Source organism: Streptomyces sp. NPDC014894 (genome assembly GCF_043080985.1).
GTDB lineage: Bacteria > Actinomycetota > Actinomycetes > Streptomycetales > Streptomycetaceae > Streptomyces.
In genome coordinates this window covers 366497-424167 of the sequence record NZ_JBIBWD010000005.1, presented here as the reverse complement: position 1 = coordinate 424167, position 57671 = coordinate 366497, and the positions used below count along the sequence as shown (strand labels likewise).

The 57671-nt window shown below is 73.0% G+C and carries 43 protein-coding genes and 1 tRNA gene (1 of these 44 cut by a window edge); 21 read left to right on the top strand and 23 right to left on the bottom strand.

What is annotated here, in order from left to right:
• From coaE to rpsA, 3 genes are all read right to left on the bottom strand, one after another.
• Positions 1–371, bottom strand: partial view of a dephospho-CoA kinase gene (gene coaE, locus ACF089_RS15485; protein WP_392026299.1) — the 5' portion only. It extends 229 nt beyond the left edge of the window; only the first 371 of its 600 coding nucleotides appear in the window; it begins with the start codon at positions 369–371; the stop codon falls past the left edge of the window.
• A gap of 64 nt (positions 372–435) precedes the next feature.
• Positions 436–1374 carry a PAC2 family protein gene (locus ACF089_RS15480; protein ID WP_392026298.1) on the bottom strand — a complete coding sequence of 313 codons (939 nt, stop codon included), beginning with the start codon at positions 1372–1374 and terminating at the stop codon, positions 436–438.
• 192 nt (positions 1375–1566) lie between these two features.
• On the bottom strand, positions 1567–3057 hold the full coding sequence (gene rpsA, locus ACF089_RS15475; protein WP_347731026.1) for a 30S ribosomal protein S1: 1491 nt from the start codon (positions 3055–3057) through the stop codon (positions 1567–1569).
• Positions 3058–3428: 371 nt separating this feature from the next.
• Here rpsA and ACF089_RS15470 point away from each other — a divergent pair, with 371 nt between their 5' ends.
• Complete coding sequence (locus tag ACF089_RS15470; protein WP_392026295.1) at positions 3429–4241, top strand: class I SAM-dependent methyltransferase; 813 nt, start codon at positions 3429–3431, stop codon at positions 4239–4241.
• 249 nt (positions 4242–4490) lie between these two features.
• Entirely contained in the window at positions 4491–7223 is a 2733-nt protein-coding gene (locus ACF089_RS15465) for an ATP-dependent RNA helicase (RefSeq protein ID WP_392026293.1), read from the top strand.
• A 79-nt stretch (positions 7224–7302) separates the two neighbouring features.
• On the opposite strand, the gene ACF089_RS15460 is transcribed toward ACF089_RS15465, so the two are convergent.
• The 3 genes from ACF089_RS15460 to ACF089_RS15450 all read right to left on the bottom strand — a co-directional run bounded on the left by ACF089_RS15460 (position 7303) and on the right by ACF089_RS15450 (position 10390).
• A complete protein-coding gene (locus ACF089_RS15460; RefSeq protein WP_392026291.1) occupies positions 7303–8313 on the bottom strand; it encodes a DUF3068 domain-containing protein in 1011 nt (336 codons plus the stop codon).
• A gap of 12 nt (positions 8314–8325) precedes the next feature.
• On the bottom strand, positions 8326–8463 hold the full coding sequence (locus tag ACF089_RS15455; protein ID WP_392026289.1) for an SPW_0924 family protein: 138 nt from the start codon (positions 8461–8463) through the stop codon (positions 8326–8328).
• Between the two features lie 166 nt (positions 8464–8629).
• Positions 8630–10390, bottom strand: a complete 1761-nt coding sequence (locus ACF089_RS15450; RefSeq protein ID WP_392026287.1) for a lytic transglycosylase domain-containing protein — start codon at positions 10388–10390, stop codon at positions 8630–8632.
• Between the two features lie 267 nt (positions 10391–10657).
• On the opposite strand from ACF089_RS15450, the gene ACF089_RS15445 reads away from it, so the two are divergent.
• Complete coding sequence (locus ACF089_RS15445) at positions 10658–11473, top strand: DUF4184 family protein (RefSeq protein ID WP_392026286.1); 816 nt, start codon at positions 10658–10660, stop codon at positions 11471–11473.
• Positions 11474–11528: 55 nt separating this feature from the next.
• Here the strand turns inward: ACF089_RS15445 and polA are convergent, their stop codons facing one another.
• Positions 11529–14243: a DNA polymerase I gene (gene polA / locus ACF089_RS15440; RefSeq protein ID WP_392026285.1), complete on the bottom strand. Its 2715-nt coding sequence runs from the start codon at positions 14241–14243 to the stop codon at positions 11529–11531.
• Positions 14244–14502: 259 nt separating this feature from the next.
• Between polA and ACF089_RS15435 the strand changes: the two genes are divergently transcribed.
• Positions 14503–16947 (top strand): FdhF/YdeP family oxidoreductase, encoded by a 2445-nt coding sequence (locus tag ACF089_RS15435; RefSeq protein WP_392026283.1) that lies wholly within the window; start codon positions 14503–14505, stop codon positions 16945–16947.
• A 152-nt stretch (positions 16948–17099) separates the two neighbouring features.
• Positions 17100–17588 carry a PaaI family thioesterase gene (locus tag ACF089_RS15430; protein ID WP_392026468.1) on the top strand — a complete coding sequence of 163 codons (489 nt, stop codon included), beginning with the start codon at positions 17100–17102 and terminating at the stop codon, positions 17586–17588.
• A gap of 43 nt (positions 17589–17631) precedes the next feature.
• Here ACF089_RS15430 and ACF089_RS15425 read toward each other — a convergent pair whose 3' ends face one another.
• Positions 17632–18360 (bottom strand): MauE/DoxX family redox-associated membrane protein, encoded by a 729-nt coding sequence (locus ACF089_RS15425; RefSeq protein WP_392026281.1) that lies wholly within the window; start codon positions 18358–18360, stop codon positions 17632–17634.
• Positions 18361–19395: 1035 nt separating this feature from the next.
• Here ACF089_RS15425 and ACF089_RS15420 point away from each other — a divergent pair.
• The 5 genes from ACF089_RS15420 (at position 19396) to ACF089_RS15400 (ending at position 25025) form a co-directional block, all read left to right on the top strand.
• The gene (locus ACF089_RS15420; protein WP_392026279.1) at positions 19396–20628 is read left to right on the top strand and encodes a branched-chain amino acid ABC transporter substrate-binding protein; all 1233 of its coding nucleotides are present in this window, start codon (positions 19396–19398) and stop codon (positions 20626–20628) included.
• Between the two features lie 98 nt (positions 20629–20726).
• Positions 20727–21659, top strand: coding sequence for a branched-chain amino acid ABC transporter permease (locus ACF089_RS15415; RefSeq protein ID WP_392026278.1), 933 nt, complete (start codon positions 20727–20729; stop codon positions 21657–21659).
• 5 nt (positions 21660–21664) lie between these two features.
• Positions 21665–23401 carry a branched-chain amino acid ABC transporter permease gene (locus tag ACF089_RS15410; RefSeq protein ID WP_392026276.1) on the top strand — a complete coding sequence of 579 codons (1737 nt, stop codon included), beginning with the start codon at positions 21665–21667 and terminating at the stop codon, positions 23399–23401.
• Between the two features lie 5 nt (positions 23402–23406).
• On the top strand, positions 23407–24312 hold the full coding sequence (locus tag ACF089_RS15405; protein ID WP_392026467.1) for an ABC transporter ATP-binding protein: 906 nt from the start codon (positions 23407–23409) through the stop codon (positions 24310–24312).
• Positions 24309–25025, top strand: coding sequence for an ABC transporter ATP-binding protein (locus ACF089_RS15400; protein ID WP_392026275.1), 717 nt, complete (start codon positions 24309–24311; stop codon positions 25023–25025). Before ACF089_RS15405 ends, ACF089_RS15400 begins: the two co-directional genes overlap by 4 nt.
• Positions 25026–25142: 117 nt before the next feature.
• Here the strand turns inward: ACF089_RS15400 and ACF089_RS15395 are convergent, their stop codons facing one another.
• Entirely contained in the window at positions 25143–25817 is a 675-nt protein-coding gene (locus tag ACF089_RS15395) for an ANTAR domain-containing response regulator (RefSeq protein ID WP_392026273.1), read from the bottom strand.
• A gap of 99 nt (positions 25818–25916) precedes the next feature.
• On the opposite strand from ACF089_RS15395, the gene ACF089_RS15390 reads away from it, so the two are divergent.
• Positions 25917–25989 (top strand) — tRNA-Leu (locus ACF089_RS15390).
• Positions 25990–26047: 58 nt separating this feature from the next.
• On the opposite strand, the gene pyk is transcribed toward ACF089_RS15390, so the two are convergent.
• The 7 genes from pyk to ACF089_RS15355 form a co-directional block, all read right to left on the bottom strand.
• Positions 26048–27481, bottom strand: coding sequence for a pyruvate kinase (gene pyk, locus ACF089_RS15385; RefSeq protein ID WP_392026271.1), 1434 nt, complete (start codon positions 27479–27481; stop codon positions 26048–26050).
• 156 nt (positions 27482–27637) lie between these two features.
• Positions 27638–28369, bottom strand: coding sequence for an SIMPL domain-containing protein (locus tag ACF089_RS15380; RefSeq protein WP_392026269.1), 732 nt, complete (start codon positions 28367–28369; stop codon positions 27638–27640).
• 82 nt (positions 28370–28451) lie between these two features.
• On the bottom strand, positions 28452–29867 hold the full coding sequence (locus tag ACF089_RS15375) for a lysine N(6)-hydroxylase/L-ornithine N(5)-oxygenase family protein (RefSeq protein ID WP_392026268.1): 1416 nt from the start codon (positions 29865–29867) through the stop codon (positions 28452–28454).
• Positions 29827–31227, bottom strand: a complete 1401-nt coding sequence (locus ACF089_RS15370) for a pyridoxal phosphate-dependent decarboxylase family protein (protein ID WP_392026266.1) — start codon at positions 31225–31227, stop codon at positions 29827–29829. Before ACF089_RS15370 ends, ACF089_RS15375 begins: the two co-directional genes overlap by 41 nt.
• 671 nt (positions 31228–31898) lie before the next feature.
• Positions 31899–34421 carry an aminopeptidase N gene (gene pepN, locus ACF089_RS15365; protein WP_392026265.1) on the bottom strand — a complete coding sequence of 841 codons (2523 nt, stop codon included), beginning with the start codon at positions 34419–34421 and terminating at the stop codon, positions 31899–31901.
• A 102-nt stretch (positions 34422–34523) separates the two neighbouring features.
• Complete coding sequence (locus tag ACF089_RS15360) at positions 34524–34859, bottom strand: chorismate mutase (protein ID WP_392026263.1); 336 nt, start codon at positions 34857–34859, stop codon at positions 34524–34526.
• Positions 34860–34870: 11 nt separating this feature from the next.
• The gene (locus ACF089_RS15355) at positions 34871–35755 is read right to left on the bottom strand and encodes a helix-turn-helix domain-containing protein (RefSeq protein ID WP_392026262.1); all 885 of its coding nucleotides are present in this window, start codon (positions 35753–35755) and stop codon (positions 34871–34873) included.
• A gap of 340 nt (positions 35756–36095) precedes the next feature.
• Here ACF089_RS15355 and ACF089_RS15350 point away from each other — a divergent pair, with 340 nt between their 5' ends.
• Positions 36096–37856, top strand: a complete 1761-nt coding sequence (locus ACF089_RS15350) for a beta-galactosidase family protein (protein ID WP_392026260.1) — start codon at positions 36096–36098, stop codon at positions 37854–37856.
• A 234-nt stretch (positions 37857–38090) separates the two neighbouring features.
• Here the strand turns inward: ACF089_RS15350 and ACF089_RS15345 are convergent, their stop codons facing one another.
• On the bottom strand, positions 38091–41222 hold the full coding sequence (locus ACF089_RS15345) for an endo-alpha-N-acetylgalactosaminidase family protein (protein WP_392026258.1): 3132 nt from the start codon (positions 41220–41222) through the stop codon (positions 38091–38093).
• A 257-nt stretch (positions 41223–41479) separates the two neighbouring features.
• The gene (locus ACF089_RS15340; RefSeq protein WP_392026465.1) at positions 41480–42208 is read right to left on the bottom strand and encodes a S1 family peptidase; all 729 of its coding nucleotides are present in this window, start codon (positions 42206–42208) and stop codon (positions 41480–41482) included.
• 258 nt (positions 42209–42466) lie between these two features.
• Here ACF089_RS15340 and ACF089_RS15335 point away from each other — a divergent pair, with 258 nt between their 5' ends.
• Together ACF089_RS15335 and ACF089_RS15330 are read left to right on the top strand one after the other, a co-directional pair.
• Positions 42467–43354 (top strand): hypothetical protein, encoded by an 888-nt coding sequence (locus ACF089_RS15335; protein ID WP_392026256.1) that lies wholly within the window; start codon positions 42467–42469, stop codon positions 43352–43354.
• 22 nt (positions 43355–43376) lie between these two features.
• Positions 43377–44879 carry an ankyrin repeat domain-containing protein gene (locus ACF089_RS15330; RefSeq protein WP_392026254.1) on the top strand — a complete coding sequence of 501 codons (1503 nt, stop codon included), beginning with the start codon at positions 43377–43379 and terminating at the stop codon, positions 44877–44879.
• A gap of 264 nt (positions 44880–45143) precedes the next feature.
• Here ACF089_RS15330 and ACF089_RS15325 read toward each other — a convergent pair whose 3' ends face one another.
• Both ACF089_RS15325 and ACF089_RS15320 read right to left on the bottom strand, forming a co-directional pair.
• Complete coding sequence (locus ACF089_RS15325) at positions 45144–46025, bottom strand: SDR family oxidoreductase (protein WP_392026253.1); 882 nt, start codon at positions 46023–46025, stop codon at positions 45144–45146.
• Between the two features lies 1 nt (position 46026).
• The gene (locus ACF089_RS15320) at positions 46027–46779 is read right to left on the bottom strand and encodes an SDR family oxidoreductase (protein WP_392026251.1); all 753 of its coding nucleotides are present in this window, start codon (positions 46777–46779) and stop codon (positions 46027–46029) included.
• Between the two features lie 57 nt (positions 46780–46836).
• On the opposite strand from ACF089_RS15320, the gene ACF089_RS15315 reads away from it, so the two are divergent.
• From ACF089_RS15315 to ACF089_RS15295, 5 genes are all read left to right on the top strand, one after another.
• Positions 46837–47586 carry an enoyl-CoA hydratase family protein gene (locus ACF089_RS15315; RefSeq protein ID WP_392026250.1) on the top strand — a complete coding sequence of 250 codons (750 nt, stop codon included), beginning with the start codon at positions 46837–46839 and terminating at the stop codon, positions 47584–47586.
• Entirely contained in the window at positions 47583–48425 is an 843-nt protein-coding gene (locus tag ACF089_RS15310; protein ID WP_392026248.1) for a CoA transferase subunit A, read from the top strand. The genes ACF089_RS15315 and ACF089_RS15310 overlap by 4 nt, the downstream gene beginning before the upstream one ends.
• 140 nt (positions 48426–48565) lie before the next feature.
• On the top strand, positions 48566–49300 hold the full coding sequence (locus tag ACF089_RS15305) for a CoA-transferase subunit beta (RefSeq protein ID WP_392026246.1): 735 nt from the start codon (positions 48566–48568) through the stop codon (positions 49298–49300).
• Positions 49297–50355: an NAD(P)H-dependent flavin oxidoreductase gene (locus ACF089_RS15300; protein ID WP_392026245.1), complete on the top strand. Its 1059-nt coding sequence runs from the start codon at positions 49297–49299 to the stop codon at positions 50353–50355. Before ACF089_RS15305 ends, ACF089_RS15300 begins: the two co-directional genes overlap by 4 nt.
• Positions 50356–50587: 232 nt before the next feature.
• Positions 50588–51457, top strand: a complete 870-nt coding sequence (locus tag ACF089_RS15295) for a hypothetical protein (RefSeq protein WP_392026244.1) — start codon at positions 50588–50590, stop codon at positions 51455–51457.
• 588 nt (positions 51458–52045) lie between these two features.
• Here the strand turns inward: ACF089_RS15295 and ACF089_RS15290 are convergent.
• From ACF089_RS15290 to ACF089_RS15280, 3 genes are read right to left on the bottom strand one after another with little or no spacing between them, the layout of a single operon-like run.
• A complete protein-coding gene (locus tag ACF089_RS15290) occupies positions 52046–53203 on the bottom strand; it encodes an acetyl-CoA C-acetyltransferase (RefSeq protein WP_392026242.1) in 1158 nt (385 codons plus the stop codon).
• A gap of 20 nt (positions 53204–53223) precedes the next feature.
• Positions 53224–53832 (bottom strand): TetR/AcrR family transcriptional regulator, encoded by a 609-nt coding sequence (locus ACF089_RS15285; RefSeq protein ID WP_392026241.1) that lies wholly within the window; start codon positions 53830–53832, stop codon positions 53224–53226.
• A 15-nt stretch (positions 53833–53847) separates the two neighbouring features.
• A complete protein-coding gene (locus ACF089_RS15280; protein WP_392026239.1) occupies positions 53848–54717 on the bottom strand; it encodes an SDR family oxidoreductase in 870 nt (289 codons plus the stop codon).
• A gap of 50 nt (positions 54718–54767) precedes the next feature.
• On the opposite strand from ACF089_RS15280, the gene ACF089_RS15275 reads away from it, so the two are divergent.
• Positions 54768–55913, top strand: a complete 1146-nt coding sequence (locus ACF089_RS15275) for an acyl-CoA dehydrogenase family protein (RefSeq protein WP_392026237.1) — start codon at positions 54768–54770, stop codon at positions 55911–55913.
• Positions 55913–56929, top strand: a complete 1017-nt coding sequence (locus ACF089_RS15270) for an acyl-CoA dehydrogenase family protein (protein WP_392026235.1) — start codon at positions 55913–55915, stop codon at positions 56927–56929. Before ACF089_RS15275 ends, ACF089_RS15270 begins: the two co-directional genes overlap by 1 nt.
• The last annotated feature ends 742 nt before the right edge of the window (positions 56930–57671 follow it).

Genomic DNA, 57671 nt, shown 5'->3' with positions numbered 1-57671 from the left:
TAGCGACCCGCGAGTCCGTTCTCCGTCAGCAGGGGGACGTCGTGGACCACGACCGCGTCCGCCCCCGCGGACCGCTCCAGCTCCTGGGAGCGCGCGCCGACCAGCGGGTGCACGATCGCGTTGAGGGCGGCGAGCCGCTCGGGGTCGGAGAAGACGATGGAGCCCAGCTTGGGGCGGTCCAGGGCGCCGTCGGTGGTGAGGATCTCGTCGCCGAAGCGCTCCACGACGGCCGCGAGCCCCGGGGTCCCGGGCTCGACGACCTCGCGGGCGATCTTGTCGGCGTCGATCAGCACCGCTCCGTACGACTCCAGGAGCCGGGAGACTTCGCTCTTGCCGGCGCCGATTCCACCGGTCAGGCCTACGGACAGCATGAGCGGCAGCTTAGCCGCCGGCCCGGGCGCGCGAGCCGTGGGTCCCGGGGCCCGGGCCCTGTGGTCAGGAGTCGCCCTCGCGCTCGGCGAGGAAGCGCTCGAATTCCAGGCCGATCTCGTCGGCGGAGGGCAGATCCACCGGTTCGGCGACCAGGCTGCCGCGGGTGTCGGCTCCCGCCATGGCGTCGTACTGGTGCTCAAGTCCCTGGACCAGTCCGACGAGTTCTTCGTCGCCCTCGCCGATCTGGCGCTCGATCTCGTTCTGGGTGCGATGGGCCTCGGTGCGCAGGGCGTGCGCGACGCCCGGCAGTACGAGACCGGTGGCGCCCGTGACGGCCTCCAGAGCGGTCAGCGCCGCGTCGGGGTAGGACGAGCGGGCGACGTAGTGGGGCACGTGAGCGGCCACGCCGAGCACATCGTGGCCCGCTTCCATCAGCCGGAACTCGACCAGCGACGCCGCGCTGCCCGGCACCTGGGCCTCGTCGAAGGGGCTGCGGTGCCCCGGCATGAGATCGGTGCGATTGCCGTGCGGAGTGATGCCGACCGGGCGGGTGTGCGGGACTCCCATCGGGATGCCGTGGAAGTTCACCGCGAGCCGGACGCCGAGACGCTCCACGATCTGGGCGACGGCCTTGGCGAAACGCTCCCACTCCACATCGGGCTCGGGGCCCGACAGCAGCAGGAAGGGCGCTCCGGTGGCGTCCTGGACGACCCGGACCTCGATGGCCGGGGTCTCGTACGACGTCCAGCGGTCGCGTCTGAAGGTCAGCAGCGGACGGCGGGCGCGGTAGTCGACCAGTCTGTCGTGGTCGAATCGGGCCACTACCTGATGGGGCAGTGTGTCGAGCAGATTGGAGACGATTTGTTCGCCGGTCTCACCCGCGTCGATGTATCCGTCGAAGTGGTACAGCATGACCAGGCCGGCCGACTCCTGCGCGAGCGCCATGTCGACGACTGCGAGGCCCTTCGGCTCCCATTCGTACAATCCCTGCGGATCAAGCACGACTACCCCTCCTCGTGTTCGTAGGCGACAACACGCGGTAGCACAGGGGCATTCCCCTCTCACACGAATGAACCGTCCCGTCGGCGGGAGGCGGCGCGGTCGGCGGGACGGGCCGGAGCGGATACAGAGTAAGGCCCGCCCCCCAGGGGGAGCGGGCCTTACTCTCAGCTATCCGTCAGCCGGTGCAGAGCGTCAGCTCTGGCCTCCGGCCAGCTTCTCGCGCAGGGCGGCAAGCGCCTCGTCCGACGCCAGGGCGCCGGAGTTGTCGTCCGACTCCGAGGAGTACGAACCGCTGGCGGGCGCGGCGGCCGGAGCGGCGGTGCCACCCTCGGCAGCGGCGGCCTCGTCGGCCTCGCGGGACTTGATGACCTGAGCCTGGTGCTGCTCGAAGCGCGTCTGCGCCTCGGCGTACTGGGTCTCCCAGGCCTCGCGCTGGGTCTCGAAACCGGGGAGCCAGTCGTTGGTCTCCGGGTCGAAGCCCTCGGGGTAGATGTAGTTGCCCTGGTCGTCGTAGGACGCGGCCATGCCGTACAGGGTCGGGTCGAACTCGACCGAGGCCGGGTCGGCACCGAAGGACTCGTTGGCCTGCTTCAGCGAGAGGCTGATGCGACGACGCTCGAGGTCGATGTCGATGACCTTGACGAAGATCTCGTCGTTGACCTGGACGACCTGCTCCGGGATCTCCACGTGGCGCTCGGCCAGCTCGGAGATGTGGACCAGACCCTCGATGCCCTCGTCCACGCGGACGAACGCACCGAACGGAACCAGCTTGGTGACCTTGCCGGGAACGACCTGGCCGATCTGGTGCGTCCGGGCGAACTGCTGCCACGGGTCTTCCTGGGTCGCCTTCAGCGACAGGGAGACACGCTCGCGGTCCATGTCGACGTCGAGAACCTCGACGGTGACTTCCTGGCCGACCTCGACAACCTCGGACGGGTGGTCGATGTGCTTCCAGGAGAGCTCGGAGACGTGGACGAGTCCGTCGACGCCACCCAGGTCCACGAAGGCACCGAAGTTGACGATCGAGGACACGACGCCCGAACGGACCTGGCCCTTCTGGAGGGTGGTGAGGAACGTCTGGCGGACCTCGGACTGGGTCTGCTCGAGCCAGGCACGGCGGGACAGGACCACGTTGTTGCGGTTCTTGTCCAGCTCGATGATCTTGGCCTCGAGCTCCTTGCCCACGTAGGGCTGGAGGTCGCGGACACGGCGCATCTCGACCAGGGAGGCGGGCAGGAAGCCTCGCAGGCCGATGTCGAGGATGAGGCCGCCCTTGACGACCTCGATGACGGTACCGGTGACGATGCCGTCCTCTTCCTTGATCTTCTCGATCGTGCCCCAGGCGCGCTCGTACTGGGCGCGCTTCTTCGAGAGGATCAGGCGGCCTTCCTTGTCCTCCTTCTGAAGGACCAGGGCCTCGATCTCGTCGCCGACCTTGACGACCTCGTTCGGGTCGACGTCGTGCTTGATCGAGAGCTCGCGGCTCGGGATGACACCTTCGGTCTTGTAACCGATGTCGAGCAGGACCTCGTCCCGGTCGACCTTCACGATGACGCCGTCGACGATGTCGCCGTCGTTGAAGTACTTGATCGTCTCGTCGATCGCGGCGAGGAAGGCTTCCTCGTTACCGATGTCGTTGACCGCTACCTGCGGAGTGGCGGTGGTCTCGGTGCTGCTCGTCATGTGGGAAAGGGCTCCGGTACGGACATTGAAGTCGTAGGTACTGCTACGCCGAGAGCCCGTATCGCAGCTGCATAAGCCGGACAGCCTTGGAAGCGCCGACCCAGCCGTCGTTTCCGATGATCCGAAAACGAACCGCCTGGAAGGCGCCTCGTGAACCGAGGGGACATACATACAGTTGCAAGCGCGACCTGCTCTGTCTGAGGCGCGCAGGCCCGCAGCGCAACTTGTAGCATACGGGGGCAGCCGGAGACGGTCAATGCGCGAAGGCGCACACCCGGGGCAGAACACCCCAAACCCGGCACAACTCGTGTTTGTGGAGGCCACAACGGCTGCTCCCGCCCGCTCCGAGCGCTATGACAATGACGGTGAAGATGAGCCAGTACATCGAGGAAGCCGGACCCGAGGCCACCCGCCGTGAGGCGGATGAGACGGAGAGCAGCCGGGCGAGCCGCGGCTGGTGGGACCGGAACGCCGACGAGTACCAGAGCGAGCACGGCGCGTTCCTGGGCGACGATCGTTTCGTCTGGGGGCCCGAGGGGCTGGACGAGGCGGACGCGGAGCTGCTCGGCCCGCGGGAGTCCCTGAAGGACCTGGACGTGCTGGAGATCGGCGCGGGCGCGGCGCAGTGCTCCCGCTGGCTCGCCGCGCAGGGCGCGCGCCCGGTGGCGCTCGACCTCTCCCACCGCCAGCTCCAGCACGCGCTGCGGATCGGCGAGGGCCTCCCGCTGGTGGAGGCGGACGCCACGGCGCTGCCGTTCGGCGACGGGTCCTTCGACCTCGCCTGCTCCGCGTACGGGGCCGTCCCCTTCGTCGCCGACCCGGTGACGGTCTTCACCGAGGTCCGCCGGGTGCTCCGCCCGGGCGGCCGGTGGGTCTTCTCGGTCACCCACCCCGTCCGCTGGGCCTTCCCCGACGAGCCGGGACCGGAGGGGCTGAGCGTCTCCGGCTCCTACTTCGACCGCACCCCTTATGTGGAGCAGGACGAGCGGGGGCGCGCCGTATATGTGGAGCACCACCGGACCCTCGGCGACCGGGTGCGCGATGTGGTGGCCGGCGGATTCCGGCTGGTGGACCTGGTGGAGCCGGAGTGGCCCGCCTGGAACAGCCAGGAGTGGGGCGGCTGGTCCCCGCTGCGGGGGAATCTGATCCCGGGGACGGCGATCTTCGTCTGCGTACGGGACTGAGGGCGGGCGTACGCGGCTCAGGCGGGCGAGCGGGGCCGGGGCCGAGCGATACGGGTCTCAGGCGGGCGGGCCCCGGGCGGGCGTTACGGATCTCAGGCGGGCGGGGCCTGTGCGTCCTGGACCGAGGTGGGGCGGGTGGGGCGCGGCAGGGGGGTGCGGGCCAGTCTGTGCGGTCATACAAGCCGATGAACAGACTCCCGCTGTGGACAGCCGGCGGCAGGGCCTGCCGGGCCGTACGACACTGAAGCCATGATCCAGACCGAAGCACTCGACCGACTCCCGGTCCGCGACGCCGTGCCCGAGCTGCTCACCGCCCTGGACGAGCGCGGCACGGCGGTGCTGTTCGCGCCGCCGGGGACGGGTAAGACGACGCTCGTCCCGCTGGCGCTGGCGGGTCTGGTCGGCGCGGGGCCCCGGCGGCGGGTGCTGGTCGCCGAGCCCCGGCGGATGGCCGTGCGGGCCGCCGCCCGGCGGATGGCCTGGCTGCTGGGCCAGGAGACGGGTGAGGCCGTCGGATACACCGTGCGGGGCGAGCGCCGGGTCGGGCCCTCGACCCGGGTCGAGGTGGTCACCACCGGAGTGCTCCTCCAGCGCCTGCAGCGCGATCCCGAGCTGCCCGGGGTGGATGTGGTGCTGCTCGACGAATGCCATGAACGGCATCTGGACGCGGACACCGCGATGGCGTTCCTGGTGGATGTACGGGCGACGCTGCGCCCCGAGCTGAAGGTGATCGCGGCCTCGGCGACCGGGGACGCCGAGGCCTGGGCGGAGCTGCTCACCGTGCTGGAGGGCTCGGGCCCCGCGCCCGTGGTGCGCGGGGCGGGCGAGGGCCATGGCTCGCGTTTCTTCCACGCACCGCCCCCGGGCGGCGTCCGCCCGGCCCACGGGACCTGGGTCGATCCGGCCCTGCTGCGCCATGTCGCGGCGACGGTGCGGACGGCCCTCGACCGGCACGAGGGCGATGTCCTGTGCTTTCTGCCGGGTACGGGAGAGATCGCCCGGACGGCCGGGCTGCTGGACGGTGTGGCCGCGGAGGTGCTCCAGCTCCATGGGCGGGCTCCGGCGGCGGTGCAGGACGCGGTGCTGCGCGGCGGGTCGGGCCGCCGGCGGGTGGTGCTGGCCACCTCGGTCGCCGAGTCCAGTCTGACGGTGCCCGGCGTACGGGTGGTGGTCGACTCGGGTCTGGCGCGCGAGCCCCGGATGGATCACGCGCGCGGTCTGGGCTCGCTGGCCACGGTGCCGGTCTCGGCCGCGGGCGCGACCCAGCGGCTGGGACGGGCGGGCCGGGAGGCGTTCGGCACCGTGTACCGCTGCTGGGCGGCGGCCGACGATGTGCGCAGGCCCCGCTTCCCCTCCCCCGAGATCAGGATCGCCGATCTGGCCGCCTTCGCGCTGCGCGTCGCCTGCTGGGGCGATCCGTCGGCGTCGGGACTGGCCCTGCTGGACGCGCCGCCCGCCGGAGCGATGGCCGCCGCCCGCTCGGTGCTGGCCTCGATCGGGGCCGTGGACGCGGACGGCCGGGCGACCGAGCGGGGGGCGCGGATGTCCCGTCTGGGGCTGCACCCCCGGCTGGCCCGGGCCCTGATCGACGGCGCGCCCGAGGTGGGCGTCCGCCGGGCGGCCGAGACGGTGGCCCTGCTCAGCGAGGAGCCCCCGAGGGAGTACGGCGACGATCTCGCGGCGGCCTGGCGCACGGCGCGGCGGGGCGGGGACGCCTATGGAGCACGGTGGCGGGCGGAGGCGCGGCGGCTGGAGGGCGCGCTCTCCTCCGCGGGGGGCGGGGCCCGGGGCGGCGGGTCGCGGGCGGCCCGGAGTGCCGACGGCGGTGGAGCGGACCGGCCCGGAGCGGGTTCGGGGCGGGGCGGGGGCCTCGGCAGCGGAGTGCCCGAGGGGGCCGGCACCGCGGTGAGCGGCACGGCGGGAGTGAGCGGGGCCGGCCGGGGCGGGGGTGACGACGCCGTGGCGGGCCTGATCACCGCGCTCGCCTTTCCGGAGCGGGTGGCGGCGGCCCGTGGGGAGGACGCCTTCCTCATGGTCTCGGGGACCGGGGCCCGGGTGGGCGCGGCGTCCGGGCTGCGCGGTGCGCCGTGGCTGGCCGTCGCCGTGGCGGACCGGCCGGCGTCGGCCGCCTCGGCCCGGGTCCGGCTCGCGGCCGTGATCGACGAGGACACCGCCCGCACGGCCGCCGCCCATCTCCTCGATTCGGGCGAGGAGGTCCGCTGGGAGGGCGGGGACGTGGTCGCCCGCGAGGTGCGCCGCCTCGGGGCCGTCGAGCTGTCGGCGCGGAAGCTCGGGAATCCGGATCGGGCGCTGATCCGGGAGGCTCTCGTCGAGGGGCTGCGGACCGTCGGGCCGGGGCTGCTGCACTGGACGCGGGAGGCCGCGGGGCTGCGGGAGCGGCTGGCCTTTCTGCACCGGGTGCTGGGCGCGCCCTGGCCCGATGTGAGCGACGCGGCGCTGCTGGAGCGCGCGGACGAGTGGCTCGAACCGGAGCTGTCGCGCGCCCGGCGGCGGGCCGATCTGGCGCGGATCCCGGCGGGGCAGGCGCTGGGCCGGCTGCTGCCGTGGGCGAGCGGTGAGGCCACCCGGCTGGACGAGCTGGCCCCGGAGCGGATCGCGGTGCCGAGCGGCTCCCGGATACGGGTGGAGTACGGCGGGGAGCAGCCGGTGCTGGCGGTGAAGCTCCAGGAGGTGTTCGGGCTGGGCGAGACGCCCACGGTGGCGGGGGTGCCGGTGGTGGTGCATCTGCTCTCCCCCGCCGGGCGGCCCGCGGCTGTCACCGCCGATCTTGCCTCGTTCTGGCGGGAGGGGTATCGGGCGGTGCGGGCGGAGCTGCGGGGCAGGTATCCCCGGCATCCCTGGCCGGAGGACCCTTCGGGGGCGGAGGCGACCCGGTACACCAAGGCCCGCCAGGACCGGGCCCGGGTCCAGGGCGACGGGGCCCGGGGCGGAGGGCGGCCGGCCGGGGACGGGGGACGGTGAGGGCCGTCCGCCGGTGCGGACGGTGAGGGCGGGCCGGGGAGGTGCTGGGGGCATGGAGCGGCGGGCGGCGGAGGGGCGATCAGGCGGGTGCGGATTCCGGGTCGGAGGGCCGGGGTTCAGGGGCGGAGGGGGCGGCCGGGGCACGGGGGCGGCGGGCGCGGGCCTCCAGAAAGAGGGCGAGCGCGAGCAGGCCGCCGCCCAGGACCGGGAGCCCCCAGGGCAGATAGGAGGTCAGCAGCAGGACCGGCAGGCGCTGGGACTTGACCAGCGCGACGGTGTGGTCCACATAGTCGGGGCGCATCTTCACATGGCCGGCGAAGGCGGTGACCTTGTCCCGGCCGCCGAGGAGGGTGCCGCCGCGCAGTTCCTCTCGGTGGATCTCCTCGCCGTTGACGGGGGCGCCGGTGACGGGATCGACCCAGAACATGCGTTTGGTGGTGTACCAGCGGGTGGTGCCGGTCGCTTTCTCCAGGGTGCTCGCGTCGATGCCGGGGATGGGCATCTTCCTGGGGAACGGGACCTTGGTCCAGGGGACCGTCTGCTCGAAGTAGTAGACGTCGAGCCCGTGGAAGGTCCGGACGCCCCGGTAGTGGATGGGGGCGGAGGTGCGGGTCTGGGCGTCGAAGTACGTGTAGTCCCGTTTCTCGGTGAGGAAGGGCCATTTGAAGGCGATGCCCTCGCGCCGGACCGGGGTCCCGTCGACCATTTCGCCGGGGGCGTGGACGGGGTCCTGGGTGTGGGCGTCGAAGATGTACCGCTCGGGGATCTGGGAGACCATCGCGCCGTCGGGCCCCTGGACGTGGGAGAGCGTGTCCCAGACGACCACGTCGCGGCCGGTGTCGCGTTCGATCCGCTCGGCCTCCTCCACATTGCCCTTGAGCGTCTGCACGATGGTGAGTCTCTCGACCTTCTCGGCCCGCAGGGAGCCGTAGTCGAGGAGTGTCGCGGGCCTCGCCTCCATGACCACCTCCTGGTACTGACCGGCCGGCACCTTCGCCAGCCGGGGGAAGGCGTACCAGCGGAGCAGCGGGGAGAGAGCGGTGAGGAAGACGGCGAGGGCGAGGAGTACGAGGCTCGCGCGGCGGCGCACGGGGCGGCCCTCCTACTTCTTGGGGCCGGGGACGGTGGTCAGCAGCGGCCGGGGAGAGGTCTCGCTCGGGGGCGCGCCGAAGACGGTGGCGGCGAGGACGAGGGCGAGGGCGGCGGTCAGCCCGATGGCGGCGGCGACGAGGGCGCGCATGCTCGGCCTCCCGGGGTCCGGAGCCGTGCGGAGCCGGCTCCGCACAGATCTGACACAGCGTCAGGGGGTGGGCACCGTAGCAATCGAACCGCGAGATGAGAACAGATCGGACCGCCCCGCGGCCCGGTCGGGGCGGCGGGGCGGTCCGGGAGCGGGACGGGGCGGATCAGCCGGCGGGAGTCTCCGCGGGGACGGGCGCGGTCACCGTGAGTTCGATGGTGACGGTCCCCCCGCCGACGGCGGTGAGCCGGAGCAGGAAGGCGCCCGTCTGCTCGTCCGCGAAGAGCTTCGGGAGCTTGAGAACGCCCTTGGCGTCGGTGGTGAGGTCGGAGAGCGCCCGGACCGGCTTGCCGTCGGCTCCCTTGAAGTGGGGGCCCTTGTCGTTGGCCGCAGCGCTGTCGGCGCTCTTGAGGAGGGTCGCGGTGACCCCGACGCCGGAGGCGACGGCTCCCTTGTGGGCGGCCTTGATCTCGACGCCGGTCGCGAACTCCGTCCCGGCGACGGCGGTCAGGGGCTCGTCGCCGGTCCGGGTGAGGGTGTCGGCGGCACGGGGGGTGACCTTCGCGGCGAATTCGGCGGCGGGCGCCTTCTTCCCCACGGCGGAGGCCCGGACGACGAACGCCCCGACCTTCTCCCCGGCGACGAGGACGGGTGCGGTGACCCTGCCGTCCGCGCCCGTGACGAGGATCACGCTCTTGCGGCCGCCCTCGAAACGGGTGTCGGTGCCGCCGATGATCTCGAAGCGCACTTCCTGGCGGGCGACGCCCCGGCCCAGGGAGTTCTTCACCCGGGCGGTGATCTTGTTGGCGAAGGCGCTTCCGGCCATGGCCGTCAGCTCGCCGGTGCCCGCGTTCTCGACCCGGCTGACGGGCGCGACCTCCGGCGGGGTGGTCGGCGGCGTGGTGGGCGGCTTCGTCGGCGGAGTGGTGGTGGGCGGCGGAGTGGGCTTGGGCTTCTCCGAACCGCCGGGCCTCTCCGGCTTCTTCGACTCGGGCGGCTTGGGCTTCGTGCTCGGGCCCGGGGAGTGCGGGGTCGCCGGGGCCTTCGACTCGCCGCCGCCCTGGGACCGGGAGCCGGAATCGGATCCGGAGTCGGGGGTGCTGGAGCCGGGCAGCGAACCGGTGCCGTCCGGGACCTCGTGGGTGCCGTTCTTGTAGAACTCGAACCAGGAGAGGACCGTGCGCAGATACTCCCGCGACTGGTTGTAGCCGAGGATCGCGCGGTCGAGGTCGTCCGCCTGCCGCAGGTCGCGGTCGCCGGCGCAGAGGTAGCGGCCGGCCGCGAGGGCGGCGTCGTAGATGTTGTTCGGGTCCTTCTCCCCGTCCCCGTTGGCGTCCTGCCCCCAGGCCGCCCAAGTGGTGGGGATGAACTGCATCGGGCCGACCGCGCGGTCGTAGACGGTGTCGCTGTCGTACGCGCCGTCGTCGGTGTCCGAGATGTTGGCGAAGCCGACGCCGTTGAGGGCCGGGCCGAGGATCGGGGAGTGGGTGGTGCCGTTGGCGTCGACCTTGCCGCCGCGCGCCTGGCCGGACTCGACCTTGCCTATCGCCGCGAGCAGCTGCCAGGGCACGTGGCAGCCCGGGTCGGAGGCGGAGATGGTCTGTTCGGCCTTCTTGTAGGCCGCGAGGACCGTCGCCGGGATGCCCGACTCCGTGGGCCCCTTCGCCGGGAGATTGACGGACGTGCCGGGCTTGTCGGGCGTCCGCAGCGGCGGAAGGTCCGTGTAATAGGGGGAGTCGCCGGTGACCGAGGTGTCGGGCGAGAGCTGGGTGTCGGGGGCTCCCCGACCGGGATTGTCCTCGCCTCCGCCGAGAGGGGCGGCGGTGATCCCGGGCGCCTGCGACGCGGAGAGTGCCGCGACGGCGACGGCCGCCACGGCGGTGGTGGTCGCTCCCTTGCGCAGACGTCGCCCGAATTGCGCTGCCATACGTCTTGTCCCTCCCCGAAAGCGGCTGTCCGCGCTCCCCAGTGCGATTACGGCGATATCTCTGGTGACCCTACGGCAACGATTGGCCCCAGGACACCTCGCCCTGACCGTTTTTCACCAATTCGCCACCGCGCGGATGGGCAAGTTCCGGATCCGGCCGATCACCCATACTGGGCGACATCGATCACCGGAAGATCCATATCCTGGTTCAAACCTGTCACGGCCGGTCGGCGGCCGATCAACACGGGGCACAGGGGGCCATACCGCATGCCGTTCACACTGAGCCACGCCATGGCCGTGCTGCCGGGCATCCGCAGGAACGGGACCGGACGGGGGCCGCTCGTCGCCTCGGCGCTGGTGCTGGGGACGCTCGCACCGGACATGACGTACTTCGCGGCCTCGGCGGTGCCGGGAGCGATGGAGTTCGGGCGATTCACCCACGCGCTGCCGGGGCTGTTCACCGTCGACGCGGCCATCACCGCGGTGATGGCCGCCCTCTGGCTGACGATACGGGATCCCCTGGTGGCTCTGCTGCCGGAGCGGCTGCGGGGGCCCGCGCACTCCCTGTTGCGCGGCAGGCCGTCGGTCCTCAACCTGAGGTACGCGCTGTGGTTCTACGTCTCGGCGGTGCTCGGCGCGGCCAGCCATGTCGTCTGGGACGCCTTCACCCATCACGGCCGCTGGGGCACCCGGCTGATACCGGTGCTCAATGAGACCGTCGCCGGGTTCGGCGTCCACAAGTTCGCGCAGTACGGCTCGTCCGCGCTCGCCGCGGCGGTGCTCGGATGGTTCGTCGTCTCGGCCGTGCGGCGGCAGCCCCCGTCCACTCCGCCGCCGTCCGTGCCCGTGCTCGACACCAGGGACCGCCGACGGGCCCTCGCCCTGCTGGGCGTGTGCGCCCTGATCGGGCTCGTCGACCGGTGCGTCCGCTGGTACGCGCGAACCGCCACGATCGACTCCCCGCTCGACATCATCCCCACCGCCTGCTTCGGAGCGGGGGCGGGGCTCGCGGTGGGACTGGTCCTCCACACCGCGGCGACCCGGCTGCGCGCCCGCGCTCCCCGGACGCCGGAACGCGTCTGACGCCGACGGCCCGCCGCCCCGAGCTGGGACGGCGGGCCGGCAGCGGCGATCGGGGTCAGTGCGCGGCGGACTCCCAGTCGGCGCCGACGCCCACCGAGACGTCCAGAGGAGCGCTCAGCGAGACGGCCGACGACATCTCCCGGCGCACGATCGTCTCGACCTCCGCGCGCTCGCCCGGGGAGATCTCCAGCACGATTTCGTCGTGGACCTGGAGCAGCAGCCGGGAGGAGAGCTTCGCCTCGCGCAGCGCCGTGTCCACCTTCAGCATCGCGATCTTGACAATGTCGGCGGCGGTGCCCTGGATCGGCGCGTTCAGCGCCATGCGCTCGGCGGCCTCCCGGCGCTGCCGGTTGTCGCTGTTGAGATCGGGCAGATAGCGGCGGCGGCCGAGCATCGTCGCCGTGTACCCGGTGGCGCGGGCCTCGTCGACGACGTGGTGGAGATAGTCGCGGACCCCGCCGAACCGCTCGAAGTAGGTGTCCATCAGCGCACGGGCCTCGCCCGCCTCGATGTTCAGCTGCTGGGAGAGGCCGAACGCGGAGAGGCCGTAGGCCAGTCCGTACGACATCGCCTTGATCTTGCGCCGCATCTCCGCGTCGACCGCGGAGGTGGCGACGCCGAAGACCTGGGAGGCCACCGTGTTGTGCAGGTCCTCGCCCGAGGTGAACGCCTGGAGCAGGCCCTCGTCCTGGGAGAGATGGGCCATCACCCGCAGCTCGATCTGGCTGTAGTCGGCGGTCATCAGCGACTCGAAGCCCTCGCCGACGACGAAGCCCCGGCGGATGGCCCGGCCCTCGTCGGTGCGCACCGGCACGTTCTGCAGGTTCGGGTCGGTGGAGGAGAGCCGGCCGGTCGCGGCGACCGTCTGGCTGAAGGTGGTGTGGATCCGGCCGTCGGCGGCGATGGTCTTGATCAGACCCTCGACCGTCGAGCGCAGCCGGGCCTGCTCGCGGTGGCGCAGCATGATGACCGGCAGCTCGTGCTCGGTCTGGGTGGCGAGCCAGGCCAGCGCGTCGGCGTCGGTGGTGTAGCCCGTCTTGGTCTTCTTGGTCTTGGGCAGATTCAGCTCGCCGAAGAAGACTTCCTGGAGCTGCTTGGGCGAGCCCAGGTTGAACTCGTGGCCCACCGCGGCGTGGGCCTCCTTCACGGCCTGCTGGACCGCGCCCGCGAAGAGCTGCTCCATGGCCTCCAGATGGGCGCGGTCGGCGGCGATGCCGTGGCGCTCCATCCGGGCCAGCAGCAGGGAGGTGGGCAGCTCGATGTCGTGGAGCAGTTCGGCGGCGCCGACCTCCTTCAGCCTCTCGCCGAAGGCGTCGCCGAGGTCGAGGACGGCGCGGGCCTGGGCCATCAGCGCGTCGGCCTCGGCGTGCTCGTCCTCGGCGCCGAAGGCGAGCTGGCCGTCGGCGGCGGCCGGGGCCAGCTCGCGGTGGAGGTACTCGACGGAGAGGGCGTCCAGCGCGAAGGACCGGCGGCCGGGCTTGACGAGATAGGCGGCGAGCGCGGTGTCCATCGCGATGCCGTCGAGGTGCCAGCCGTGCTCGGGGAAGACGCGCAGCGCGTCCTTGGCGTTGTGCATGACCTTCGGGCGGGCCGGGTCGGCGATCCAGGCGGCGAAGGCCCGCTCGTCGGCCTCGTCCAGCCGGGAGGTGTCGAACCAGGCGGCGCTGTCGTCGGCGGCGGCGAGGGCGACCTCGCTGACGCTGCCCACGCCCAGCGCCCAGGCGGCGACGGTGGCGACGCCGAGGGGCTGCGCCCCGTGGCGCTCCAGCCAGGGGGCCAGCTCGCCGGTGGCCAGGACCGTGCCGTCCAGCTCGACGCCGGCGTCGGGGGCCGGGGCCTCGTCCTCCTGGGCGCCCGGGTCGACCGCGAGCAGCCGGTCCCGCAGGCTGGGATTGCGGATCTCCAGGACCTCCAGGAAGCCCTTGAGCGCGGCGCGGTCGTAGGCCGCGCGCTCCAGCTCGGGGACCGTCCGGGGCAGCTCCACGTCTCGGACCAGCTCGGTCAGATGGCGATTGAGCTTGACCGACTCCAGGTGGTCGCGGAACGACTGGCCGACCTTGCCCTTGACCTCGTCGGCGCGCTCGATCAGCTCGGCGAAGGAGCCGAACTGATTGATCCACTTGGTGGCGGTCTTCTCGCCGACGCCGGGGATGCCGGGGAGGTTGTCGGACGGGTCGCCGCGCAGCGCGGCGAAGTCGGGGTACTGCTGGGGGGTGAGTCCGTACTTCTCCTGGACCTTCTCCGGGGTGAAGCGGGTCAGCTCGGAGACGCCCTTGGTCGGGTAGAGCACGGTGACACGGTCGCTCACGAGCTGGAACGAGTCCCGGTCGCCGGTGACGATCAGGACGTCGTAGCCCGCGGTCTCGGCCTGGGTGGCGAGGGTGGCGATGATGTCGTCGGCCTCGAAGCCGTCGACCGCGAAGCGCTCCGCGTTCATGGTGTCGAGCAGCTCGCCGATCAGCTCGACCTGGCCCTTGAACTCGTCCGGGGTCGCCGATCGGTTCGCCTTGTACTCGGGGAAGTCCTTGGAACGCCAGGTCTTGCGGGACACGTCGAAGGCCACCGCGAAATGCGTGGGCGCCTCGTCGCGCAGCGTGTTCGCCAGCATCGACGCGAAGCCGTAGACGGCATTGGTCGTCTGACCGCTCGCGGTCGAGAAATTCTCCGCGGGCAGCGCGAAGAACGCCCGGTACGCCAGGGAGTGCCCGTCCATGAGGAGCAGGCGCGGACGGTTGTCGTCTGGGGTCTTCTTCGACGCTGTCTCAGCCACGGGGACGATCCTGCCACGGACCACTGACATCGCCGTTCACTCGGGCCGGTGCGGGGCCGTTGTCGGAGGGGCGTGACAGGATCGTCACAGGAGTGCGGACGGACTGGTGTACCGAGCGGGTACGGCTGTTCACGGCGGGCGACCGCCGGGGCGGTCCGGGCGCGCGGGCCGTCGGCGCTCCGGCACGGGACGCCCGCGCACCGGCGTCCGCCAGGTCCCAGCAGGTACACACGCAGGCATCAGCGCCGAGGGAGACACGATGGCCGGCAAACCGCCCGCGGGCGATCCGATCCAGGACGCGCCGGAGGTCTCGGCGGTCCAGCACGCCGCGGCGGGGCTGCCCGCCGTCGCGCACACGCTCAGGATCGCCCAGCGGCAGATGGGGGTGGGCCGCGCCGCCCGGGCCCTGCTCAAGGTCAATCAGAAGGACGGCTTCGACTGCCCCGGCTGCGCCTGGCCGGAGGAGGAGCGACGCCATGTCGCCGAGTTCTGCGAGAACGGGGCGAAGGCGGTGGCCGAGGAGGCGACCCTGCGGCGGGTCACCCCGGATTTCTTCGCCGCGCATCCGGTCGCGGACCTCGCCGGGCGCAGCGGGTACTGGCTGGGTCAGCAGGGCCGGATCACCGAGCCGGTCTATCTGCCCCCGGGCGGCGACCGCTATGAGGCCGTGAGCTGGGAGCGGGCGTTCGCGATCATCGCGGAGGAGCTGACCGCGCTCTCCTCCCCCGACGAGGCGCTGTTCTACACCTCGGGCCGCACCAGCAATGAGGCCGCGTTCCTGTTCCAGCTCTTCGCCCGGGAGTTCGGCACCAACAATCTGCCCGACTGCTCCAACATGTGCCACGAGTCGTCCGGCTCGGCGCTCACCGAGACGCTGGGCGTCGGCAAGGGCAGTGTGTCCCTGGAGGATCTGCACCAGGCGGATCTGATCATCGTGGCGGGTCAGAATCCGGGCACCAACCATCCCCGGATGCTCTCGGCGCTGGAGCGGGCGAAGGCCGCCGGGGCGAAGATCATCTCGGTGAATCCGCTGCCCGAGGCGGGCATGGAGCGGTTCAAGAATCCGCAGACGCCGCGCGGGATGCTCCGGGGCGTCGCGCTCAACGACCTCTTCCTCCAGATCCGCATCGGCGGCGACCAGGCGCTGTTCCGGCTGCTCAACAAGCTGATCCTGGCCGCGTCGGAAGCGGAATCCGCGACCGGGCCGGGGGCCTCGCCGGAGGGGGAGGCCGGGACCGGGCCGGGGGCCTCGCCGGAGGGGGAGGCCGGGACCGGGCCGGGGTCCCCGTCGGAGGCGGAATCCGGGACCGGTACGGCGTCCGGAGCAGGGGCCGGGGCGAGGTCGGGCGACGGTCCGCCGGCCGTCGACCGGGAGTTCGTACGGGAGCACACCCACGGCTTCGAGGAGTTCCGGGCCGCCGCGCTGGCGGCCGACTGGGACGAGACGCTCGCGGCCACCGGGCTGGGGCGCGCGGAGATCGAGCGGGCGCTCGCCATGGTGCTGGCGTCACGGCGGACCGTCGTGTGCTGGGCGATGGGCCTGACCCAGCACAAGCACTCCGTCGCCACCATCCGCGAGGTGGTCAATCTCCTCCTGCTCCGCGGCGCGATCGGCCGCCCCGGCGCGGGCGTCTGCCCGGTGCGCGGTCACTCCAATGTGCAGGGCGACCGGACCATGGGCATCTTCGAGCGGCCCCCGGCGGCGTTCCTGGACGCACTGGAGCGGGAGTTCGGCTTCGCGCCGCCGCGCCACCACGGCCTGGACGTGGTCCGGTCGATCCGCGCGCTGCGCGACGGAGAGGCCAAGGTCTTCTTCGCCATGGGCGGGAACTTCGTCGCGGCGACGCCCGACACGGAGGTGACCGAGGCGGCGATGCGCCGGGCGCGGCTGACGGTCCATGTCTCGACCAAGCTCAACCGCTCCCACGCGGTGACGGGCGAGCGGGCGCTGATCCTGCCCACTCTGGGGCGTACGGACCGGGATGAGCGGGCGGGCCGCCGGCAGGTGGTGACGGTCGAGGACTCGATGGGCATGGTGCACGCCTCGCGGGGCAATCTCCCTCCGGCCGGCCCGCGTCTGCTCTCGGAGCCGGCGATCGTGGCGCGGCTGGCGCGGGCGGTGCTGGGCCCGGCGTCGAAGACGCCCTGGGAGGAGTTCGAGCGGGACTACGGCGCGATCCGCGACCGGATCGCGAGGGTGGTGCCGGGCTTCGAGGACTTCAATACGAAGATCGCCCGGCCCGGGGGCTTCACGCTTCCGCACGCGCCCCGCGACGAGCGCCGTTTCCCCACGGCGACGGGGAAGGCGAATTTCACCGCCGCTCCCGTGGAGTACCCGAGGGTGCCCGAGGGCCGGCTGCTGCTCCAGACCTTGCGGTCGCACGATCAGTACAACACCACGGTGTACGGACTGGACGACCGCTACCGGGGGATCAAGGGGGGCCGCCGGGTGGTGCTGGTGCACCCGGAGGACGCGCGGGAGCTGGATCTGCCGGACGGTTCGTACGCCGATCTGGTCAGCGAGTGGCGGGACGGTGTGGAGCGGCGGGCCCCGGGATTCCGGGTGGTGCACTATCCGACGGCTCGGGGCTGCGCGGCGGCGTACTACCCGGAGACCAATGTGCTGGTGCCGCTGGATTCGACGGCCGACACCAGCAACACCCCGGCGAGCAAGTCCGTGGTGGTGCGGTTCGAGCGGTCGTGACCGCCGCTCCGGGGCGGCGGTCGCCGCCCCGGCCGCGGGCGGTGTGATCGATTCGCCGGGGTGGAATGTGACCCACGGGCTAAGCGTTCGCTCAGTCAGATGGTATGACGGTGGCGACAGCACGCAACGCGTATCGGATCGGAGCCGGGCCCATGGGTGAGCAGTCGACTGTGAAGTTCCCGCAAGAGGTCATCGATGAGTACGCAGCGCTCGGGGTCGATCTGCCCGCGCTCTTCTCCGCCGGTCATCTCGGCAGCCGGATGGGCGTCCGGATCGTGGAGGCGTCGGCGGACCGGGTGGTCGGCACCATGCCGGTGGAGGGCAACACCCAGCCGTACGGGCTGCTGCACGGCGGGGCCTCCGCCGTACTGGCCGAGACCCTCGGGTCCATCGGCTCGATGCTGCACGGCGGCAGCACCAGGATCGCGGTCGGGGTGGACCTCAACTGCACCCATCACCGGGGCGCGCGCTCCGGCCTGGTCACCGGGGTGGCCACGCCCCTGCACCGGGGCCGCTCGACGGCGACGTACGAGATCGTGATCACCGACGAGCGGGAGAAGAGGGTGTGCACCGCGCGGCTCACCTGCATGCTCCGCGAGGTCTCCGCCGAGGACGCCGACCGGGTGCGCGGGAACGGCTGAGCGGCTTCGCCGAGGGCCGTCCCGACGGCGTCCCCGCACCGTCTCAGGACGCCCCGGGACGGCCCGTACGTCCAGCACCACCCGCACCCCTCGCACCACCGGCACCGCCCGCGCCCTGACCGGCACCGCCACCACCCGCGCCCTGACCGCCACCGCCACCGCCACCAGCGCCGCCGCCCGCACCGCCCCGACCCGAAGAGGCCCCCGCGCCCGACCGGTTCGCCCGGACCGCGCCCGCCGGCGGGGCCGGGGCGAAGAGGGCGACCAGATCGTCGAGCCGGACCACGAGCAGCAGAATCACCAGCGCGGCGACCGAGGCGACGGCTCCTCCGGCGGCATGCGGCGGCAGACCGCCGGCCGCCCCGGCGACGGCCGCCGTGAGACCGGCGACCCCGGCGGCGGCCAGCAGCAGATTCCGTACGACGTGGACGGGACCCAGCGGGGTGACCGAGGCTCCGAAACAGCGGCAGGGAGCGCTCCGCCCCCGGCGCAGCGCCAGCACGATGCCCGCGGTGAAGGCGAGCAGCAGCAGCACCGCGAGCGCGAGTCCGAGAGGAGCCGTCGCGTTCGGCACCAGAAGTGCCGCTATGACGGCCTCCGCCGCCGTCACCGCGATCGCGACGGCCCGCGACGCGCGCGCGGGCAGCAGCCTCAGCGCCACGATCGAGGCGGCGAACTCCCGGAACGCCGCCCTGCCGCGCACCTTCCCCACGAGCGCCGCCAGAAAGACGCCGAACAGCAGAATCCGGCACGCGAGCACAACATAGGTCATCAGCACAGCCCCTTGTCCGAAAAGGTGTCCATTCCCCGCAGAGCGGTCCATCACCGCCGGCCGCCGGCGCACGGGACCGCGACCGCACCGCGACCGGGCGGAATCCACGCCGTACGACGCCGGACGCTCGGAACCCGCACCGCGCCGACCACATCACCATCACGCACGCCGCCCCGTCGGCTCACCGAACGTAACGCTCCGGCCCGTACCCCATGGGACCGCGCCAGATAACCGGAGCGGGCGCCTCATCCGTGCGCGCCTCCTCCGGTCCCCGTCGCGGGCGTCTGGCCGGGACCGTACGGGACCGCTCCCCCGGCGCGCCCCGGGCCGCCAACTCCCCTGCCCCACAGGTGTTCTCCTGTCACCCCTCGGCACCATCCTGACCCTCCGGCGACCGGGGGAAACCCGCCGGGGCGGCCGACGGCCGGGCCCGAGGGGCGGCGGACGGGGTTCCGCGCCGGACGGCGGCCCGTCCGCGAGCCCGCCCCGGCCGCGATCGGCGCCGCGAAAGCGGGCCAAGGCGACCCGGGAGCACCGCGCCTGATGGACCGTCGACTGTCGCGTGCCTCGCCCCGCCCACGACGCCGCCGGGGGCGCGTACGCGGAATCGGCGACCGCCCGGGAGGCATTCCCGAAATGGTCACCCTGCGTAGTCATTCACCGGGCGTATCACCCTCCACCCCTCCCCCTCCCGCCCCTGCGGTCCCCCGCCCCGGCGCTCCGACGAGCCTCCCGCCCTGTCAGTACCATGATCCCCTCAAGGGCCTTAGCAGAACTGGGCGTTCTGGCATTTTGAATGCATGATTGAAGCGCCGGAACGCCCGATCTGCCCTACTCGGGACGCCAACCATTGGCCTTGGCATAACAAGAGCGTCACATCCTGACGTCCGTAGTGCCCGACTCCTGCACCTGCGCTTAGAGTCACGGCCAGTCACCGCGCCGCCGGGCGCAGTCAGCACGGCCCGTGTACCTCCGTACGGCCCGGCGACCAAACGGCACCTCAGGGGAGGGGCCGCGCCAGGGAAAGGACTTATCGTGCGAAACCGTTCCTTGCTCATACTCAGCGCCCTGGTCACCACGGGAGCGCTCACACTCACAGCCTGCGGATCGCGCGACGACAACAAGAGCTCCGACGGCGACAGCGGGAAGACCACCGTGGTCATCGGCGTCGACGCCCCGCTGACCGGCTCCCTGTCCGCGCTCGGCCAGGGCATCAAGAACTCCGTGGACCTCGCGGTCAAGACCGCGAACAAGGACAACGTGGTCCCGGGCGTCGAGTTCAAGATGGAGGCCTACGACGACCAGGCCGTCCCCGCCTCGGGCCAGGCGAACGCCCAGAAGCTCGTGGGCAACAAGGACGTCCTCGGCGTGGTCGGACCGCTGAACTCCGGTGTCGCGCAGTCGATGCAGGGCGACTTCGCCAAGGCCGATCTGACCCAGGTCTCCCCGGCCAACACCAACCCCGCCCTCTCCCAGGGCGACAACTGGGCGAAGAACGAGAAGAAGCGCCCCTTCGACACCTACTTCCGCACCGCCACCACCGATGTGATCCAGGGCAAGTTCGCGGCCCAGTACCTGTACAACGAGGCCAAGAAGAAGAAGGTCTATGTCGTCGACGACAAGCAGACCTACGGGGCCGGTCTCGCCGCGATCTTCGCCGAGGAGTTCAAGCGTCTCGGCGGCTCGGTCGTCGGCACCGACCATGTCACGGTGAAGGAGACCGACTTCTCCAGCACCGCCGACAAGGTGAAGTCGAAGGGCGCGGACTCGGTCTACTTCGGCGGCCAGTACCCCGAGGGCGGACTCCTCGCCGACCAGATCAAGAAGGCCGGCGCGAAGATCCCGACCATGGGCGGCGACGCCCTGTACGACCCCGCGTACATCAGCGCCTCCGGCGAGGCGAACGAGGGGGACATCGCGACCTCCGTCGGCTTCCCGATCGAGAAGCTCGACACCGCCAAGAAGTTCATCGCGGACTACAAGACCGCCGGCTACAAGGACCCGTACGCGGCCTACGGCGGCTACTCCTACGACGCCGCCTGGGCGATCGTCCAGGCCGTCAAGGACGTCGTCGCGAAGAACGACGGCAAGGTCCCGAGCGACGCCCGCGCCAAGGTCACCGAGGCCATGGGCACGGTGAACTTCGACGGTGTGACCGGCAAGGTCTCCTTCGACGAGTTCGGCGACACCACGAACAAGCAGCTCACCGTCTACTCCGTCAAGGACGGCAAGTGGACGGACATCAAGAGCTCGACCTTCGAGGACTGACCGGCCGCTCAGCCCCGCATCCCCAGCACCAGCCGCGCGAGGGCGCAACAGCGCCCTCGCGCGGAGTCATATCCGACACGCTCATCGGAGGCTCTGCGGTGAACGAACTGCCGCAACAGCTGGCGAACGGCCTCGCCCTCGGTGCCCTTTACGGTCTCATCGCCATCGGGTACACCATGGTCTACGGCATCGTGCAGCTCATCAACTTCGCCCACGGCGAGATATTCATGATCGGGGGCTTCGGGGCCCTCACCATCTATCTGTGGCTCCCCGGCGGCACCTCGCTGCTCGTGGCGATACCCGCCATGATCATCGGCGGTGCGGTGGCCTCCGTGGCCGTGGCGACCGCGGCGGAACGGTTCGCCTACCGCCCGCTGCGAGGGGCTCCCCGGCTCGCCCCGCTGATCACCGCGATCGGTCTCTCCATCGCCCTTCAGCAGCTCGTCTGGGGCTTCTACCCCGACGCCAAGAAGGCCAGGAGCTTCCCCGAGTTCCCCGGCGACTCCTTCCAGATCACCGAACACCTGATCATCCAGCGCGCCGACGCCTTCGTCCTGGTCCTCGCCCCGCTCTGCATGCTCGCCCTGGGACTCTTCGTCGCCAAGAGCCGCAGCGGACGCGCCATGCAGGCCACCGCGCAGGACCCGGACACGGCCAAGCTGATGGGCATCAACACCGACCGGATCATCGTGATGGCCTTCGCCATCGGCGCGGCCTTCGCCGCGGTCGCGGCGGTCGCCTACGGGCTGGACAAGGGCCAGATCAACTTCGAGATGGGCTTCATCCTCGGGCTCAAGGCGTTCACCGCGGCGGTCCTCGGAGGCATCGGCAACATCTACGGGGCCATGGTCGGCGGAGTCGTCCTCGGCCTCGCGGAGTCGCTGTCGATCGCGTACATCGAAGAGATTCCCGGAATGCAGCAGCTCGGCGGTGGCGCCTGGTCCAACGTCTGGGCGTTTGTCCTTCTCATCGTCGTCCTCCTCGTCAGGCCGCAGGGTCTGCTCGGCGAGCGCGTCGCGGATCGGGCGTGATACGGATGACCACCGACCTCACCAAGGACACCCCGGCCGCCCCCGCGGCGGACGGGGCCTCCCGCACCACGGCCCTGCGCCGGCTGATCGCGGCCGGCGGCCTCGCCACCGTCGCGAGCACCTTCCTCTCCTGGACCTACACCAGCGAGTTCCCCGGCGACCTCACCGTCTACGGCTATCCCGCCGGACTCCAGGTGCTCACCCTGGTCGCGGGCCTGCTGGTGACCGTGTACGCCCTGGCCTCGCTGGGCGTCAAGGGTCTCGGCTGGCTCGCCCCCGCCGGCACGACGGCGGCGCTGCGGATGCTGGCCCTCGGCGCCTTCGGCACCGTGTGGTTCACCGTCGTGGCCATCGCCGTCCAGCTCGGCGGGCTGGCCCATCTCGATCCGGGCGGCTTCGTCGCGGCCGCGGCCTCCGCGCTGCCCCTGGTCGCGTTCCTGCTGCCCGACGACGCCCGCAAGGCCGAGCGCCCGCGCGAACTGCCCTCCTGGGCCGAGATCCTGATCATCGTCGCCGTCTTCGGCGTCGGTCTGTACGTGATCACGTACGGCATCGACACCGAGGACGCGGAGCTGTTCACCGGGTATCTGATCAGCGTCGGATTCGCCGTGGGCGGGCTCGTCAAGGCGGGCGCCGTGGCCCGGCTGTCGGCGCTCACCGCCAAGTACCGCCAGGTCACCGTGGTCGCGGCGTTCGTCGCCGCCGCCGCCTTCCCCTTCACCCAGAACACCGACACGTACACGCTCATCGCGGTCAACATCCTCATCTTCGCGACCGTCGCCCTGGGCCTGAACATCGTCGTCGGTCTGGCCGGACTGCTCGACCTCGGCTATGTCGCCTTCCTCGGCGTCGGCGCGTACACCGCCGCGCTGGTCTCCGGATCGACGGCCTCCGCGTTCGACGTGCGCTTCCCCTTCTGGGCCTCGGTGCTCACCGGCGCGGTCGTCTCACTGATCTTCGGCGTCGTCATCGGCGCCCCGACCCTGCGGCTGCGCGGCGACTATCTCGCCATCGTGACCCTCGGCTTCGGCGAGATCTTCCGGATCGCCATGGGCAACCTCGACGGGGTCTCCGGACCGCAGATCACCAACGGCCCCAACGGCATCCCCAACATCCCCGATCTGAACTTCTTCGGGTACGACTTCGGGGAGCCGCACACCGTCCTCGGCGTCGAGCTGGGCAGCTACGCCAACTACTACCTGCTGATGCTGCTCGCGATGGTGCTGGTCGTGGTGGTCTTCAGCCGGGCCGGCAGCTCCCGGATCGGCCGGGCCTGGGTCGCCATCCGCGAGGACGAGACCGCCGCGACCGCGATGGGCATCAACGGCTTCCGGGTCAAGCTGATCGCCTTCGCCCTCGGCGCGACGCTCGCCGGCCTGGCCGGCACCGTACAGGCGCATGTCCAGCACACCGTCGTACCCGAGATGTACCAGTTCGCCGGGCCGGTGCCGCCCAACTCGGCCTTCCTGCTGGCCGCGGTGATCCTCGGCGGCATGGGCACGGTCAGCGGTCCGCTGCTCGGGGCCACGCTGCTGTACATGATCCCGGCGAAGCTCCAGTTCCTCCAGGACTACCAGCTCCTGGGCTTCGGCATCGCGCTGATCCTGCTGATGCGGTTCCGCCCCGAGGGCCTGATCGCCAACCGCCGGGCGCAGCTGGAGTACCACGAGACCGATCAGCTCGACGTACCGGACAAGGGTCTGCCCGGCTCCGGCGTCGGCGTCACCAAGGCGGGGGCGTGAACGTCATGACGACCACCACCACCGGCGGCCCCCCGGCCGCGCCCGTGCTGGAGGCCACCGGGGTCACCATGAGGTTCGGCGGTCTGGTCGCCGTCAACTCGGTGGACCTCACGGTCGGGGCGGGCGAGATCGTCGGTCTCATCGGTCCCAACGGCGCGGGCAAGACCACCTTCTTCAACTGCCTCACCGGTCTGTATGTGCCGACCGAGGGGAGGGTCGCCTACCGGGGCGGTGTGCTGCCGCCCAAGCCGCATTTGGTCACCCAGGCGGGGGTGGCGCGCACCTTCCAGAACATCCGGCTCTTCTCCAATATGACGGTGCTGGAGAATGTGCTGGTGGGACGGCACACCCGGACCAAGGAGGGGCTCTGGTCCGCGCTGGTGCGCGGCCCGGGCTTCAAGCGGGCCGAGGCCGCCTCGCACGAACGCGCCATGGAGCTGCTGGAGTTCATCGGTCTGGAGCACAAGGCCGATCATCTGGCCCGCAATCTGCCCTACGGCGAGCAGCGGAAGCTGGAGATCGCGCGGGCGCTGGCGAGCGATCCGGGGCTGTTGCTGCTCGACGAGCCGACGGCCGGGATGAATCCGCAGGAGACCCGGGCGGCCGAGGAGCTGATCTTCGCCATCCGGGACCAGGGCATCGCGATTCTCGTCATCGAGCACGACATGCGCTTCATCTTCAATCTCTGCGACCGGGTGGCCTGTCTCGTCCAGGGCGTGAAACTGGTCGAGGGGACCCCGGAGGCGGTCCAGGGAGACGAGCGGGTCGTGGCCGCGTATCTCGGCACCCCCTTCGAGGGGGCGCCGGGCGCGGCGGAGGTCGCCGAGGTCGAGGCGGCCGAGGCCCAGAGCGCCGCCGGCACCGGCCGGGAGTCCGGCGCCGGCACCAGCCCGGAGGGGGAAGCCCAGTGACCGCACTGCTGGAGGTCGAGGACCTCAGGGTCGCGTACGGCAAGATCGAGGCGGTGAAGGGGATCTCCTTCCAGGTCGAGGCCGGGCAGGTGGTGACCCTGATCGGCACCAACGGCGCGGGCAAGACCACCACCTTGCGCACGCTCTCCGGGCTGCTGAAGCCCTCGTCGGGGCGGATCGTCTTCGACGGCAAACCGCTGGGCTCGGTCCCGGCGCACAAGATCGTCGCGCTGGGGCTCGCCCACTCCCCCGAGGGCCGGCACATCTTCCCCCGGCTGACGATCGGCGAGAATCTCCAGCTCGGGGCGTTCCTCCGGTCCGACAAGGCGGGGATCGAGAAGGACGTCCAGCGCGCGTACGAGCTGTTCCCGATTCTGGGCGAGCGCAGCAAGCAGGCGGCGGGCACCCTCTCGGGCGGCGAGCAGCAGATGCTGGCGATGGGGCGGGCGCTGATGTCCCGGCCGAAGCTGCTGATGCTCGACGAGCCGTCCATGGGGCTCTCCCCGATCATGATGCAGAAGATCATGTCGACGATCACCGAGCTGAAGGCCCAGGGCACCACGATTCTGCTGGTCGAGCAGAACGCCCAGGCCGCGCTCTCGCTCGCCGATCAGGGGCATGTGATGGAGGTCGGGAGCATCGTGCTCTCCGGTCCGGGACGGGATCTGCTGGTGGACGAGTCGGTCCGCAAGGCCTATCTCGGCGAGGACTGATCCGGACCCGCACGACGAGCAGGGCCCGTGCCCCCGGTGAGGGGGTACGGGCCCTGCTGTGCGTGTACGGGGTACGGGGCGGGGCCTCGGGCCCCGGTCGTGCGGAAGCGGCGGGGGCTACTGGCCCTTGGCCGCCTTCTTCTCCTCGGCGTCCTGGATGACGGCCTCGGCGACCTGCTGCATGGAGAGCCGGCGGTCCATCGAGGTCTTCTGGATCCAGCGGAACGCGGCCGGCTCGGTGAGTCCGTACTCCGTCTGGAGAACGGACTTGGCCCGGTCCACCAGCTTGCGGGTCTCCAGCCGCTGGGAGAGGTCGGCGACCTCCTTCTCCAGGGCCTTCAGCTCGGTGAAGCGGGAGACGGCCATCTCGATGGCGGGCACCACGTCGCTCTTGCTGAACGGCTTGACGAGATACGCCATCGCTCCGGCGTCGCGGGCCCGCTCGACCAGATCGCGCTGGGAGAAGGCGGTCAGCATCAGCACGGGGGCGATGGACTCCTCGGCGATCTTCTCGGCGGCGGAGATGCCGTCGAGGACGGGCATCTTCACATCGAGGATGACGAGGTCGGGGCGGTGCTCACGGGCGAGTTCGACGGCCCGCAGGCCGTCGCCCGCCTCGCCGACGACCGCGTACCCCTCCTCCTCCAGCATCTCTTTGAGGTCGAGCCGGATGAGGGCCTCGTCCTCCGCGATCACCACACGGGTCGTCAGCGGAGGAATGTGCGACGTGTCCTCGTCGGCGTGCGACGGATCGTCGTCGGAGACGGGCTGGGGCGAGTCGGGGGCGCTCACGGGACTCCTCATTCCAAGGCAGGGTGCTCCCCATGAGACTACCCAGCTCCTGTATGGTTGGGGCACGAAGGGTGCCCGCCATCCTTCGTTTCCAAGGGCACCCCGGTAGCCCAGCGGTAGAGGCAGTGGTCTCAAACACCATCCAGCGTGGGTTCGAATCCCACCCGGGGTACTTTACCTGGATTTCCAAGGTCATGACCGAGGCCCCTCTTTCGAGGGGCCTCAGCGCGTTATCCGGGCAGTTCGTCCTCGCCGATGTGGTGCACCCGGACCAGATTGGTGGAGCCCGCGACTCCGGGCGGCGATCCCGCCGTGATCACCACGATGTCGCCCCGCTCGCAGCGGCCGATCTTGAGCAGCTCCTCGTCCACCTGGGCCACCATCGCGTCGGTGGAGTCCACCTGCGGCCCGAGGAAGGTCTCGACGCCCCAGGTCAGGGTCAGCTCGGAGCGGGTGGCCGGATCCGGGGTGAACGCCAGCAGCGGAATCGGCGAACGGTAGCGGGAGAGCCGCTTGACCGTGTCTCCGGACTGGGTGAAGGCCACCAGGGACTTCGCGCCCAGGAAGTCGCCCATCTCCGCCGCCGCGCGGGCCACCGCGCCGCCCTGCGTACGCGGCTTGTTCCGCTCGTTCAGCGGCGGCAGCCCCTTGGCGAGCACATCCTCCTCGGCCGCCTCCACGATCCGGCTCATCGTCCGCACCGTCTCCACCGGGTACTTGCCCACGCTGGTCTCGCCGGAGAGCATCACCGCGTCGGTGCCGTCGATGATCGCGTTGGCCACGTCGGACGCCTCGGCGCGGGTGGGGCGGGAGTTCTCGATCATCGAGTCCAGCATCTGGGTGGCGACGATGACCGGCTTGGCGTTGCGCCGGGCGAGCTTGACCGCCCGCTTCTGGACGATCGGCACCTGCTCCAGCGGCATCTCGACGCCGAGGTCGCCGCGGGCCACCATCACACCGTCGAAGGCGGCCACGATGTCGTCGATGTTCTCGACGGCCTGCGGCTTCTCCACCTTGGCGATCACCGGGACCCGGCGGCCCTCCTCGTCCATGATCCGGTGCACGTCCTCCACGTCCCGCCCGCTGCGGACGAAGGACAGGGCGACGATGTCCGCGCCGATGCGCAGCGCCCAGCGGAGATCCTCGACGTCCTTCTCGGACAGGGCCGGGACGGAGACCGCGACCCCGGGGAGATTCAGCCCCTTGTGGTCGGAGACCATGCCGCCCTCGATGACAGTGGTGCGCACCAGGGGGCCCTCGACCCCGGTCACCTCCAGGGTGACCTTGCCGTCGTCCACGAGAATGCGCTCGCCCGCGGCGACGTCGCCGGTCAGCCCCGGATAGGTGGTGCCGCAGACCGCGCGGTCGCCCTCGACGTCCTCGACGGTGATGGTGAACTCATCGCCGCGTTCAAGGAGTACGGGCCCTTCGCGGAACCGGCCCAGCCGAATCTTCGGGCCTTGAAGGTCGGCCAGGATTCCGACGCTGCGGCCGGTCTCGTCGGACGCCTTGCGCACCCGGTGGTACCGATCCTCGTGATCCGCGTACGAGCCATGGCTGAGATTGAAGCGGGCCACGTCCATTCCGGCCTCGACCAATGCCTTGATCTGGTCGTATGAGTCGGTGGCTGGGCCCAGAGTACAGACGATTTTCGCTCGGCGCATGAACCGAGACTATGCCTTACCGACCGGTAGAGAATTGGCCGGGCATGACTACTCAACAACCTTTGCATGAAAGGCTGTTGACAAGTGTTGAATTGTGCGCAGGGCCGCTCCGATGAGCAATTCCACTCCGGCCGGGGGCCCCGCGCGGCGGTCCGGTCACAAGGCGGGCGGGGTCATCGTGAAGCGCGCGGTGACCTGGGCGTAGACCGTCTGGCGCTGCGGTTCGAGATCGAGCGCGGGCGCCGATTCGACCGATTCCGCGCCCGCGAAGGCCGCGACGCGCATGGTCCCCGGGACCGGGCCGCCGTACGGAGCCGTGTTCTCCGCGCCCAGATCCGCCAGCTCCACCAGCGCGGCCAGCCGCGCCCCCAGCGCCCCGGCGTACTCACGGGCCCGCTGCACCGCCTCCCGCACCGCCGTACGACGGGCCTCGCCGTGCGCCGGCGAGTCCGGGCGCAGCGCCCACCAGGGACCGTCCACCTGGGTCAGCTCCAGATCCGCGAGACGCGTGGTCAGCTCGCCCAGCGCGGTGAAGTCGCCCAGCTCGGCGGTGATGCGGACACTGCCGTGATACGCCCGCACCCGCTCGCCGCGCCCGTGCCGGGTGAGCTGGGGGCTGATCGAGAAGGCCCCGGTCTCCAGCTTCTCCACCGCCTCGCCGTAGGACTTGATCAGCTCCAGCACGGCGGCGTTGCGGCGGGTGAGATCGTCGAGCGCGCCGCGCCGGTCGGCGCCGCGCGCGCTGACGACGACGCCGATCCGGGCGATCTCGGGGTCGACTTCGAGACGGGCCTCCCCGATGACCGCGACACGCGGGGTCTCGGGGGTGCCGTAGGGCGCGGCGGACGGTCCGTGCGGGGCTGCGGGTGCGGATGCGTCGGTGGTCACGGTGGCTCCCTCGTACGGTGTGGGCGTACGCACACTGTCGCAGACGGCGACGGCGGGGCGGGGAACGCGCCGGGGGCGGTGCTCAGACGACCGGGGCGAGAGGGGTGAGGGCGGCGGGCCGGTCGCGGAGGTCCGGGGCGGCCTCGGGGCGGTCCAGGCCGAAGCTGGTGAAGGCGGTGCGGCGCGGCATCGGATAGGGCGCCTTGCCCGTGAGCGAGTTGAGGATGGCGGCGCTGCGCCAGGCGGCGAGGCCGAGGTCGGGGGCGCCGACGCCGTGGGTGTGGGTCTCCGCGTTCTGCACATGGACCGCGCCGGTGATCCGCTCGTCGAGCACCAGCCGGTACTCGGCGTCGACCCGCGGGCGCCCGGCGGAGTCCCGTCGCAGATAGGGCTCCAGTCCGGCGAGCATCGCGCCGGGCGGGCGCTCGCGGTAGCCGGTGGCGAGGACCACGGCGTCGGTGGTGAGGCAGGAGCGGGTGGCCTGCTGGAGGTGCTCCAGATGCAGTTCGACCTTGGTGGTGGCGATCCGGCCGGCGGTGCGGACGGTCACTCCCGGGGTGAGGACGGCGTCCGGCCAGCCGCCGTGCAGGGAGCGGCGGTACAGCTCCTCGTGGATGGCGGCGATGGTCTGGGCGTCGATGCCCTTGTGGAGCTGCCACTGCCGGGGCACGAGCCGGTCCCGGGTCTCCTCCGGCAGGGTGCGGAAGTAGCGGGTGTAGTCGGGGGTGAAGTGCTCCAGGCCCAGCTTGGAGTACTCCATGGGGGCGAAGGACTCGGTCCGGGAGAGCCAGTGGATCCGCTCGGCCCCCGGGGGGCGGCGGCGGAGCAGATCGAGGAAGACCTCGGCCCCCGACTGGCCCGAGCCGACGACGGTGACATGGCCGGCGGCGAGCAGCCGGGCGCGGTGGTCGAGATAGTCGCTGGAGTGGACGACCGGCACGGAGAAGGCGTCGGCCAAGGGTCTCAGCGCGTCGGGTACGTACGGTTCGCTGCCCAGGCCGAGCACGATGTTGCGGGCGTGGGTGCGGCCGACGGCCTCCACCTCGCCGTCGAGGTCCAGCCGGGAGAAGTCGACCTCGAACAGCTCGTGCGCGCCGTTCCAGCGGACCGCGTCGACCTGGTGGGCGAAGTGGAGGCCGGGGAGGCTGTCGCTGACCCAGCGGCAGTAGGCGTCGTACTCGGCGCGGTGGATGTGGAAGCTCTGGGCGAAGTAGAAGGGGTAGAGGCGCTCGCGCGAGCGGAGGTAGCGCAGAAAGCTCCAGGGGCTCGCGGGGTCGGCGAGGGTGACCAGGTCGGCGAGGAAGGGGACTTGGAGGGTGGTGCCGTCGATCAGGAGCCCCGGGTGCCAGCTGAAGCGGCGGCGGCGCTCGAAGAAGGCGGTGGCGAGGCCGCCGGGGACGCCGTGGGCGAGGGCGGCGAGGGAGAGGTTGAAGGGGCCGATGCCGATGCCCACGAGGTCATGGGGCTGGTCGGGTTCGGCTGTGGGCAGGGCGGTCATCGGAGGTGCTTCCTTCCACGAGTTCGATCAGTCGCCTCAGGTCGCCGGGGGTGGCGTGAGGGTTGAGAAGGGTCGCCTTGAGCCACAGCCGGCCGTCGGCGCGGGCCCGGCCGAGGACGGCGCGCCCGTCGGCGAGGAGGGCGCGGCGGATCCGGGCGACCTCGTCGTCGGGGGCGCCGGCGGGGCGGAAGAGGACGGTGGCGAGGGCGGGCGGCTCCCACAGCTCCAGCCCGGGGCGGGCCTCGATCAGCGCGGCGAAGCGGCGGGCGGTGGCGAGCACTTGGTCCACCAGCGCGGCGAGCCCCTCACGGCCGAGGGCCCTGAGGGTGACGGCGATCTTGAGGATGTCGGGCCGGCGGGTGGTGCGCGGGGAGCGGCCGAGGAGATCGGGGAGTCCGGCCTCGGTGTCGTCGTCGGCGTTGAGGTAGTCGGCGGTGAGGGCGAGCGGGGCGAGGCGGGCGCGGTCGGCGACCGCGAAGAGTCCGGCGGCGACCGGCTGCCAGCCGAGCTTGTGCAGATCGAGGGTGACGGAGTCGGCGCGGTCGAGTCCGGCGAGGAGGGGGCGGTGGCGGGCGCTGAAGAGGAGCCCGCCTCCGTAGGCGGCGTCGATGTGCAGCTCGGCGCGGTGCTGGGCGCAGCGGTCGGCGACGGCCGGGAGCGGGTCGATACGGCCGGTGTCGGTGGTGCCGGCGGTGGCGACGACGAGGTGGGGGCCGGGGAGGCCGTCGAGCGCGGTGTGGAGGGCGTCCGGGTCCAGGCCCCGGGCGTCGGGGACGGTGTGGGGCTCGGGCAGTCCGAGCAGCCAGGCGGCGCGGCGTACGGAGTGGTGGGCCGAGGCCCCGCAGACGGTCCGGACCGGGCCGTGGCGCTCCCGGGCGAGGAGCAGGGCGAGCTGGTTGGACTCGGTGCCGCCGGTGGTGACGAGGGCGTCGGGGGCGGGGGCGCGGGGGTAGACCTCGGCGGCGAGGGTCCGGGTGACGGTCCGCTCCAGCGCGGAGGCGGCGGGGGCCTGGTCCCAGGAGTCCAGGGACGGGTTGAGCGCGGAGGCGGCGAGATCGGCCGCGACGGCGAGGGCGAGGGGCGGGGGGTGGAGATGGGCGGCGCAGTGGGGGTGCGCGGGGTCGGCGGAGCCCAGGGCGAGGGCGTGCACCAGGCGGTGCAGGGCCTGGTGCGGGCCGTCGCCGCGATCGGGGAGTACGGGGTCGGCCGCGCCGCGGACCAGGGCGTCGACGCGGTCCGGCCCGCCCGCGGGGAGGGGGCCCCGGCGCTCGGTCGCGCCCTCGCGGAGGGCGTCGAGCACGGTGCGGAGGAGGGGGCGGAGGGCGTCGGGTCCTGAGGGGCCTCCGGAGAGGGTGGGCACGGGGGGTTCTCCTCCCGGAGGGGTGGAGGTGGACTCTGCCGTGCTCAACGAGTGGGGCCGCCCCTGGTATCGGCACCCCTCCCCGGGGCTCCGCCCCGGACCCGGCGCCTCAAACGCCGGCGAGGCTGAGTCTGGGTGATGGCGCGGGCCGCCCCGCGCCTCAAACGCCGGCGGGGCTGGGGGTGAGGGTGGCCCGGCCCGTGACTCAAACGGCGACAGAGCTGGGATTCACCCGCGTCGACGTCCCCACCGGACCAGAGACCCGACGTCCGGACAGCAGGCAAAAACCAGCCCGTCCGGCGATTGAGGACGGACCCGCACCCCAAGCACGCACAGCGAACGAACGCCCGGGCCCTCCCGGGGCTCCGCCCCGAACCCCGCGCCTCAAACGCCGGCGAGGCTGGGATTCTCGCGCCTCAATCGCCAGGCGGGGCTGGGGGTGAGGGTGGCCCGGCCCGCGCCTCAAACGGCGACAGAGATGGGATGCACGCGCGTCGGCATCCCCACCGGACCGGAAACCCGACGACCGGACAGCAGGCAAAAACCAGCCCGTCCGGCGATTGAGGACGGACCCGGGCGACGGAGGTGGGGGGCGTGGATGTGGAGAAGGGAACGCCCCGGCAGGGGGTGCCGGGGCGGGAGGGGTGGGAGGGGAGAGAGGGAGGGGAGGGTTAGGGGGTGCGGATGGGGAGGGCGCGGTGGAGGTCGGCGAGTTGGTCGGAGAGTTTGCGGCGGAGGGCCGGGATCATCTCGGCCTCGCGCAGACAGCGCTCGCCGAGTTCGAGGGTCTCGGCGTCCACGGCGTGCGCCGGAAAGGCGTGGCGGCCCGCGGCCTCGGCGATGGCGGGGCCGCGGCGCGCGGCGAGGTCGACGGCGGCGGGGAAGAAGCGCGGGATGTACTCGCGTACGAGGTCGGCCTGTTCCGGCTGCCAGAACCCCTGGGCCGCGGCGGTGAAGAGGTAGTTGGAGACGGAGTCGGAGCTGAAGAGCTGCTCCCAGGCCGCCGCCTTGGCCTGCGGATCGGGCAGCGCGGCCCGGCAGCGGGCGGCCCCCTCGCGCCCGGTGGCGCTGGGGTCCAGCTCCAGTTCGGCGGCGATGGCCCGCTCGTCGGTCGCGCCGAGGACGGCGAGGCGGTAGAGGATCCGCCAGCGCAGCTCGGGGTCCAGCTCCGGCCCGCCGGTGACGCTGCCGTCGGAGAGCCACTCCTGGATGGTCTCGGGCTGGGCCGCCGCGGCGATGCAGTGGCGTACCGCGATCAGCCGGAGCCCGGCGTCGCTGCCGTCCTCGGTGCGGCGCAGCAGCGCGCGGCAGATGTCCCTGATCGCGGCGAGCGCCGCGGGCCTGTCGTCGGCGGGGCTGAAGCGGTCGGCGATCTCGGACCGGGCGAAGCCGAGGACGCCCTGGACGATCGCGAGGTCGGACTCGCGCGGCAGATGCGCGGCGGCGGCCGCCAGATAGTCCTTGGGGGCGAGTTCGCCGTCGCGGACCATGTCCCGGGCCGCGTTCCAGACGACGGCTCGGGTCAGCGGGTCGGGGACGCGGGAGAGGACGGCGGTGACGGCGTCCCAGGAGGCGGCGTCGAAGCGGATCTTGGCGTAGGTGGTGTCGTTGTCGTTGAGGACGACGAGGGCGGGGCGGCGGCCGGGGTGCGTGCCGGACTCGCCGTGCGGCACGTCCAGCTCGAAGCGCCCGCGCGGGATCAGCCGGGTGTCGTCGACGGGGTCGATGTCGTACGCGCCGACGGCGACGCGGTGCGGCCTCGTGCCGTCCTGGGCGACGGTGAGCGACCAGGAGCCGCCGGCCTCGGCGACCGCGGGCCGCAGGGTGTCGACGCCGGTGGTCCGCAGCCAGGTCTCGGCCCAGCCGTGGACGTCGCGATCGGTGGCCTGGGCGAGGGAGTCGATGAAGTCGGCGAGGGTGGCGTTGCCGAACCTGTGCCGGGCGAAGTGGGTGTTGATCCCGGCGAGGAAGTCCTTCTCCCCCATCCAGGTCACCAGCTGCCGCAGCGCGGAGGCCCCCTTGGCGTAGGAGATGCCGTCGAAGTTGAGCATCGCCGAGGCGGTGTCGGGGACGGCCTCCGGGTCGGGGGCGACGGGGTGGGTGGAGGGCCGCTGGTCGGCGTCGTACCCCCAGCCCTTGCGGTTGACGGCGAAGTCGACCCAGGTGTCGGTGAAGCGGGTGGCCTCGGTGAGGATCTGGAAGCCCATGTACTCGGCGAAGGACTCGTTGAGCCAGAGGTCGTCCCACCAGACCATGGTGACGAGGTCGCCGAACCACATGTGGGCCATCTCGTGGGCGATGACCATGGCCCGGGTCTGCCGCTCGGTGTCGGTGACGGCGGAGCGGTAGACGAACTCGTCCCGGAAGGTGACCAGGCCGGGGTTCTCCATCGCGCCCGCGTTGAACTCGGGGACGAAGGCCTGGTCGTACGAGTCGAAGGGGTACGGCTCCTCGAACTTCTCGTGGTACCGGTCGTAGCACTGGCGAGTGATCTCGAACAGCTCTTCGGCGTCGGCGTCGAGGTGCTCGGCGAGCGAGCGGCGGCAGTGCAGGCCGAAGGGGAGCCCGGCGTGCTCGGTGCGGATCGAGTGCCAGGGTCCGGCCGCGACGGCCATGAAGTAGGTGGCGAGCGGCGGGGTCGGCGCGCAGGTCCAGACGCCGTGGCCGTCGTCGGCGGCGATGCCGTTGCCCAGTACGGTCCAGCCCTCGGGGGCCTTCACGGTCAGCGCGAAGACGGCCTTGAGGTCGGGCTGGTCGAAGGCGGCGAAGACGCGCTGGACGTCCTCCATGAAGAGCTGGGTGTAGACGTAGGTCTCACCGTCGGAGGGGTCGGTGAAGCGGTGCATGCCCTCGCCGGTGCGCGAATAGCGCATGTCCGCCGTGACGGTCAGCTCGTGCTCGCCCGCGCTCAGCGCGGGGAGCGGGAAGCGGTTCCCGTCGAGCAGGGCGGGGTCGAGCGGCTGTCCGTCCAGCGCGATGGAGTGCAGTACCGCCGGCTTGACCTCGACGAAGGTGTCCCCGTCCGCGCGGGCGGTGAAGTGTATGACGGTGCGGGAGCCGAAGACCTCTTCTCCGGTCGCGGATGATTCGGGAGGAACCTCGGCCCCCAGGGTCAGATCGAGCTCGACCGTGTACCGGTGGACGTCGAGAAGCTGGGCTCGGTTCTGCGCTTCGTCGCGCGTGAGTACGGACATGAAGGCCATGCTGCCTGATGAGAGCCGCCGAGCACACGGGGTATCGGTTCCGCTCTGAGCGCACGCGAGCACCCGGGTCCGGGCGGCGGTCCGGGACGGCCCTCAGCCGTCGTATCGCGGATCGGGAGCGTCCGGATTGGCCGCGATGGTCTCGTGGTGCCGGATGACCTCGGCGATGATGAAGGTGAGCAGTTTCTCGGCGAACGCCGGGTCGAGCTTCGCGCTCTCGGCGAGCTGGCGCAGCCGGTCGATCTGGCGGGCCTCGCGCTCGGGGTCCGCGGGCGGCAGCTGGTGCTGCGCCTTGAGCAGCCCGACCTGCTGGGTGCACTTGAAACGCTCGGCGAGCATGTGCACGACGGCGGCGTCGATGTTGTCGATGCTCCCGCGCAGCCGGTCCAGCTCGGCTCGGACGCTGGTGTCGATGTCCCTGGTGGTCATGGACGCCGAGCTTACGTGGACGGCGTGGCGATCGTCGGCGGATGGTCAGGGTCTGGGACACGGTCGCTCCAGCCGCCGGGCACGGCGCGCGCCTGCTGTGCGCGGAAGCGGACCGGAGCGGATCCGACACGGCGGGTGAAGAGCCGGGAGAAGTAGGCGGGGTCCTCGTAGCCGACGCGGCGGGCGACGGCGGCGACGGGCAGTTCGGTGGCGGCGAGGAGTTCCTTGGCGCGGCCGAGGCGGATGGAGAGCAGATAGTCCTTGGGGCTGCACCCCGCGCCCCGGCGGACGGCGGCGCGCAGCTCGGCGGCGGTCATCCGGTGGCGGGCGGCGTGCTCGGCGACGGAGAGCGGGAGGAAGGCGTCGCGGGCGAGGGCGGCCAGGACGGGGTCCCCCGCCGGGTCGGTGTCGGCGCGGGCCCGGCGCAGCGCGACGAGGAGTTCGTGGACGGCGGCGGCGGTCTCGACCTCCAGCAGCGGGTTGCCGCGCCGGGCGGCGCGGGCTATCCGGCCGACGGCGGCGCGCGGCCCGGCGGTGTCGGAGAGGGGGACGACGCTGCGGTCGGCGTCGATGTAGCCGAGTTCGGTGTAGGCGGCGGTGGCGGGTCCGTCGAAGTCGACGAAGCTCTCGTCCCAGCCGCCGGGGTCGCAGCCGTAGTGGTGCGGTACGCCGGGGGTGATCCAGATCAGGGCGGGCGCGACGACGGCGGTGCGCCGTCCGTCGGGGGTGCACAGCCAGCCGCTGCCCGCGCTGATGACGACGGCGACATGGTGGTCCAGGACGCGGGGGCCGACGGCGGGGAGCGCGCCGTGCTGGAGGCCGACGCCGAGGCAGACGAGTCCGAGGCGGTGGTGGAGCGGGCTGGGGGTGAAGTAGCGCATCCAGGTGTGGTACATCCGCCGTCGCCCCTACTCCGGTGGCCGGCGCTCGGGCCGGCGCGTGCGTGTGCTTGCGCGCTTGTGCGTGTGCGTGTGCTTGCGTGCGTGTGCCTGTGTGCCTGTGTGCCTGTGTGCCTGTGTGCCTGCGTGCCTGCGTGCCTGCGTGCCTGCGTGCCTGTGTGCCTGTGTGCCTGTGTGCGCGTGCGCATATGTGCGTACACAGGTGTACGTGTGCATGTGTACGGGGACTCGTCCCTGAGCCTGTTCGCGCCCCCGGACAAGTCCTGCGCGTTTGTGTCCAAACAGCGCCGATCTTTGTCCATGGACCGGTCCGCCGCCAGAGGACGATGGTGGTGGAATGGCGGATTTCGGCGTGGGTGAGAAGGATTTCGAGCTGGACGGGCGGCCGGTGCGGCTGCTGTCGGGCGCGCTGCACTACTTCCGGGTGCACGAGGCGCAGTGGGACCACCGGCTGGCGATGCTGCGGGCGATGGGGCTCAACTGCGTCGAGACGTACGTCCCCTGGAATCTGCACGAGCCCGCGCCCGGGCGGTTCGCGGACCCGGGGGCGCTCGGCCGTTTCCTGGACGCGGCGCACCGGGCCGGGCTGTGGGCGATCGTGCGGCCCGGCCCGTACGTCTGCGCCGAGTGGGAGAACGGCGGGCTGCCGCACTGGCTGACGGGACGGCTGGGCAGCCGGGTGCGGACGGCGGACGAGGAGTATCTGGGGCGGGTGGCGGACTGGTTCCGGGAGCTGCTGCCGCAGGCGGTGGAGCGGCAGATCGACCGCGGCGGGCCGGTGATCATGGTGCAGGTCGAGAACGAGTACGGGAGCTACGGCAGCGACCGGGAGTACCTGCGGCGGCTGGCGGAGCTGCTGCGCGGCCTCGGGGTGCGGGTGCCGCTGTTCACCTCGGACGGCCCCGAGGACCACATGCTGACCGGGGGTTCGGTGCCGGGGGTGCTGGCCACGGCGAACTTCGGCTCGGGGGCGCGCCGGGCCTTCGAGACGCTGCGCCGCCACCGGCCGGACGGTCCGCTGATGTGCATGGAGTTCTGGTGCGGCTGGTTCGACCACTGGGGCGAGGAGCCGGTGGTACGGGAGGCGGAGGACGCCGCGGCGGCGCTGCGGGAGATCCTGGGGCTGGGCGCCTCGGTCAATGTGTACATGGCGCACGGCGGGACGAGCTTCGGCGGCTGGGCGGGGGCGAACCGCACCGGCGAACTCCAGGACCGGGCGCTCGCGCCGACGGTCACCTCGTACGACTACGACGCGCCGATCGACGAGGCGGGCCGCCCCACGGCGAAGTTCTGGCGCTTCCGCGAGGTGCTGGCCGAGTACGCCGACGGGCCGCTGCCCGAGGTGCCGCCCGCGCCCCCGGCGCTGGCCGGGCCGGTGCGGGCGGAGCCGGCCGGCTGGGTCCCGCTGGAGGGGGTGATGGAGCTGCTCGGCGATCCGGAGCGGGAGAGTCCGATGCCGCCGACCTTCGAGGAGCTGGACGTGGACCGCGGTCTGGTGCGCTATCGGGTACGGGTGCCGGGGCCGCGCCGCCCGTACCCGCTGCGGGTGACGGGGCTGCGCGACCGCGCGACCGCCTATGTGGACGGCCGCCCGGCGGGGTCGCTGACGGAGGAGTGGGACGCGCTCCCGGAGCCGGTGGCCGGGCCGGCCGAGGTGGAGCTGTGGGTGGAGTCCCTGGGCCGGGTCAGCTACGGCCCCCGGCTGGGCGAGCCGAAGGGGATCACCGGCGGGGTGCTGCACGAACGGCAGTATCTGCACGGGGTACGGGCCCGGGGGCTGCGGCTCTCCGCCTTCGTGCCGGAGTCGGTGTCCAAGGCTCCGTTCCGCCCGGCCCCGGGCCCGGGCGGCGGCGCGGGGCTGTACCGGGCGGCGGCCCGGGTGACGGGCGGGGCCGGGGACGCCCGGGTGCGGCTCGCGGGGTGGGGGCGGGGTTTCGTGTGGGTGAACGGGGTGTGCCTGGGGCGGTACTGGGACGTCGGGCCGCAGCGCTCGCTCTTCCTCCCGGGGCCGGTGCTGCGGGCCGGGGAGAACGAGGTGTGGGTGCTGGAGCTGGAGACGGCGGGCGAGGCGGTGGTGATCGCCCCGGATCCCGGGTGACCGGACGGGGTCGTACCGGACGGGGTCGTACCGGACGGGGACGGACAGGACACGGACGGACCGGACGGGGTCGGACCGAGCGGGGCGGCGGGCCCGTTCATGGGTGGGCCCGCCCGTCCGCATCGGGGGGGAAGGAGCGGACGGGCGGGCCCGGGCGGCCCGTCGGGGGGACGGGCCGGTCCGGGGAGGGCCCGGGGCCCCGATCCGCGGGCCCGGGCCGGTCGGGGCGAGACCCTAGATCTCGCGGACCTCGAAGGCGTCCAGGACGAACTCCGACTTCCAGGCGTCGGCGACCTTCCGCAGCCCGACCCAGGTCTCGCCCTCGTCGGGCGCGGTGAACTCGTACTCCCACACGGTCGGCGAGGTCGCCACGGGGATCGGCTCACGGCTCAGCTCGCGGTCGTCCGCGCCGGTGATCCAGGCGTACTGGCCCGCGTGCTCGTTCTCGTAGCGGAAGGAGACCCGGTAGCGGCGGCCCGGCGCGAAGCGGACCGTGTGCTGCACGGTCCGGTAGACCAGGCCCTCGTTCTCGCCGCGTGACTTCAGCGACTCGGAGCCGTCTATCACGTCGTCGATCGCCTTGCCGTTCCAGCCGCGCTGGGTGAAGGGGGCGTGGCGCTGGGCGATATGGGTGCGCGGATCGGTCGCGCCGCCCGCGTCGCCCTTGACGAAGACGCCCCAGCCCTGGGGGACGTTCTCGAAGTCCTCGTACGCCAGCGCGCCCTCCTTGCGGGTCGGCCGCGCCGGGACGACCCGCAGATTGTCGAAGCGGACCCGGGCGTTCCCGGCCGCCGCGCGCAGGGCGAGGGTGACCGGGCCGCCGCCCTCGGGGACGGTGAAGTAGGTGAACATCCGCTGGAAGCGGGTGCCGTGCTTGCGGTCGGCGGCGACGAAGTTGCCGGCCGTGGAGACGTCCGTCCAGTTCGCCGCGGTCACCCCGTCGGCCGTGCGGACCTCCAGGCTCGCCCGGCGGCGCTCCCCCGCGCGCTCCCCCACCTCGACCTGGACGGAGGCCGCGTAGTCGCCGGGCCTGAGCCGTTCGAGCCGCTGGCCGGCCCAGGCCGCCGCGCCCGCCGCGATCACCAGTTCGTAGTCGCCGAGGGAGCTGAGCCGCACGGAGGCGGGCCCGCCGGTCCGCCAGCCCTCCAGCGTGCCGGAGTTGAAGCCGGGGTCGTGCAGCCCAGTCGCCTCGCCCCAGCCGGGGTCCCCGACGGCCCGGGCCCGGGTGCGGTGGACGACGTACGGCTGATCGGGCTCGGCGTCGACGGTGATCCGGCCGGAGCGGACCGGCAGCTCCCGCTCGTACACCCGGCCCTGGTCGGTGAGGCGGTACAGCACCACCTTCGACGCGCCCGCCCAGCCGCGCGGCAGCCGCCATGTCGTGACGCCCCCGGCCGGGTTGTAGTGGTAGAGCCGGGCGGGGTCGTGGGCCCGGCGCGGCTCCCAGGGGAGGAGGTAGACGCCTCCCTCGTACACCGTCCGGCCGTCGGTCTCGATCCGGCGGACGCCTCCCGTGTCGGAGACGGAGACGGCTCCCGGGCCGAAGAAGGCGATCTCGTGCTCGGTCCAGCGCTTGATGGGATACGCCTGGAGGTACTTCGCCGGCAGCGACTCGGTCCAGATCAGCCGGTAGAAGGTGTTCCAGTCGGTCTTGCCGACCCAGCCCTCGAAGTTCCCGGTGCGCGGAATGCCCAGCAGGGTGGGCCAGCGGTCGGCGAAGACGTCCTTCTGGTGGTTGCGGACGAAGCGGATGAGCTGGGAGTTGATACCGCGTGAGGAGTCGGGGCCGTAGTCGACCTCGGTGGCCCAGTGCGCCCAGAGCGACGAGCGCTCCAGCCCGTGGCCCCACTCGGTGGTGATGTGCCAGCCCTGGTCGCGCAGAGCGCGCTGGAGCCGGTCCGAGGTCCAGCCGGACTCGCGGAAGACGTCGATGTAGAGCGTGTTGAGCGCGGGGTCGGTCTCGGCGCGCAGATCGGCGAAGCGCCGCACGATGTCGCCGCTGACCAGATCGCGCCGCTGGTCGATGCGGTAGGACTGGTCGAGCCAGTCCCACTGCTCGTTCTTCTTGTCGACGAGGGTCTCGGAGAAGGAGCGGGCGACCGGGTAGGACTCGGTCGCGTTCACATGGACGCCGAAGTCGCTGTTCCACCGGCGGCCCCTGCGGAGCAGGGTGTTCAAATCGTCCAGCCCGCCGGCCCGCCGGTTGTGGTTGCCCGCGTAGTCGGGGTGGGCCGAGTCGTGGCCCTCGGACTGATAGCCCTTGAGCAGGGTGTACTGCCGCAGCCCGTCCGTCGCCAGGGAGATCCGCTTGACCTGGTCGAGCGTGGCGAGGAAGGGGTTGGTGGCCTGCGAGGCGAAGTTGAAGGGGATGTGCGGGACGACCCGCAGATGCTGCTCCCCGGCCCCCAGCGGGGAGACCATGATGTCGCGGAAGGCGATGGCCGCGTCCTGCCAGTCGACGACGCCGTCTCCGTTGCGGTCACGGGTGATGACGACGGTGGCGTACGGCAGCGGCTCGACCGCGTCGACGGGGGCGGTGGCCGCGCGGTGGGTCCACTGGCCGGGAGTGAGCCGGGCGCTGACGTGTCCGCCGCCCGCCGTCGTCTGCCGCCAGAGCCTGCCGTTGTCCCAGGTGGTGCCCGCGGCCCCGGTGGGCTTGTCGTAGACGGTGTTGGTCTCGATCGCGCCGCCGAGCCGGTCGTGCGAGAGGACCGCGTAGGCGCAGCCGGTCGGCGCGGCCTCGGCCGGGGTGGCGGGGGTGAGGGTGATGTGGGTGTCGCCGTCGCCCGCCTTGTCGAGCTGGATCCGCGCGGCGCGCAGGGCCGCGCCCGGCTGGTCGCTGCGGACGGAGAGCAGGGACAGCCCCGGGATCTCCAGGGTGCCCACGCGCAGCGCGTCGGTGTCGGCGATCCGGGTCACCCGCCAGTGGACCCGGCGGTCCTCGACCCGGATCTCCACATCGATCTCGGTGGGCCCGAAGGAGAGGGTGTACGCGACCCGGTCGCGGCGGGCCCTGGCGGTGACCCCGCCGGGGGTGCGGGCCACCGAGTCGATGAGGACGGAGGCGATCGGCGACTCCTGCCCGTACAGCTTCGCGCCGGTGCCCCGGTCGGTGTACGAGACGACGCGCGGGAAGCCGCTGTCGACCAGGACCTCCAGATCGGGCGAGCGCAGCACGGTCTCCCCGCGGGGCGCGGCGAGGGCGGCGGACGGCGCGCCGACGGCGACGGAGGCGCCGGCCAGGGCGGTGGCCGCCACCACGGTCCTGCGGCTGGGGCCGGCATCGCTTGCGTACACGCTCGTCCTCCTCGGTGACGGGGATTCCTGTAGAGGCCAATCTGCGCCGGGAGGGGGGAGGACGCCCATGGACAAAGGCGGGGCAGGTGTTGGACTAATAGCGTCCGACACCTGCCCCGCCGGTGCTGCCGCCGGCCGGGTCCCGCGGTCCGCGTCGCGTGGGAGGGGCGCGGTCCTCGCCGGAGGGTCGCGGGCCGGTCCGCCGGGCCGGTCGGTCCGTCCGGTCGCGGGCCGGTCCGCCCGGGTGGCCCGGTCGCGGGTCCGGTCCGTCCGGTCGCGGTCCTCGTCAGAAGGGCGCGGTCCTCGTCAGAGGTTCACGGTCCTCGTCAGAGGGTCGCCGCCGCCGCCTTGATGTCCGCGGCGAAGTGGGAGACCTGGGCGTAGACGCCGGGGTAGTTGGGCCGCGCGCAGCCCTGGCCCCAGCTCACGATGCCGACCTGGATCCACTCGTTGTTGTTGTCGCGGCGGAACATCGGGCCGCCGGAGTCACCCTGGCAGGTGTCGACGCCGCCCTGGGTGTAGCCGGCGCAGATCTCCTCCGCGTCGACCAGGCTCGGGTAGGACTGTCCGCAGGAGGAGTCCGAGACGAACGGGACCGTCGCCTTGAGGAGGTAGCGCTGCTGGGCGCCGCCCTCGCGGGCCGAGCCCCAGCCGGCGACGGTGAAGGTGCCGCTGTCGTAGGCCGTGGTCTCGGCGATCTTCAGGGTGGCCCGGTTGATCGGCGTGGCGAGCTTGATCAGCGCCCAGTCCTTGCCGGTGCCGTTGTAGCCGGGGGCCTGGAGGACCTTGGTGGACTTGACCTTGATCGCGCTGGTGCTCTGGAGGTCCACCACACCGCCGGTGACGGTGATGCTGGTGTTGTTGCCGGAGCCGTTCACACAGTGCGCGGCGGTCAGGACTATCTGCTGGGTGAGCAGCGAGCCGCCGCAGCCCATGGAGAGCCGGACCATGAAGGGGAACTCCCCCTGGGCGGCGCGGGTTCCGCCGACGACGGGCGGGGCGCCGGCGGCCGACGCGGTGGCGGAGGCGGGTTGGACACTGGCTGCCGCGAGCATGACGGCGCCGAGCACTGCACACCTCTTGAGCGTACGGAGAAGCTTCAACGGCCTGCCCTTCGTGGGGGGTTGAGGACTGCGTCCCGGTGGGGGCGCATGCCGAACGGCACATCGTCGTCTGACATGAGCCCGACAATCTGATGATCGGGATTATGGGGAGTGCGCCCGGCGCGCCACAAGGAGCAGATTTCGGCCACGGTGCGCGGGGGTGCTTAGAGTGAAGGGGGCCGGCCGTCGTACAGGGGGGTACGGAGCGTGGTGGCGAAGGACAGCGAGGTCGTGCACGGCTTTCCGCATCTCGACACGGTGCGCGCGGCGATCACCGCGCTCTACCGCAGGCTCTCGCCCGACGGCGTGCTGTCGTACGCGCCCAGCGTCCTCCCCGCCGACGTCGCCTTCTCCGACCACGACGATCTGCATCTGGGCGCCCAGCTGGTGGCGCGCGCCCTGGTGCGGCATCTGCGGCTGCCCGACGCCCGGATGATCGTGAGCTTCCGGGAGATGGAGCACGCGGCGAGCGTGGAGCTGACCGCGGGGCCGGAGTACTTCATCGAGCTGAACGACCGCTTCCGCAGACACCGGCGGGACATCGGCGCGGCCCTGGCCCATGAGATCACCCATGTCCTGCTGCACCGGCTCGACCTGTCCTTCCCCGGCACCCGGGACAACGAGATCCTCACCGACACCGTGACGACCTATCTCGGGGCGGGGTGGCTGCTGCTCGACGCCTTCCGCGAGGACCGGCTGACCAGCCAGAAGCTCGGCTATCTCACCCCCGAGGAGTTCGGCTATGTGCTGGCGAAGCGGGCGCTGGCCTTCGACGAGGACCCCTCGCCGTGGTTCACCAGCCCCCAGGGGTACACCGCGTACAAGAAGGGCCGCGCCCAGGCGCTGCGGGACGCCCGGCAGCCCCCGCTGACCACGGCCGGATGGGCGGCCGCGCACCGGTACGCCAAGGCGCGGCGGCACGCGGCCGAGCACGCCGCCGAGGCGACCGGGGAGGGGTACGCCTTCGAGCCCGGACCGGACGGCCCGCGTGTCTCATTCGCGTGCCCCGTCTGCCGGCAGCGCGTCCGGCTCCCGGTGCGGGGGCGGGTGCGGGCCCGGTGCGGACTGTGCCGGAACATTCTCGAATGCGACACGTGAGCGAGTTCCGTACTCTCCGGGCATGACGAGTGGGGCGGGTCGGCTGTTCGAGGCCGTGTACGGAGCCGACGAGGACGCCGTCGTACGGCTGTTGCGGTCCGGGGTCCCGGCGGAGGCGGTCGACGAGGACGGGGAGAGCGTGCTCCACCGGGCGGCGGTGGACGGGCGGACCGGGATCGTCCGGCTGCTGCTGGCGGCCGGGGCCGATCCGGACCGGGCGTGCGGCGACGGCTCGTTCGAGGGCGGCGATCTGCCGCTGTGCGGGGCCGCGGCCCACGGCCACGAGCGGACCGTACGGGCGCTGCTCGCCGCAGGCGCGCGGCCCGATCTGCGGGAGGCCTTCGATCGCACCGCGCTGGTCTGGGCGGTGCGATACGGCCATCCGGGCACGGTCCGGGCGCTGCTGGAGTCCGGCGCGGACCCCGCGCTCCCCGACGGCGAGGGGGTGACCCCCCGGACGCTGGCCGTACGGCAGGGCTCGTCGCCGGTCGTCCGGGCGCTGCTGGAGTCCGGCGCTGGGACGGCTGAGCGTCTGGCGCTGCTCGCGGAGGCCCGCGCGTGGCTGGGGCGCGATGTGGAGCGGGAGCTGCGCGCCGGGCTGACGGCGGCGTACGGGGAGGGTCTGGAGCTGACCGCGCGCCGGATCGTGGAGGACGGCGGGGTGACCGTCGTGGTCGGGGCGGTGCGGGACGGCGCTCCGGGCCCGGCGGCCGAGCGGCGGACCGGGCACGCGGCGATCGTGACGATGCTGGAGGCCGGGCTCGGGATCCGGACGCCCTGCGCGGAACTCGCCGAGCGGGCGCTGCGCGGCGGGCCCCGGGGCGTCGACAACTGGCGGGAGCAGGTGCTGACGCTCGGCGGCCGCGCCGACGAGGAGACGCTGATCGCGGCCGAGGCGTGGTGCGCGGACGCCGATCCGCGGCGGCAGGCGTTCGGCGCGGACGTGCTCGGGCGGCCGGGGCCGCCCGGGCCGCTCGCCGCGCGGGCCGTGGCGGCGCTGCGCGCACTGTCCCGCCGGGCGCGGGACGCCGAGCCGGTCCTCGCGGCGGTCGCCGGGCTGGGGCTGCGCGGGGATCCGTCCGCCCTGCCGGAGATCGCGCGCCACGCCGGGCATCCGGACCCGGCGGTGCGCCGTCAGGTGGCCGAGTCGCTGCCGGGGGCGGTGGCGACGGAGCCGGAAGCGCCGCCGGTCGCGGTCGCGGCGCTGATCGCGCTCTGCCGGGACCGGGCGGCGAGCGTGCGCGACCGCGCGGCCCACGGCCTCGCGGGGCTGCGCGCCGACACCCCCGCCCTCCGCGACACGCTCGCCGGACTGCTCGACGCCCCCGACGGCGGCCGCCCGGTCGCCGACGCCGCCCTGGGCCTGGCCCTCCGCCAGGACCCGCGCGCCGAGGCGGCACTGCTGCGCCTTCTGGAGGAGGCGGACCCCGACCCGTACGCCCTCACCACCGCCCGGGAGGCGACCGCCCTGATCCACGACGCCGCGATCCGCCGCCGCCTGGAGGGGGCGACGCCTCGCCGGTGAGTCCGCGGGAGCGGGTGCGCCCGGGGGCGCGTACACCCGTGGGCGGGGCGCGGGGCTCCGGGCGCGGCCCGGGCTCGGCCGAATGGGGGGCCGCCGGTCGGCGACCGCCGGGGGCGGGCCTTCGCTGAGCCGCTGCCGCGGACGGGTCGGCGTCGAGCGACCGCGGTGGACCGGGCCGCCGCTCAGCCGCCGCGGACAGGCCGCCCGTTCAGAGGCTCCGGCAGACAGGCCGCCGTCAGCGGCTCCCGCGGGCGGGGCCGCCGCTCAGCCGCTGCCGTAGACGGGCCCCGCGGGCTCAGCGGCGGACAGCAGGCGGCGGGCGGCGTCGCCCGCGGCGGTCGGGGTCCAGTGGGAGGGGGCGTGGGCGGTGGGGCCGGGGCGCCAGCCCTCCATGACGGTGACGCGGCCCGCCTCGGCCTCGAAGACCCGGCCGGTCACCCCCGTACTGGCGGCCGAGCCCAGCCACACCACCAGCGGGGAGACGTCCTCCGGCAGTCCGGTCAGCCCGGCGAAGATCTCCTCGGTCATCCGGGTGCGGGCGGCCGGGGCGATCGCGTTGACCTGGACCCCGTAGCGGGCCAGTTCGGCCGAGGCGACCAGGGTCAGAGCGACGATCCCGGCCTTGGCGGCCGCGTAGTTGCCCTGGCCGACGCTGCCCAGCAGCCCCGCGCCCGAGGTGGTGTTGACGACCCGGGCGGTCACCGGCCGGCCCGCGCGCGACTGTGCCCGCCAGTGGGCGGCGGCGTGCCGCAGCGGCAGGAAGTGGCCGGTGAGATGGACCCTCAGCACCGCGTCCCAGTCGTCATCGGCGAGATTGACGAGCATCCGGTCGCGCAGGAAGCCCGCGTTGTTGACGAGGGTGTCCAGCCGTCCGTACGTCTCCAGCGCGGCGGCGATCAGCGAGGCCGCCCCCTCGGCCGTCGCGATGTCGCCGTCGTGGGCCACCGCCCGGCCGCCCGCCGCCCGGATCTCGGCGGCCACCGAGCGCGCCGGGTCCGCCGACCCGCCGGATCCGTCGCGGGCCGCGCCCAGGTCGTTGACGACGACCCGGGCCCCCTCGGCGGCGAACGCGAGGGCGTGGGCGCGGCCGAGGCCCCGGCCCGCTCCCGTCACCGCCACCACCCGGTCGGTGCAGATACCCGTCATCTCAGTCCTCCCGGTGGGCTGTCGCGGCGTCGAGGAAGGCGGGGCGTTCGCCGCCGCCGTGCAGATGGAGCGCGGCCCCGCTGACGTAGGCGGCCCGTTCCGAGGCGAGGAAGACGGCCGCGTCGCCCGCCTCGGCGGGTTCGGCGAGCCGGCCGAGCGGGACCGTGCGGCCGACGGCCGCGACGCCCCGCTCGTCCCCGTAGTGCAGATGGGCGAGTTCGGTGCGGACCATCCCGAGGACCAGGGTGTTGACCCGCACCTCGGGCGCCCACTCCACGGCCATCGAGCGGGCCAGGGACTCCAGTCCGGCCTTGGCCGCGCCGTACGCCGCCGAGCCGGGCGAGGCCCGGCCGCCGCTGACGCTGCCGATCATCACGATCGAGCCGCGCGCGTCGCGGAGATGGGGGCGGGCGGCGAGCGAGGCGGTCAGCGGGGCGGTGAGATTGAGCGCGACCACCCGCGCGTGGTGGTGCGCCGCGCCCTCGGCGAGCAGCCGGTGCGGGGTGCCGCCGGCGTTGTTGACCAGGGTGTCCAGCCGGCCGTACCGCTCGACGACGGTGTCGAAGAACGGCCCGGCGGCGGCCGGGTCGCGCAGGTCCAGGGGGATGAACTCGGCCCCGTCGACGGGCGTCCCGGGCGGTCGGCGCGCGCAGATCACCACCCGTGCGCCCGCCCGCAGAAAGGCCCGTGCGATGCCCGCGCCGACTCCGCGCGTACCGCCGGTGACGACAGCGACCCTCCCGTGCAGCTCCATCCGCTGCTACCTTCCTCACCTAACAAATGTTTGGTGAGGAAGGTAGCTGATCCTGCCATGGGTGTCTCCACCGCGAACCCCGCCGACGGAATCCGTGTCGTCACGGCCGACTATCCGCCCGTCAACGCCCTCCCGGTCCAGGGCTGGCACGACCTCGCCGACGCGGTCCGGGCGGCGGGCCGGGACCCGCGGGTCCGCTGTGTGGTGCTGGCCGCCTCGGGCCGCGGCTTCAACGCGGGCGTGGACCTCAAGGAGATCCAGCGGGACCCCGGCCACGGCGCGCTGCTCGGGGCCAATCGGGGCTGCTTCGAGGCGTTCGCGGCGGTGTACGAGTGCGAGGTGCCGGTCGTCGCCGCCGTCCAGGGCTTCTGTCTCGGCGGCGGCGTCGGACTCGTCGGCAACGCGGACGTGATCGTCGCCGCCGACGACGCCGTCTTCGGACTGCCCGAGCTGGACCGGGGCGCGCTCGGCGCGGCCACCCATCTGGCCCGGCTGGTCCCCCAGCATCTGATGCGCGCCCTGTACTACACCTCCCGCACCGTCACCGCCGCCGAACTCCACCGGCACGGCTCGGTCTGGCGGGTGGTGCCGCGCGCCGGGCTCGACGGCGCGGCCCTGGAGCTGGCGTCCGAGATCGCGGGGAAGGACGGCGGTCTGCTCCGGCTCGCCAAGACGGCGCTCAACGGGGTCGATCCGGCCGATGTCCGCCGTGACTACCGCTATGAACAGGGCTTCACCTTCGAGGCGGCGCTCAGCGGCACGGCCGGCCGGGTCCGCCGGTCCTTCGGGAAGGGGGAGCCGGCATGACCGACAAGACCATGACGGCCGAGGAGGTCGTCGGCAGACTGCGCAGCGGAATGACCCTCGGGATCGGCGGCTGGGGCTCACGGCGCAAACCGATGGCGCTGGTGCGGGCGCTGCTCCGGTCCGAGATCACCGATCTCACCGTGATCTCCTACGGCGGACCCGACATCGGCCTCCTCGCGGCGGCGGGCCGGATCCGCAAGCTGGTCACCGCCTTCGTCACCCTGGACTCGATCCCCCTCGAACCGCACTACCGCGCCGCCCGCGAGCGCGGCGACTTCGCCCTCACCGAGATCGACGAGGCGATGTTCATGTGGGGTCTGCACGCCGCCGCCAACCGGCTGCCCTTCCTGCCGGTGCGGGCCGGCCTCGGCTCGGACGTGATGCGGGTCAATCCGGAGCTGCGCACGGTGACCTCCCCGTACGGGGACAGCGAGGAGTTCGTCGCCGTACCGGCCCTGCGGATGGACGCGGCGCTGGTCCACCTCAACCGGGCCGACCGGCGCGGCAACGGCCAGTATCTGGGCCCCGAGCCGTACTTCGACGATCTGTTCTGCGAGGCGGCGGAGTGCGCGTACGTCTCCTGCGAGCGGCTCGTGGACGGATTCGCGGACGCGGTGCCGCAGACGCTGCTGGTGGGGCGGCAGACGGTGACCGGGGTGGTGGAGACGCCCAACGGGGCGCACTTCACCTCCTGCGCGCCCGACCACGGACGGGACGAGCCGTTCCAGAAGATGTACGCGACCACCCCGTGGGAGGCGTTCGCGGAACGGTTCCTGGGGGGCGACGAGAAGAGCTATCAGTCCGCCGTGCGCGGCTGGCACCGGGAGCGGACCGCGTGACGGGGGCGGGGAGGGGCGCCGGGGGCGGGCCGCGAGGACCGGAGGCGCGGGACACGGGGGGCGGGCCGCGAGGACCGGGAGGGCAGGGCGCCGGGGGCGGGGCCGGGGCCGCACGGGGAGGGCAGGGCGCCGGGGGCGCCGTGACGCGCGCCGAGCACTGTGTCGTCGCCTGCGCCGAGACCTGGCGCGACAACGGAGAGGTGCTGGCCAGCCCGATGGGCACGATCCCCTCCGTCGGGGCCCGGCTCGCCCGGCTGACCTTCTCCCCCGACCTCCTCCTCACCGACGGCGAGGCCCTGCTGACCCGGCCGGGCGGCGCGGTGGAGGGCTGGCTCCCGTACCGCAGGCATCTGGCGATGGTCAGCGGCGGACGGCGGCACGTGATGATGGGCGCGAGCCAGCTCGACCGCCACGGCAATCAGAACATCTCCTGCATCGGCGACTGGGAGCGTCCCGCGCGCCAGCTGCTCGGCGTCCGGGGCGCGCCCGTCAACACCCTCAACAACCCGGTCAGCTACTGGATCCCCCGGCACTCGCCGAGGGTCTTCGTGGAGCGGGTCGACATGGTCTGCGGCGTCGGGTACGACCGCGCCGCGGCCGCCGGGCCGAGCGCGACCCGCTACCACAGCATCCCGCGCGTCGTCTCCGACCTCGGCGTCTTCGACTTCGCCACCCCCGACCGCACGATGCGGCTGGCCTCGCTCCACCCCGGGGTCACCGTGGAGCGGGTCCTGGAGGCGACCGGCTTCCCGCTCACGGTGCCCGACGCCGTCCCGTACACCCGCGACCCCACACCCGAGGAGCTGCGGCTGATCCGCGAGGTCATCGACCCGGACGGGCTGCGGGACCGCGAGGTCGGGGCGGGGGCGCGATGAGGACCGCGCTCACCGAACTGACCGGGGTGGCCCGGCCGGTCGTCCAGACCGGGATGGGGTGGGTGGCCGGGCCCCGGCTGGTCGGCGCCGTCGCCGAGGCGGGCGGGCTCGGCATCCTGGCCTCGGCCACGATGACCCCGGAGGAGCTGCGGCGGGCCGTGCGCGAGGTGCGCTCCCGTACCGTCCGGCCCTTCGGGGTCAATCTGCGCGCCGACGCGGCGGACGCCCGCGAACGGGTGCGGATCATCGTGGACGAGGGCGTCCGGGTGGCGTCCTTCGCGCTCGCCCCCTCACGGGAGCTGATCGCGGAACTCAAGGACGCGGGCGTGGTGGTGATCCCCTCGGTCGGGGCGCGGCGGCACGCGGAGAAGGTGGCCGCCTGGGGCGCGGACGCGGTGATCGTGCAGGGCGCCGAGGGCGGCGGGCACACCGGCGAGGTCGCGACGACCGTACTGCTCCCGCAGGTCGTCGACGCGGTCTCCATCCCGGTGATCGCGGCCGGCGGATTCCGCGACGGCCGGGGGCTGGTGGCGGCGCTGGCGCTCGGCGCGGCGGGGATCGCGATGGGCACCCGCTTCCTGCTTACCTCCGACTCCACCGTGCCGGACGCGGTCAAGGCCCGCTATCTGGCCGCGACGGTGGCGGACGTGACGGTGACGACCGCCGTGGACGGGCTGCCGCACCGGATGCTCCGTACCGAACTGGTCCGCTCCCTGGAGGGCCGGGGGCGGGCCGGGACCCTGATACGGGCGGTGCGCCGCGCCGCCGCGTACCGGAGGCTGTCGGGGCTCTCCTGGGCGTCGATGGTCCGCGACGGGCGCGCGATGCGGCACGGCCGGGAGCTGACCTGGAGTCAGGTGCTGCTCGCCGCGAACGCGCCGATGCTGCTGCGGGCCTCGATGGTGGAGGGGCGCACCGATCTGGGGGTGATGGCCTCGGGACAGATCGCGGGCGTGATCGAGGATCTGCCGAGCTGCGCCGAGCTGCTGGAGCGGATCATGGCGGAGGCGGCGGAGACGGTACGGGGGCTTCCGGTGTCCCCCGGACAGGTGTAGTCGGATCGGTTGACCACCACGAACACAGCTCCGGCAGCGCGTGCCGGGAGGGGGCCCGGGCGGCGGCCCCCGGGGCGGCCCGGGGGCCGGGCGCAGGGCCGGGGCCAGCCCGGGGGCGTTCCGGCGTTCTTATCTGCTTGTCTCGGCCCCGCCGGCCCGGGCCGGGGAACGGCGGCGCGGGGCGCGGGTCGGCGCGGCGGGAGGTCCGGGGCCGTTCCCGGCGCCCGGCAAAATGCCGCCCATGGAAGCCATCGCTGACACCGCCGTCATCACGCCCCGCCGTCTGTGGACCCTCTTCGAGCCGATCCACGCCGTCACCTACTTCGCCCCCGAGGCCGTCGCCGCGTTCGAGGAGGCCGGGCTGCGCGGCTTCTGGCGCGGGTACTTCGCCGGGCGGTCCGCGCCGCTCGGGGGGCTCGCCCCGGAGCCGGTGACGGCGGCGTTCTGCTCCTTCGCCCCCTCCATGGTGGCCCAGGCGCTGCCCTCGGTCTGGGAGACCGTACGCCCCGAACGGACGCTGGAGGTGCGCCGGGAGGGGGCCCGGGCCGCGCTGACCCGGCTGCTCGCGGGGCATGAGGCGGAGGTGGAGCGGGCGGCTGAGCTGCTGGCCGGGGCCGCCGGGTCGCCCGACTGCACGGGCCGCCCGCTGGCCGCCGCCAACGTCGCGCTGCCCTGGCCCTCGGACCCGCTGGACCGGCTGTGGCACGCGTCGACGATCCTGCGCGAGCACCGCGGGGACGGCCATGTAGCGGCGCAGGTCGCGGCGGGTCTGGACGGGTGCGAGATTCTCGTGCTGCGGGTCGGCATCGATCTGCCGCGCAGCGAGCTTCAGCCCTACCGGGGGTGGACGGACGCCGAGTGGGACGCGGCCGCCGAGCGTCTGATCGACCGAGAGCTGCTGACCCCCGACCGCCGGGCGACCGACGCCGGGCGCGACACCCTCACCACCATCGAGACCGCCACCGACCACGCGGCCGCCCGCCCCTGGGCGTCACTGGACACGACAGACCTGGACCGCGTGCTCCTCCCGCTCGCCTCGGCGGTGGCCAGGACGCTGCGTTTTCCCAATCCGATCGGGCTTCCGCTGCACGGGGGTGCGTGAACTCCGGCTCCGCCGGCGTTTGAGGCACGCGAATCCCGGCTCCGCCGGTGCCTGGGGCACGTGCACCTCAGCCCCGCCGGTGCCTGGGGCGCGTGCAACTCAGCCCCGCCGGTGCCTGGGGCGCGTGCAACTCAGCCCCGCCGGCACCTGGGGCACGTGCACCTCAGCCCCGCCGGTGCCTGAGGCGCGTGCAACTCAGCCCCGCCGGCGATTGAGGCGCCGGGTCCGGGGCGGAGCCCCGGAAAGGACCGGACCCGGATCGTCCACCACACGCACCCCGAGGCACAGGACCGTCCTCAAACGCCGGACGGGCTGGATTTGCCCACCGCCCGGACAGCGGCATTGCGGTCCCGTGAAGACGCCACAGCCCCGCCACTGCTTGAGGCACGAGAAACCCTGCGCCACCGACGCTTGAGAAACGCGAATCCCGACCCCGTCGGCACCTGGGGGGCCGTGCACCTCAGCCCCGCCGACACCTGAGGCACGTACATCCCAGCCCCGCCGGCGATTGAGGCGCCGGGGCCAGGGCCGGGGCCTTTCGGGGCGCGGGCGCCATGGTCGTGGAGGCGGCGGACCGTGCTCGCGGGCTCAGAGGCGTTCGAGGATGGTGACGTTCGCCTGGCCGCCGCCCTCGCACATGGTCTGGAGGCCGAACCGGCCCCCGGTGCGCTCCAGTTCGTGGAGGAGGGTGGTCATGAGCCGGGCTCCGGTCGCGCCGAGGGGGTGGCCGAGGGCGATCGCGCCGCCGTTCGGATTGACCCGTTCCGGATCGGCCCCGGTCTCCTTCAGCCAGGCGAGGACCACCGGGGCGAAGGCCTCGTTGATCTCGATCAGATCCAGGTCGTGGATGGACAGACCGGTCCTCGCCAGGGCGTGCGCCGTCGCCGGGATCGGCGCGGAGAGCATCTGGATGGGGTCGCCGCCGCGCACCGACAGGTGGTGGACGCGGGCGCGGGGCGTCAGCCCGTGGTCGCGTAACGCCCGTTCGCTCGCGATGAGCAGCGCGGCGGCCCCGTCGGAGACCTGGGAGGAGCAGGCGGCGGTGATGGTGCCGCCCTCCCTCACCGGGGCGAGGGCCGCCATCCTCTCCAGGGTGGTGTCCCGGCGCGGCCCCTCGTCCTCGGCGACGGGGCCGTACCCGGCCGTCTCGCGTACGAAGCGGCCCTCGTCGATCGCGCGGACCGCCCGCCGGTGCGAGCGGAGCGCGAACTCCTCCTGGTCGCGGCGGGTGACGCCCCAGTGCGCGGCGATCAGCTCCGCGCCGTGGAACTGATCGACGGGCCGGTCGCCGTAGCGGGCCCGCCAGCCCGCGCTGCCAGCGAAGGGGCCCTCGGTGAGCCCCAGCGGCTCGGCCGCCCGCCGGGAGGCGAAGGCGATGGGGATCTGGGACATGCTCTGGACGCCGCCCGCGACCACGAGGTCCTGGGTGCCGGAGAGCACGGCCTGCGCGGCGAAGTGCACGGCCTGCTGCGACGATCCGCACTGCCGGTCGACGGTCACCCCCGGCACCTCCTCGGGGAGCCCCGCCGCCAGCCAGGCGGTCCGGGCGATGTCGCCGGCCTGCGGGCCCACCGCGTCCAGACAGCCGAAGACGACGTCCTCGACGGCGGCGGGGTCGACGCCGGCGCGGTGGACCAGGGCGGTGAGGACGTGCGCGCCGAGGTCGGCGGGGTGCGCGGCGGCGAGCCCTCCGCGCCGCCGGCCGACCGGGGTGCGTACCGCTTCGACGATGTAGGCCTCGCCCATGACGACTCCTCGGGGGTTGACTACCGTACGGCGATCCCGTCCAGCACCATCGACAGATACTGGCGGGCGATCTCCTCGGGGCTGTGCTGCCCGCCCGGCCGGTACCACGACGCGGCGACCCACACCGTGTCGCGGACGAACCGGTAGGTCAGCCGGACGTCGAGGTCGGCGCGGAAGGCCTCTTCCGCGACTCCGCGCTCCAGGGTGCCGAGCCAGGCCCGTTCGAAGGTGCGCTGGGACTCGGCGAGGTAGTGGAAGCGGGGCTGTGCGGCGAGGTGGCGGGACTCGCGCTGGTAGATCGCGACGGCCGAGCGGTGCCGGTCGATCTCCCGGAAGGACTCGGTGACCAGGGCCTCCAGGGTCTCCCGGGGGCCGAGGCCGGCGGCGAGCACGGCGTCGTACCCCTGCCACAGCTCGGTCAGGAAGGTGGAGAGGATCTCGTCCAGCATCGATTCCTTGGAATCGAAGTGGTAGTAGAGACTCCCCGCGAGCATGCCCGCCTCGTCCGCGATCCTGCGGACGGTGGTGGCGTTGTAGCCCTGGGCGGCGAACACCTCGGCGGCGACGCCGAGAAGTTCGCTACGGCGCTCGGGTGAGGCCGTCACCTGGTTCTTCTTCGTATTCGGCACGCTCTCATTGTCCGCTCACGCGCGCTGGCTGCTGACGGAGACCGTCTCGCCGGTGAGGTACGAGGAGTAGTCGCTCGCCAGGAAGACGATGGCGTTGGCGATCTCCCAGGGCTCGGCGGACCGGCCGAAGGCCTCGCGGGCGGTGAGTTCGCCGAGGAGTTCGGCCGAGGTGACCTTCACCAGGTGGGGGTGGGCGGCGAGGCTGGGGGCGACCGCGTTCACCCGTACGCCGTACTCGGCCGCCTCGATCGCCGCGCACCGGGTGAGCGCCATGACGCCGGCCTTGGCGGCGGCGTAGTGGGCCTGGCCCGCCTGGGCGCGCCAGCCGAGCACGGAGGAGTTGTTGACGATCACTCCGGGGCGGCCGGCGGCGCGGAAGGAGCGCAGGGCGGCGCGGACGCAGCGGAAGGTGCCGTTCAGGGTGACGTCGAGGACCCGGTCCCACTGGGCGTCGGTCATCTCGACCAGGGCGGCGGTGCCGCCGAGCCCGGCGTTGTTGACGACGATGTCGAGTCCGCCGTGTTCCTCGGCGGTCCGCGCGAAGAGCGCCCGGACCTGGGTCTCGTCGGTGACGTCGCAGGGCAGCGCCGTGACCGCGCGGGCCCCGAACTCGGCGACGAGGGCGGCCCCGGTCTCGGCGAGTCTGCGGGGGTGGGCGTCGCTGACGACGATCCGCGCGCCCTCCTCCAGGAATCGCCGGGCGGTCGCGCCGCCGATTCCCGTGCCGGCGGCGGCGGTGAGGACGGCGGTGCGGCCGGCGAGGAGGCCGTGGGCGGGGACGTACGCGGGCGGGCGGCCCTTGTCGCTCCCGTCGCCCTTGCCCTTGTCGTCGCCGTGGCCCTTGTCGTCGCCGGTGTTCTCGGTGTCCACCCTGTTGTCCGCCACGCGGGCACGTTAACCTACCAAACACTTGTTAGGGAAGGACGTGTGTCCGTATGGATCTGCACTGCTCCCCCGAGGACGAGGAGTTCCGGGCCGGGGCCCGCGAGTGGCTGGCCGCGCACACGCCCCGGACGCCGCTGCCGTCGCTGGAGACCCGGGAGGGGTTCGCCGCGCACCGCGCGTGGGAGGCGGAGCTGGCCGGCGGCCGCTGGTCGGCCGTCTCCTGGCCCCGGCGGTACGGCGGCCGCGACGCCGGTCTCACGCGCTCGCTGCTCTTCGAGGAGGAGTACTGGGCGGCGGGCGCGCCCGGCCGGGTCTCGCAGAACGGGATCAGCCTGCTCGCGCCCACCCTCTTCGACCACGGCACCGAGGAGCAGCGGGCCCGGGTGCTGCCGCCGATGGCGCGCGGCGAGGTGATCTGGGCCCAGGCGTGGTCGGAGCCGGAGGCGGGATCGGATCTCGCGGCCCTGCGGTCGCGCGCGGAGCGCACGGCCGGGGGCTGGCTGCTGACGGGGCGGAAGACCTGGTCGTCGCGGGCCGCGTTCGCCGACCGGGCCTTCGGGATCTTCCGTACGGAGCCGGGCGCGCCCCGGCCCCATCAGGGGCTGAGCTGTCTGATGTTCGATCTGTCGGCCCCCGGGGTGACGGTCCGGCCGATCGGGCGGCTCGACGGGAAGCCCGCCTTCGCCGAACTCACCCTCGACCGGGTCTTCGTCCCGGACGGGGATTTGATCGGGGAGCCGGGGCAGGGCTGGCGGATCGCGATGTCGGCGACCGGGAACGAACGGGGGCTCACCCTCCGGCCGCCCGGCCGGTTCCTCGCGGCGGCGGACCGTCTCGTCCGGCGGTGGCGGGTCTCGGGCCGGACGGCGGAGACCGGGCTGCGGGACCGGGTCGCGGACGCGGTGATCGGGGCGCGCGCGTACCAGCTGTACGCCTGGGCGGGGGTGGCGCGGTTCGCGCGGGGCGAGGCGATCGGGGCGGAGTCCAGTATGAACAAGGTCTTCTGGTCGGAGTACGATCTCGCGCTCCACGAGACGGCGCTCGATCTGCTGGGCGAGGAGGGCGGGTTCGCGGACACGGAGTGGGCCGAGGGGCATCTCTTCGCGCTGGCGGGGCCGATCTACGCCGGGACCAACGAGATCCAGCGCGACATCGTCGCCGAGCGGCTGCTCGGCCTGCCGAAGGGCCGCCGCTGATGCGTTTCGCGCTGACGGATGAGCAGCTGGCGTTCGGGCGCTCGCTGGGCGGGATGCTGGCGGCGGCGGATGTGCCGGGGGCGGCGCGCGCCTGGGCGACGGGCGACCACGGGCCGGGGCGGGCGCTGTTCGGGCGGCTGGCGGAGGCGGGGGTGTTCGCCCTGGCCGCGCCGGAGCGGGACGGCGGGCTGGGGGTGCTGCCGGTGGAGCTGACGGTGGCCTTCGTCGAGCTGGGCCGGCACGCCGTGCCGGGGCCGCTGGCGGAGACGGTCGCGGCGGGGGTGCTGCTGACCGGGCTCGCGGAGGCGGGGGATCCGGTGCCGGGGCTGGTGCCGGGGCTGCTGGCCGGGCGGCCGGCGACGGTGGTGCTGCCGGGCGGCGGGGCGTACGCGCTGGACGCCGACGCGGCGGACCCGGTGCTGGTGGTGGAGCCGGGCCCGGCGGGGTCCGCCTCGCTGCGGGCGGCCCCGGGGCACGGGCCGCTCAGGGGCGGGACCGATCCCGTGCGGCGCTCCGCAATCCCCTCCGGCGGCGGCCGGACGCTCGCCGAGGGCGGGGCGGTGGCGCGCTCGGCGGCCCGCGCCGGGGAGTTCGCCCGGCTGCTCACGGCCGCGCAGTCGCTGGGGCTGGGGCTCGCCCTGCTGGAGCGGACCGTGGCGTACGCCCGCTCCCGCCACCAGTTCGGCGCGCCCATCGGGTCCTTCCAGGCGGTCAAGCACCGCCTCGCCGACATCCTCATCGCCCTGGAGTTCGCCCGCCCCCTGCTCTTCGGCGCGGCCCTCACCCTCGACTTCCGGGACATCGCCGCCGCCAAGACCGCGACCGGCGAGGCCGCGTACGCCGCCGCCCTCACCGCCCTCCAGCTCCACGGGGCGATCGGCTACACCGACGAACTCCCCCTCTCCCTCCACCTCCGCAAAGCCCGCCCCCTCCGCGACGCCTGGGGCTCCCCCTCCCACTGCCGCGCCCTCCTCCTCACGGACCACCCACCACCCCTCCCCCCACGAAGCCCATAAGGCCCCACCCCGCCGCCCGTGCCGCCTGCCCCGCCCACCCCGATCGCCGACGGACAACCCCGACCCCGCCGCCGATCGACACACGCGAGCCCAGAAAGCCCGGCACCGCCGCCGATCGAGGCGCGCGAGCCCAGAGACCCAGCCCCGCCGGCGATTGAGGCGCGGGGCACGGGGCGGAGCCCCGCAACACACCCGAACCCAACCCGCTCACCCACCCACCTCGGGGCCAGGTCCGTCCTCAAACGCCGGACGGGCTGCGTTTGCCTTCCGGCCCGCCGGCATACGGGGCGCGGGCTCCACATCTCAGCCCGGTCGGCGATCGAGGCGCAGGGCCCGGGCAGAGCCCCGGTGAAGCGGTCGGGTGAGGGTGGGGCAGGCTCCCAAGGCGCAGGCAGAGCCTGGCTTGCCGCTCCTGGCGCGCGGGTCCGTCCTCAAACGCCGGACGGGCTGGGTTAGTCCTCCCGGACCGCCGACGTACAGGGCGCGGGCTCCACACCTCAGCCCCGCCGGCGATTGAGGCGCAGGGCCCAGGGCGGAGCCCCGCAACACACCCGAACCCAACCCGCTCACCCACCCACCTCGGGGCCCAGGTCCGTCCTCAAACGCCGGACGGGCTGGGTTTGCCTTCCCGGACCGCCGACGTACAGGGCGCGGGCTCCACACCTCAGCCCCGCCGGCGATTGAGGCGCAGGGCCCAGGGCGGAGCCCCGCAACACACCCGAACCCAACCCGCTCACCCACG

Excerpts from the sequence above, each read along its gene's own strand:
- rpsA (WP_347731026.1), bottom strand. The coding sequence starts at position 3,057 with ATGACGAGCAGCACCGAGACCACCGCCACTCCGCAGGTAGCGGTCAAC.
- ACF089_RS15470 (WP_392026295.1), top strand. The coding sequence starts at position 3,429 with ATGAGCCAGTACATCGAGGAAGCCGGACCCGAGGCCACCCGCCGTGAG.
- ACF089_RS15465 (WP_392026293.1), top strand. The coding sequence starts at position 4,491 with ATGATCCAGACCGAAGCACTCGACCGACTCCCGGTCCGCGACGCCGTG.
- ACF089_RS15455 (WP_392026289.1), bottom strand. The coding sequence starts at position 8,463 with ATGCGCGCCCTCGTCGCCGCCGCCATCGGGCTGACCGCCGCCCTCGCC.
- ACF089_RS15450 (WP_392026287.1), bottom strand. The coding sequence starts at position 10,390 with ATGGCAGCGCAATTCGGGCGACGTCTGCGCAAGGGAGCGACCACCACC.
- ACF089_RS15445 (WP_392026286.1), top strand. The coding sequence starts at position 10,658 with ATGCCGTTCACACTGAGCCACGCCATGGCCGTGCTGCCGGGCATCCGC.
- ACF089_RS15435 (WP_392026283.1), top strand. The coding sequence starts at position 14,503 with ATGGCCGGCAAACCGCCCGCGGGCGATCCGATCCAGGACGCGCCGGAG.
- ACF089_RS15430 (WP_392026468.1), top strand. The coding sequence starts at position 17,100 with ATGGGTGAGCAGTCGACTGTGAAGTTCCCGCAAGAGGTCATCGATGAG.
- ACF089_RS15425 (WP_392026281.1), bottom strand. The coding sequence starts at position 18,360 with ATGACCTATGTTGTGCTCGCGTGCCGGATTCTGCTGTTCGGCGTCTTT.
- ACF089_RS15410 (WP_392026276.1), top strand. The coding sequence starts at position 21,665 with ATGACCACCGACCTCACCAAGGACACCCCGGCCGCCCCCGCGGCGGAC.
- ACF089_RS15405 (WP_392026467.1), top strand. The coding sequence starts at position 23,407 with ATGACGACCACCACCACCGGCGGCCCCCCGGCCGCGCCCGTGCTGGAG.
- pyk (WP_392026271.1), bottom strand. The coding sequence starts at position 27,481 with ATGCGCCGAGCGAAAATCGTCTGTACTCTGGGCCCAGCCACCGACTCA.
- ACF089_RS15375 (WP_392026268.1), bottom strand. The coding sequence starts at position 29,867 with ATGACCGCCCTGCCCACAGCCGAACCCGACCAGCCCCATGACCTCGTG.
- pepN (WP_392026265.1), bottom strand. The coding sequence starts at position 34,421 with ATGTCCGTACTCACGCGCGACGAAGCGCAGAACCGAGCCCAGCTTCTC.
- ACF089_RS15360 (WP_392026263.1), bottom strand. The coding sequence starts at position 34,859 with ATGACCACCAGGGACATCGACACCAGCGTCCGAGCCGAGCTGGACCGG.
- ACF089_RS15355 (WP_392026262.1), bottom strand. The coding sequence starts at position 35,755 with ATGTACCACACCTGGATGCGCTACTTCACCCCCAGCCCGCTCCACCAC.
- ACF089_RS15350 (WP_392026260.1), top strand. The coding sequence starts at position 36,096 with ATGGCGGATTTCGGCGTGGGTGAGAAGGATTTCGAGCTGGACGGGCGG.
- ACF089_RS15345 (WP_392026258.1), bottom strand. The coding sequence starts at position 41,222 with ATGGGCGTCCTCCCCCCTCCCGGCGCAGATTGGCCTCTACAGGAATCC.
- ACF089_RS15340 (WP_392026465.1), bottom strand. The coding sequence starts at position 42,208 with ATGCTCGCGGCAGCCAGTGTCCAACCCGCCTCCGCCACCGCGTCGGCC.
- ACF089_RS15330 (WP_392026254.1), top strand. The coding sequence starts at position 43,377 with ATGACGAGTGGGGCGGGTCGGCTGTTCGAGGCCGTGTACGGAGCCGAC.
- ACF089_RS15325 (WP_392026253.1), bottom strand. The coding sequence starts at position 46,025 with ATGACGGGTATCTGCACCGACCGGGTGGTGGCGGTGACGGGAGCGGGC.
- ACF089_RS15320 (WP_392026251.1), bottom strand. The coding sequence starts at position 46,779 with ATGGAGCTGCACGGGAGGGTCGCTGTCGTCACCGGCGGTACGCGCGGA.
- ACF089_RS15315 (WP_392026250.1), top strand. The coding sequence starts at position 46,837 with ATGGGTGTCTCCACCGCGAACCCCGCCGACGGAATCCGTGTCGTCACG.
- ACF089_RS15310 (WP_392026248.1), top strand. The coding sequence starts at position 47,583 with ATGACCGACAAGACCATGACGGCCGAGGAGGTCGTCGGCAGACTGCGC.
- ACF089_RS15300 (WP_392026245.1), top strand. The coding sequence starts at position 49,297 with ATGAGGACCGCGCTCACCGAACTGACCGGGGTGGCCCGGCCGGTCGTC.
- ACF089_RS15295 (WP_392026244.1), top strand. The coding sequence starts at position 50,588 with ATGCCGCCCATGGAAGCCATCGCTGACACCGCCGTCATCACGCCCCGC.
- ACF089_RS15290 (WP_392026242.1), bottom strand. The coding sequence starts at position 53,203 with ATGGGCGAGGCCTACATCGTCGAAGCGGTACGCACCCCGGTCGGCCGG.
- ACF089_RS15275 (WP_392026237.1), top strand. The coding sequence starts at position 54,768 with ATGGATCTGCACTGCTCCCCCGAGGACGAGGAGTTCCGGGCCGGGGCC.
- ACF089_RS15270 (WP_392026235.1), top strand. The coding sequence starts at position 55,913 with ATGCGTTTCGCGCTGACGGATGAGCAGCTGGCGTTCGGGCGCTCGCTG.